At 66.9% G+C, this 48,557-nt stretch carries 46 protein-coding genes; 19 read left to right on the top strand and 27 right to left on the bottom strand.

Going from position 1 to position 48,557, the window contains the following annotated elements; translation table 11 throughout:
• Window positions 1–242: 242 nt before the first annotated feature.
• The 3 genes from C5B96_RS05495 to glgA form a co-directional block, all read right to left on the bottom strand.
• Window positions 243–494 carry a type B 50S ribosomal protein L31 gene (locus tag C5B96_RS05495; protein WP_104243740.1) on the bottom strand — a complete coding sequence of 84 codons (252 nt, stop codon included), beginning with the start codon at window positions 492–494 and terminating at the stop codon, window positions 243–245.
• A gap of 100 nt (window positions 495–594) precedes the next feature.
• Window positions 595–1,380 carry an ABC transporter ATP-binding protein gene (locus C5B96_RS05490; protein WP_104243738.1) on the bottom strand — a complete coding sequence of 262 codons (786 nt, stop codon included), beginning with the start codon at window positions 1,378–1,380 and terminating at the stop codon, window positions 595–597.
• Between the two features lie 39 nt (window positions 1,381–1,419).
• Complete coding sequence (glgA, locus tag C5B96_RS05485) at window positions 1,420–2,601, bottom strand: glycogen synthase (protein WP_104243736.1); 1,182 nt, start codon at window positions 2,599–2,601, stop codon at window positions 1,420–1,422.
• A 75-nt stretch (window positions 2,602–2,676) separates the two neighbouring features.
• On the opposite strand from glgA, the gene C5B96_RS05480 reads away from it, so the two are divergent.
• Window positions 2,677–3,921: a glucose-1-phosphate adenylyltransferase gene (locus C5B96_RS05480; protein WP_104243734.1), complete on the top strand. Its 1,245-nt coding sequence runs from the start codon at window positions 2,677–2,679 to the stop codon at window positions 3,919–3,921.
• The gene (gene serB / locus C5B96_RS05475; protein ID WP_104243731.1) at window positions 3,918–4,652 is read left to right on the top strand and encodes a phosphoserine phosphatase SerB; all 735 of its coding nucleotides are present in this window, start codon (window positions 3,918–3,920) and stop codon (window positions 4,650–4,652) included. The genes C5B96_RS05480 and serB overlap by 4 nt, the downstream gene beginning before the upstream one ends.
• 267 nt (window positions 4,653–4,919) lie before the next feature.
• Here the strand turns inward: serB and fabG are convergent, their stop codons facing one another.
• Complete coding sequence (gene fabG, locus C5B96_RS05470; RefSeq protein WP_104243729.1) at window positions 4,920–5,630, bottom strand: 3-oxoacyl-ACP reductase FabG; 711 nt, start codon at window positions 5,628–5,630, stop codon at window positions 4,920–4,922.
• 113 nt (window positions 5,631–5,743) lie between these two features.
• On the opposite strand from fabG, the gene C5B96_RS05465 reads away from it, so the two are divergent.
• From C5B96_RS05465 to C5B96_RS05450, 4 genes are all read left to right on the top strand, one after another.
• Window positions 5,744–6,061 (top strand): DUF3099 domain-containing protein, encoded by a 318-nt coding sequence (locus C5B96_RS05465; protein WP_104243727.1) that lies wholly within the window; start codon window positions 5,744–5,746, stop codon window positions 6,059–6,061.
• Window positions 6,058–6,372, top strand: coding sequence for a hypothetical protein (locus C5B96_RS18085; RefSeq protein WP_369826443.1), 315 nt, complete (start codon window positions 6,058–6,060; stop codon window positions 6,370–6,372). The genes C5B96_RS05465 and C5B96_RS18085 overlap by 4 nt, the downstream gene beginning before the upstream one ends.
• 93 nt (window positions 6,373–6,465) lie before the next feature.
• Window positions 6,466–7,050 (top strand): RNA polymerase sigma factor, encoded by a 585-nt coding sequence (locus C5B96_RS05455; protein ID WP_104243726.1) that lies wholly within the window; start codon window positions 6,466–6,468, stop codon window positions 7,048–7,050.
• Window positions 7,051–7,056: 6 nt separating this feature from the next.
• Window positions 7,057–8,457 (top strand): hypothetical protein, encoded by a 1,401-nt coding sequence (locus C5B96_RS05450; protein ID WP_104243724.1) that lies wholly within the window; start codon window positions 7,057–7,059, stop codon window positions 8,455–8,457.
• On the opposite strand, the gene C5B96_RS05445 is transcribed toward C5B96_RS05450, so the two are convergent.
• The 6 genes from C5B96_RS05445 to sufB form a co-directional block, all read right to left on the bottom strand.
• Complete coding sequence (locus tag C5B96_RS05445; RefSeq protein WP_104243722.1) at window positions 8,454–10,052, bottom strand: ABC-F family ATP-binding cassette domain-containing protein; 1,599 nt, start codon at window positions 10,050–10,052, stop codon at window positions 8,454–8,456. The two genes, C5B96_RS05450 and C5B96_RS05445, sit on opposite strands and share 4 nt — an antisense overlap.
• Window positions 10,053–10,212: 160 nt before the next feature.
• The gene (locus C5B96_RS05440) at window positions 10,213–10,542 is read right to left on the bottom strand and encodes a metal-sulfur cluster assembly factor (protein ID WP_104243719.1); all 330 of its coding nucleotides are present in this window, start codon (window positions 10,540–10,542) and stop codon (window positions 10,213–10,215) included.
• Between the two features lie 15 nt (window positions 10,543–10,557).
• Window positions 10,558–11,409 (bottom strand): Fe-S cluster assembly ATPase SufC, encoded by an 852-nt coding sequence (sufC, locus tag C5B96_RS05435; protein ID WP_104243717.1) that lies wholly within the window; start codon window positions 11,407–11,409, stop codon window positions 10,558–10,560.
• A 2-nt stretch (window positions 11,410–11,411) separates the two neighbouring features.
• Window positions 11,412–11,741, bottom strand: coding sequence for a non-heme iron oxygenase ferredoxin subunit (locus C5B96_RS05430; RefSeq protein ID WP_104243715.1), 330 nt, complete (start codon window positions 11,739–11,741; stop codon window positions 11,412–11,414).
• A complete protein-coding gene (gene sufD, locus C5B96_RS05425; RefSeq protein ID WP_104243713.1) occupies window positions 11,741–12,922 on the bottom strand; it encodes a Fe-S cluster assembly protein SufD in 1,182 nt (393 codons plus the stop codon). The genes C5B96_RS05430 and sufD overlap by 1 nt, the downstream gene beginning before the upstream one ends.
• Before the next feature lie 41 nt (window positions 12,923–12,963).
• Window positions 12,964–14,382 (bottom strand): Fe-S cluster assembly protein SufB, encoded by a 1,419-nt coding sequence (gene sufB / locus C5B96_RS05420; protein WP_104243711.1) that lies wholly within the window; start codon window positions 14,380–14,382, stop codon window positions 12,964–12,966.
• 201 nt (window positions 14,383–14,583) lie between these two features.
• Between sufB and C5B96_RS05415 the strand changes: the two genes are divergently transcribed.
• Window positions 14,584–15,528 (top strand): heme A synthase, encoded by a 945-nt coding sequence (locus tag C5B96_RS05415; protein WP_104243709.1) that lies wholly within the window; start codon window positions 14,584–14,586, stop codon window positions 15,526–15,528.
• A gap of 22 nt (window positions 15,529–15,550) precedes the next feature.
• Complete coding sequence (locus C5B96_RS05410) at window positions 15,551–15,988, top strand: hypothetical protein (RefSeq protein ID WP_199176558.1); 438 nt, start codon at window positions 15,551–15,553, stop codon at window positions 15,986–15,988.
• Here C5B96_RS05410 and C5B96_RS05405 read toward each other — a convergent pair.
• Window positions 15,985–16,905 carry a heme o synthase gene (locus C5B96_RS05405; RefSeq protein ID WP_104243707.1) on the bottom strand — a complete coding sequence of 307 codons (921 nt, stop codon included), beginning with the start codon at window positions 16,903–16,905 and terminating at the stop codon, window positions 15,985–15,987. The genes C5B96_RS05410 and C5B96_RS05405 overlap by 4 nt on opposite strands.
• 181 nt (window positions 16,906–17,086) lie before the next feature.
• On the opposite strand from C5B96_RS05405, the gene tkt reads away from it, so the two are divergent.
• The 6 genes from tkt to pgl all read left to right on the top strand — a co-directional run bounded on the left by tkt (window position 17,087) and on the right by pgl (window position 25,332).
• A complete protein-coding gene (gene tkt, locus C5B96_RS05400) occupies window positions 17,087–19,183 on the top strand; it encodes a transketolase (protein WP_104243705.1) in 2,097 nt (698 codons plus the stop codon).
• Between the two features lie 41 nt (window positions 19,184–19,224).
• Entirely contained in the window at window positions 19,225–20,346 is a 1,122-nt protein-coding gene (gene tal, locus C5B96_RS05395) for a transaldolase (RefSeq protein ID WP_104243703.1), read from the top strand.
• Window positions 20,343–21,950 carry a glucose-6-phosphate isomerase gene (locus tag C5B96_RS05390; RefSeq protein WP_104243701.1) on the top strand — a complete coding sequence of 536 codons (1,608 nt, stop codon included), beginning with the start codon at window positions 20,343–20,345 and terminating at the stop codon, window positions 21,948–21,950. Before tal ends, C5B96_RS05390 begins: the two co-directional genes overlap by 4 nt.
• Before the next feature lie 76 nt (window positions 21,951–22,026).
• Entirely contained in the window at window positions 22,027–23,568 is a 1,542-nt protein-coding gene (gene zwf, locus C5B96_RS05385) for a glucose-6-phosphate dehydrogenase (protein WP_104243699.1), read from the top strand.
• Entirely contained in the window at window positions 23,565–24,539 is a 975-nt protein-coding gene (locus C5B96_RS05380) for a glucose-6-phosphate dehydrogenase assembly protein OpcA (protein WP_104243697.1), read from the top strand. Before zwf ends, C5B96_RS05380 begins: the two co-directional genes overlap by 4 nt.
• Before the next feature lie 22 nt (window positions 24,540–24,561).
• A complete protein-coding gene (gene pgl / locus C5B96_RS05375) occupies window positions 24,562–25,332 on the top strand; it encodes a 6-phosphogluconolactonase (protein ID WP_104243695.1) in 771 nt (256 codons plus the stop codon).
• Between the two features lie 73 nt (window positions 25,333–25,405).
• Here pgl and C5B96_RS05370 read toward each other — a convergent pair whose 3' ends face one another.
• From C5B96_RS05370 to uvrB, 12 genes are all read right to left on the bottom strand, one after another.
• Window positions 25,406–25,777 (bottom strand): RNA polymerase-binding protein RbpA, encoded by a 372-nt coding sequence (locus C5B96_RS05370; protein ID WP_104243693.1) that lies wholly within the window; start codon window positions 25,775–25,777, stop codon window positions 25,406–25,408.
• An 8-nt stretch (window positions 25,778–25,785) separates the two neighbouring features.
• Entirely contained in the window at window positions 25,786–26,037 is a 252-nt protein-coding gene (gene secG / locus C5B96_RS05365) for a preprotein translocase subunit SecG (protein ID WP_104243691.1), read from the bottom strand.
• Between the two features lie 87 nt (window positions 26,038–26,124).
• A complete protein-coding gene (gene tpiA, locus C5B96_RS05360; protein WP_104243689.1) occupies window positions 26,125–26,919 on the bottom strand; it encodes a triose-phosphate isomerase in 795 nt (264 codons plus the stop codon).
• Window positions 26,907–28,127 (bottom strand): phosphoglycerate kinase, encoded by a 1,221-nt coding sequence (gene pgk / locus C5B96_RS05355; protein ID WP_104243687.1) that lies wholly within the window; start codon window positions 28,125–28,127, stop codon window positions 26,907–26,909. Before pgk ends, tpiA begins: the two co-directional genes overlap by 13 nt.
• A gap of 21 nt (window positions 28,128–28,148) precedes the next feature.
• A complete protein-coding gene (gene gap / locus C5B96_RS05350) occupies window positions 28,149–29,156 on the bottom strand; it encodes a type I glyceraldehyde-3-phosphate dehydrogenase (RefSeq protein ID WP_104243685.1) in 1,008 nt (335 codons plus the stop codon).
• Window positions 29,157–29,265: 109 nt separating this feature from the next.
• The gene (locus C5B96_RS05345) at window positions 29,266–29,889 is read right to left on the bottom strand and encodes a superoxide dismutase (RefSeq protein WP_104243683.1); all 624 of its coding nucleotides are present in this window, start codon (window positions 29,887–29,889) and stop codon (window positions 29,266–29,268) included.
• Between the two features lie 43 nt (window positions 29,890–29,932).
• Window positions 29,933–30,910 (bottom strand): DNA-binding protein WhiA, encoded by a 978-nt coding sequence (whiA, locus tag C5B96_RS05340; protein WP_104243681.1) that lies wholly within the window; start codon window positions 30,908–30,910, stop codon window positions 29,933–29,935.
• Between the two features lie 57 nt (window positions 30,911–30,967).
• A complete protein-coding gene (rapZ, locus tag C5B96_RS05335; protein ID WP_104243679.1) occupies window positions 30,968–31,846 on the bottom strand; it encodes an RNase adapter RapZ in 879 nt (292 codons plus the stop codon).
• A 28-nt stretch (window positions 31,847–31,874) separates the two neighbouring features.
• Entirely contained in the window at window positions 31,875–33,728 is a 1,854-nt protein-coding gene (gene uvrC / locus C5B96_RS05330) for an excinuclease ABC subunit UvrC (RefSeq protein WP_104243677.1), read from the bottom strand.
• Window positions 33,725–36,616, bottom strand: a complete 2,892-nt coding sequence (uvrA, locus tag C5B96_RS05325; RefSeq protein WP_104243675.1) for an excinuclease ABC subunit UvrA — start codon at window positions 36,614–36,616, stop codon at window positions 33,725–33,727. Before uvrA ends, uvrC begins: the two co-directional genes overlap by 4 nt.
• Before the next feature lie 51 nt (window positions 36,617–36,667).
• Window positions 36,668–36,967: a helix-turn-helix domain-containing protein gene (locus C5B96_RS05320; RefSeq protein WP_104243673.1), complete on the bottom strand. Its 300-nt coding sequence runs from the start codon at window positions 36,965–36,967 to the stop codon at window positions 36,668–36,670.
• A gap of 93 nt (window positions 36,968–37,060) precedes the next feature.
• Window positions 37,061–39,124, bottom strand: coding sequence for an excinuclease ABC subunit UvrB (uvrB, locus tag C5B96_RS05315; protein ID WP_104243671.1), 2,064 nt, complete (start codon window positions 39,122–39,124; stop codon window positions 37,061–37,063).
• A gap of 93 nt (window positions 39,125–39,217) precedes the next feature.
• Here uvrB and C5B96_RS05310 point away from each other — a divergent pair, with 93 nt between their 5' ends.
• Window positions 39,218–40,243, top strand: coding sequence for an ATP-dependent 6-phosphofructokinase (locus C5B96_RS05310; protein WP_104243670.1), 1,026 nt, complete (start codon window positions 39,218–39,220; stop codon window positions 40,241–40,243).
• On the opposite strand, the gene coaE is transcribed toward C5B96_RS05310, so the two are convergent.
• Window positions 40,240–40,887, bottom strand: coding sequence for a dephospho-CoA kinase (coaE, locus tag C5B96_RS05305; RefSeq protein WP_104243743.1), 648 nt, complete (start codon window positions 40,885–40,887; stop codon window positions 40,240–40,242). The two genes, C5B96_RS05310 and coaE, sit on opposite strands and share 4 nt — an antisense overlap.
• A gap of 119 nt (window positions 40,888–41,006) precedes the next feature.
• On the bottom strand, window positions 41,007–42,461 hold the full coding sequence (rpsA, locus tag C5B96_RS05300) for a 30S ribosomal protein S1 (RefSeq protein ID WP_104243668.1): 1,455 nt from the start codon (window positions 42,459–42,461) through the stop codon (window positions 41,007–41,009).
• Between the two features lie 194 nt (window positions 42,462–42,655).
• Here rpsA and C5B96_RS05295 point away from each other — a divergent pair, with 194 nt between their 5' ends.
• Window positions 42,656–43,942: a putative Ig domain-containing protein gene (locus C5B96_RS05295; RefSeq protein WP_104243666.1), complete on the top strand. Its 1,287-nt coding sequence runs from the start codon at window positions 42,656–42,658 to the stop codon at window positions 43,940–43,942.
• Window positions 43,943–44,006: 64 nt separating this feature from the next.
• Here the strand turns inward: C5B96_RS05295 and C5B96_RS05290 are convergent, their stop codons facing one another.
• Together C5B96_RS05290 and C5B96_RS05285 are read right to left on the bottom strand one after the other, a co-directional pair.
• Window positions 44,007–45,692 carry a DUF885 domain-containing protein gene (locus tag C5B96_RS05290; RefSeq protein ID WP_104243664.1) on the bottom strand — a complete coding sequence of 562 codons (1,686 nt, stop codon included), beginning with the start codon at window positions 45,690–45,692 and terminating at the stop codon, window positions 44,007–44,009.
• Window positions 45,693–45,744: 52 nt separating this feature from the next.
• Window positions 45,745–46,074, bottom strand: a complete 330-nt coding sequence (locus C5B96_RS05285) for a hypothetical protein (protein WP_104243662.1) — start codon at window positions 46,072–46,074, stop codon at window positions 45,745–45,747.
• Between the two features lie 76 nt (window positions 46,075–46,150).
• Here C5B96_RS05285 and C5B96_RS05280 point away from each other — a divergent pair, with 76 nt between their 5' ends.
• From C5B96_RS05280 to C5B96_RS05270, 3 genes are all read left to right on the top strand, one after another.
• Window positions 46,151–46,489, top strand: a complete 339-nt coding sequence (locus tag C5B96_RS05280; protein ID WP_104243660.1) for a DUF3140 domain-containing protein — start codon at window positions 46,151–46,153, stop codon at window positions 46,487–46,489.
• A gap of 78 nt (window positions 46,490–46,567) precedes the next feature.
• Window positions 46,568–47,308, top strand: a complete 741-nt coding sequence (locus C5B96_RS05275) for a hypothetical protein (RefSeq protein WP_233189018.1) — start codon at window positions 46,568–46,570, stop codon at window positions 47,306–47,308.
• 2 nt (window positions 47,309–47,310) lie between these two features.
• On the top strand, window positions 47,311–48,557 hold a 1,247-nt coding region (locus C5B96_RS05270; RefSeq protein WP_104243658.1), incomplete at its 3' end, for a DNA polymerase Y family protein.

Genomic DNA, 48,557 nt, shown 5'->3' with positions numbered 1-48,557 from the left:
CCACGAAGGCCACCACCGCCCCCCTCAACTGACTAGCGCGTTCATCCACGCGCGACGCAGTCATTCCCCTGTTACGCGCCCCGCCCGGCCCGCGGCACCCGGTCGCATCCCGCGCGATCGACTGGGCGCTTTCTGTCGCCCGCGCGCCCTCCCAGCGACAGAAATCGCCGAGTCCATGGGGCACGCCAAAGGGGCGGGCGACCGAAGGTCACCCGCCCCTGGGAGCAGCAGGAAGGCTGGGGCTACTTGCCGAAGCCCTTGTAGCGGCTGTTGAACTTCTCGACGCGACCGGCCGAGTCCATGATGCGCTGCTTGCCCGTGTAGAACGGGTGCGACTCCGACGAGATCTCGACGTCGATGACGGGGTACGTGTTGCCGTCTTCGAACTCGATCGTCTTCTGGCTCGTCACCGTCGAGCGGGTGAGGAAGGTTGCGCCCGAGGCCAGGTCGCGGAACACGACGGGCTGGTAGTCGGGGTGAGTGTCGGTCTTCATGAGGGATTCCTTGGTGCTGTGTCAGCTGAGGGGATGGAAGAAAAGAGACGGCCCGAGGGCCAGCTAGAGAGTCTACCAGAAACGGGCAGGCAGAACGTGATCAGCTCGCGGCCCGCGCGGCGTATCGCCCGTCGGTCTCGGTGAGCACGATCGGCAGCCCAAAGGTCGCCTCGAGGTTGGCGGCGGTCAGCGATTCGGCGAGCGGCCCTGCGGCGACGACCGACGCCCGCGACACCAGCAGCACGTGCGTGAACCCGCGCGGGATCTCTTCGACGTGGTGGGTCACCATCACGATCGCCGGAGCAGACGGCGCCGAGGCATACCCGCCCAGCAACTGCAGCAGCTCCTCGCGCGCCCCGAGGTCGAGCGACGCCGCCGGCTCGTCGAGCAGCAGCAGCTCGGGGTCGGTCATCACCGACCGGGCGATCTGCACCCGCTTCTGCTCACCATCGCTGAGCGAGCCGAAGCGACGGTCTTCGAGGTGGTCGAGCCGCCACTCGGCCAGCACCCGCTGGGCGCGGCGCAGGTCGATCTCGTCGTACTGCTCGTTCCACCGGCCGGTGACAGAGTAGGCCGCCGTGAGAACGACGTTCAGCACGGTCTCGTCCTGCGGGAAGCGCTTCGCCATGGCACTGGATGCGAACCCGACCCGGGGCCGCAGCTCGAATACATCGACGCGGCCCATGCGCGCATCCAGAATCTGCACGGTACCCGACGACGGGTGCACCATCGCCGACGCGAGGTTCAGCAGCGTGGTCTTGCCGGCGCCGTTCGGCCCGAGGATAACCCAGCGCTCATCGGCCTCGACCTTCCAGTTGATGTCGCTAAGGATGCGGTTTCCGTTGCGAACGACCGACACGTCTTCGAGGTCAAGAACTGTGGGCATGCTCTCAACTCTATCGGCCAAAACCGCGCGCGAAGACGATCAGATCAGGCTGCGGTAGATACGTTCCGTGTCTTCGGCGATCTGCTTCCAACTGAACGTGCTCTCGGCCCGCAACCGACCGTTCGCGCCCATGCGGCGCGCGGCCGAGGGGTCTGCCAGCACCTCCGTGAGGGTGCCGGCGAGGTCGTGCACGAATCGCTCGGGGTCGGTCGGCGTTCCGGTGCCGTCGGTGACCTGGTCGATGGGTACGAGGCGGCCGGTGACGCCGTCGTCGACGACCTCCGGGATGCCGCCGGTCGCCGTTCCGACGACCGGCAGACCGCACGCCATCGCTTCGAGGTTGACGATGCCGAGCGGCTCGTACACCGAGGGGCAGACGAACACCGTTCCGCTGGTCAGCACCGCCGAGAGGTCGTGCTGGCTGAGCAGCTCGGGAATCCAGATGACGCCTGTGCGCTCCTGCTGCAGCGTCTCGACCAGCGAGGTCACTTCCGCCATGATCTCGGGCGTGTCGGGGGCGCCGGCGCAGAGGATCAGCTGAACATCCGGAGCCAGCTGCCGAGCCGCCCGCAGCAGGTACGGCAGCCCCTTCTGCCGGGTGATGCGCCCGACGAAGACCACGGACGGCCTCGACGTGTCGATGCCCCAGCGCTCGAGCACAGACGCATCCTGAACCGGCTGCCACTTCTCGAGGTCGATGCCGTTGTAGACCACGCTCACGCGGTCTTCGGAGATCGACGGGTACGAGCGCAGGATGTCATTGCGCATGCCGTTCGACACGGCGATCACCGAATCGGCCGTCTCGAACGCGTTCTTCTCGATCCAGCTCGACAGGCGGTAGCCGCCGCCGAGCTGCTCGGCCTTCCACGGGCGCAGGGGCTCGAGCGAGTGGGCGGTGACGACGTGCGGGATGCCGTGCAGCATGGATGCCAGCTGCCCGGCCGCATTCGCATACCAGGTGTGTGAGTGAACGACATCGGCGCCTGCCACATCGTTGGCGATCTGCAGGTCGACGCCGAGCGTGGTGAGCGTCGGATTCGCCCCCAGCAGTTCGGCGGGCGGGAGGTAGGAGAACACCCCGGGCTCGCTGCGAGGCTGCCCGAAGGCCCTCACCACGACCTCGATGTTCTCGCGGAGCGCCTTCACGAGCTCGGCAACGTGAACACCTGCCCCGCCATAGACCTCTGGTGGATACTCTCGGGAAATCACATCGACGCGCACAAGCAGAACGTACTACGGAACCGCGTGGGAAATCGAGGCCCGGTGGGTGTCGGCGCCCTGCCCTATAGTCAAGCTATGGCTGCATCAAAGAAGATCTTCGGCATCGTTCTCGCCGGTGGTGAAGGCAAGAGGCTCATGCCGCTCACCGCCGACCGTGCGAAGCCCGGCGTGCCGTTCGGCGGCGGTTACCGTCTCATCGACTTCGCTCTCTCGAACCTCATCAACTCGGGGCTGACGAAGATCGTGGTGTTGACGCAGTACAAGTCGCACAGCCTCGACAGGCACATCTCCCAGACCTGGCGGCTCTCCGGCCTGCTCGACTCCTACGTCGCCTCCGTGCCCGCCCAGCAGCGGCTCGGCAAGCGCTGGTTCAGCGGGTCGGCCGACGCCATCCTGCAGAGCCTCAACCTGATCCGCGACGAGATGCCCGACATCGTCGTGGTGGTCGGCGCCGACCACGTCTACCGCATGGACTTCGACCAGATGGTGCAGGCGCACATCGCCTCGGGCCTGCCCGCCACGGTCGCCGCCATCCGCCAGCCCATCGAGCTGAGCGACCAGTTCGGCGTCATCCAGACCGACCCCGCGAACCCGGCGCAGATCTCCGAGTTCCTCGAGAAGCCCAAGACGGCCGTCGGCCTGGCAGACGCGCCGCACGAGGTTCTCGCGTCGATGGGCAACTACGTCTTCAACACCGACGCCCTGATCGACGCCGTCATCCGCGACGGCGAGAAGACCGACTCGAACCACGACATGGGTGGCGACATCATCCCCGACTTCGTGTCGCGCGGCCAGGCCGGCGTGTACGACCTGTCGCACAACGAGGTGCCCGGCGCGACCGACCGCGACCGCTACTACTGGCGCGATGTGGGCACGATCGAGTCGTTCTACGACGCGCACCAAGACCTCATCTCGGCGCTGCCGATCTTCAACCTGTACAACAGCGAGTGGCCGATCTACACCCAGCAGCTCAACTCGCCGCCGGCGAAGTTCGTGCGCGATGCGAAGGGCAACAGCGGAACGACGGTCGAGTCGATCGTCTCCCTCGGCTGCCTCATCTCCGGTGCCCGCATCGAGCGCAGCGTTCTCGGCCCGTGGGTGACCATCGGCTCGAGCGCCCTCGTTCAGGACAGCGTGCTCTTCGACCGGGTGCACATCGAACCCGACGCCGTGATCCGTCGCGCTATTCTGGACAAGAACGTGGTTGTCGCCGCAGGGGCCATGATCGGAATCGACCACGCTCGCGACCGCGAACGTGGGTTCACAGTGACCGACACGGGCATCACCGTCGTCGGCAAGGGAGTGCGCGTAGAGCCATGACGAACCAGTTGTTGACTCCGGATGCCCGCACCCACCGTCAGCGACTGACCACCGTCTCGGCTGCCTCCTCCGAGCCGGCCGCTCCCCTCGCGACGCCCTCCTTCCTCGTGGTGCTCGACGTCGACTCGACGCTGATCGAGAACGAGGTCATCGAGATGCTGGCGGAGTGCGCCGGCAGCCTCACCGAGGTCGCACACATCACCGAGCGGGCGATGTCGGGTGAGCTCGACTTCCAGCAGAGCCTCCGGTCGCGCGTGTCGACCCTGGCGGGGCTCCCGGTGTCGTGCTTTGCGGATGTCGCGGCCGACATCCGCGTAACGCAGGGCGTGCCGGAGCTCGTCGCGGGCCTCCACGCTGCCGGCGGATACGTCGGCGTCGTCTCGGGCGGGTTCCATGAGCTCGTCGACGATGTCGCTGCGGCGCTCGACCTGGACTTCTGGCGCGCCAACCGGCTGGAGGTCGCCGACGGGCTGCTGACGGGCGCCCTCGTCGGCCCGATCGTCGACGCGGAGGCGAAGGCGTCGGCGCTCGTCGAGTGGGCGTCGGCCACGGGCATCCCGCTCGCCCGCACCGTGGCGGTCGGCGACGGCGCCAACGACCTGCACATGATGTCGACGGCCGCGCTCTCCGTCGCGTTCAACGCCCGGGAGGTCGTGCGGAGCGCCGCCCACGTCGCGATCGACACCCGCGACCTCGCGCAGCTGCTCCCCCTGCTCGGCCTCCGCGGCTAGCGCGGCCCGCCCCGCGCCGCGCCCAGCCGGCGCGCCACCCCGCGCCCAGTCGGCGCGCCACCCCACGCTTTCCACCCCGCCATCCCGTTCCGGTGCCCGCGCTTTCGGCGAGACGGTCACTTCCGGGCGAGATGGTCACGTCTCCCTGACGGTCTCGCCCGCAACTGACCGTCTCGCGGGCTCGCTGCCGGGCAGGGTGTTGACCTGGGCGGGCGGGCGGCGGTAGGCGGGCTCGCAGGGCGACGCGACGCGACGCGGCGGGTCGGGCTAGTGGCCCATTCCGAGGCCGCCGTCGACGGGGATGACCGCACCCGAGATGTAGGCAGCGTCGTCGGAGGCCAGCCACGCCACGACCTTCGCGACCTCCGAGGCCGTCGCGAAGCGGGCCGCCGGGATCGACTTCTTGTATTCGGCCTGCAGCGCATCCGGAAGCTCAGCGGTCATCTCGGTCTCGATGAAGCCGGGGGCGACGACGTTCGCGGTGATGCCGCGCGCGCCGAGCTCCCGCGTGATCGACCGTGCGAGGCCAACGAGGCCCGCCTTCGAGGCCGAATAGTTGACCTGGCCCGCCGAACCGTAGAGGCCCACCACGCTCGAGATGAGGATGACGCGCCCGAACCGGGCCTTCAGCATCCCCTTCGACGCCCGCTTGACGACCCGGAACGCCCCCGTGAGGTTCGTGTCGATGACGTCGGTGAAGTCCTCTTCACTCATGCGCAGCAGGAGCGTGTCTCGCGTGACGCCCGCGTTCGCGACGACCACCTCGACCGGCCCGAGCGCGGCTTCGACCTCGGTGAAGGCCGCGTCGATCGAGGCGGAGTCGGTTACGTCTGCCTTCACGGTGAGCGAGCCGGCGGGGCCCTCGCCCGAGCGCGCGGTCACGGCGACGCGGTGGCCCTGGGCGACGAACTCCTCGGCGAGCGAGTAGCCGATGCCGCGGTTTCCACCGGTGATCAATACGGTTCTGGGGGTGGTCATCGTGCGTCCTTTGCGGTTCTGTCAAGCGATTCGTCGAATGGGCCGCCCACCAGCTTACGAGGCCCCGGGGAAGCGTAGGCTGAGGAGGATCCCTTTCCGACAGGCGGCACACAGTGAAGCACGAACCACAGCAGCTCTCGATCACGACCCTGCGCGAGAACCCGGCCACCGAGCGCCACGCGCGCATGGTGCGTTACTCGCTCGCCATGGGCATCAGGCTGCTCTGCCTGGCCGGGTTGCTGTTCGTGCAGGGCTGGTGGTTGCTGGTTCTCGGCGTGGCCGCGGTCGTGCTTCCCTGGTTCGCGGTCGTGATCGCGAACACCGGTCGCAACACCCCCGGAACGATGCAGGCGCCCGGCGGCCAGATGGTGCCCCTCGGCCAGGTGCCGCTCTACACCGGCGGCCGCGAGACCGGCGGCCGGCCCGAGTGAGCCTGCTCGACGCGCTCTCCGGGGCCTCCCCGCTCGGCGGCTCCCTCTCCGGCGGGTCCCCTCTCAGCGGCGAGCCGACCGCGCAGGAGTGTTCTCGTGCGGGGTGCCGCGCCACCGCCGCCTGGGCGATCGGCTGGCGAAACCCGAAGATCCACACCGCCGACCGCGTGAAGGTGTGGGTGGCCTGCGACGAGCACGTCGCCTTCCTCCGCGAGTTCCTGTCGGCGCGTGACTTCCCCCTCGCCGTGGCCCCGTTCGGCACGGTTCCGGATGCCGCGTCCCTCTCCCCGTTCGGATCGACGACCATCTGACTTTCCTGACGAATTCTCGGTTACCTGTTGCAGAATGAGAGTCTGCAGACAGTAACAGTCTGAGGCCCAACCGGGCTGACGAATCGAGACTTCATGAAACCCCCTGCCACGGCAGAGGCCTTCTCCGCCACCTACAGGCAGACCTACGCCGAGGTGCTACGGTTCGTGCGGCGCAGGGCGCATCCGCTGGTCGCCGACGACATCGTGAGCGAGACGTTCGCCATCGCCTGGGTCAGGCGCGACAGGCTGCCTGCTGAGCCGCTCCCCTGGCTCTACAACACGGCCCGCAACGTGATGTTGAACGCTTCTCGCTCAGGTGGCAGGCAGAGCGCGATAGCTGTTCGGCTCGCAGGCTTCGCCGAGGCCTCCGATCGGCAGGATGATCGCGGCATCGCCGATCTCGAACGCCGAATCGACCTCGCCGCCGCATTCTCGACACTGAGCCCTGCCGACCAGGAGGTTCTCGCTCTCGATGCGTGGGAAGACCTCGACGCGAAGGCAGCGTCGACGGCTCTCGGATGCTCGCGGGCCACCTATTCGATGCGTCTCACCCGAGCCCGCCGCCGTCTCGCCGCTCTGCTCACCGAGGTGCCGGATGCCTCCGCGCGTTTGGCATCGACCCTCTCATCGCCGCCGAAATCGCAGGCGCCCCTCTCTCATTCTCGACCCGTTCGGTAGGACACCATGACCCCCTCACAGCTCGACCTCCGTGAACTCGATCCCACGCACTCCTTCGACCTCACACCCGCTGAAATCGACATCCGTGAACGCACGTTGCACTCCGTCACGGCCGGCGCACCCACACCCCGGCAGCCTCGTCGGTGGTCCCGATCCGCCCGATCGTTGTTCGTCGTGGTGCCTGCGGCGGCCGCGTGTGCACTGGTTGCCGGTATCGTCATCGGAACCCTGCCCGGGGCATCGCACGCCCCGGCCGCCTCGTACGCCCTCCCGGCGCACGGTTCGCTGGCGAGCTGGACTGCCACGCCTCAGCCGTCGCCGGTCGGCGCTGACAGCCTCGACGCGTGCGGGCTCGCCATCGGAATACCCCCGGGTACAGCGCTCTCTGTGCTCACCAGCGAGAAACGCGGGGACTTCACGTCGCTCATCGTGCACGGCGGCGACACTGACGCGTTCTGCGTGCTCGCCGACGGCCAGGTCGTGAACTGGACCAACTTCGCCGGCCTTCGCGACCACCCTCTCGACGATCCGAATGAAGCCAGTCTCAGCGTGCTGCAGGGTTACGAGTGGATGATCACCGTCTCTGGTCGCGCCGGCGCCGACGTCACCGGGGTTAAAGTGCACAACCCTGATACGGGCGAAGACGTGACGGCCACCGTGGCGGGAGGCGTCTGGTCGGCCTGGTGGCCGATCGAGGCCGACTCGCGAGCGAGCGGAGGCCTCTTCGGTGCATACGGTGATGACGTCTTCATCACCTACACGACCACCGATGGTCAGACGCACACGGAGACCGACGACGAGGCGTCGGGTGATCCTGCGGAGGCCGTCTCATCGACGCCGCCGAGGCTCGGGTCGATGACCGGCTGGTCTGAGGCTGCGAAGGCAGTCGTTCCTTCACCGGGAGATGTCGACCTCTGCAGGGCCTCGCGCCCAGCCGGATCCGTCGACTATTCCCGTGACGTCCTGATAGCCGAAATGCGGGGAGACGTCCTGACACTCGTGCTCAACGGTGACGGCCAGCGGCTGTACTGCGGCATCCGGGATGGCACGATCGCCTGGTCGATCGATCTGGGTCTGCCGACGACGGAATCCCCAGCTGCCGGCGACGCGTATCTCACCGACGGAATGGGGTTGGATGGCGACGTCGCAGGAACTCGTGTCTCGGCAGTGCGCGGTGTCGCTGGTGCTGACGTGACCGGTGTGACCGTGCACCTCGCCGACGGTGTCGACGTGCAGGCGACGGTGCAGAACGGCACGTGGCTGGCGTGGTGGCCCGAGGACGAGCCTGCAGCAATCGCGGCGGGCTCCACACCCGGTCCGACCGGCGCCACCGAAACACCCGCACCGGCCGCGCTACCGACGATCACCGTCACGACACGCGACGGTGCAACGCACGAGGCGGGCTAGGCGAGCTCGATGAGGTCCTGATACTCCTTGTTCCAGTGGTCCTCGACGCCGTCGGGGAGGATGAGCACGCGCTCGGGGTTCAGCGCCATGACGGCGCCCTCGTCGTGGGAGACCAGAACGACGGCGCCGGCGTAGTTGGCCAGGGCATCCAGGATCTCCTCGCGGGAGGCCGGGTCGAGGTTGTTCGTGGGCTCGTCGAGCAGCAGCACGTTGGCGCCCGAGACGACGATCATCGCGAGGGCGAGACGCGTCTTCTCGCCGCCCGAGAGCACGCCGGCCAGCTTGTGCCCGTCGTCTCCCGTGAACAGGAACGAGCCGAGCACCCGCCGCGCTTCGGTCTCGGTGAGGCTCGGCGACGACGACACCATGTTCGAGAGCACCGTGCGCTTCACGTCGATGGTCTCGTGCTCCTGGGCGTAGTAGCCGATCCGCAGCCCGTGGCCCGGCTCGATCTGCCCCGTGTCGGGCTTGTCGATGCCGGCGAGGATGCGCAGCAGCGTCGTCTTGCCCGCACCGTTGAAGCCGAGGATGACGACCTTCGAGCCGCGGTCGATCGCGAGGTCGACGGCGGTGAAGATCTCGAGCGAGCCGTAGCTCTTCGAGAGGTCGCTCGCCATCAGCGGCGTGCGGCCGCAGGCGACCGGGTCGGGGAAGCGCAGCTTGGCCACGCGCTCCACCTCGCGCACCTCGTCGAGGCCCGACAGCATCTTCTCTGCGCGTCGCACCATCTGGTGTGCAGCCGCGGCCTTCGAGGCCTTCGCGCCGAAGCGGGCGGCCTGCATCTGCAGCACACCGGCCTTCTTCTCGACGTTGACGCGTTCTTTCTTGCGCCGCTCCTCATCTGACGCCCGCTGGCGCAGATAGTTCTTCCAGTTCATGTTGTAGGCGTCGATGACCTGGCGATTGGCGTCGAGGTAGAAGACGCGGTTGACGGTCTCCTCGACGAGCGCGACATCATGGCTGATCACGATCAGGCCGCCCTGGAAGTTCTTCAGGAACTCGCGCAGCCAGACCACCGAATCGGCGTCGAGGTGGTTGGTGGGCTCGTCGAGCAGCATCGTGTCTGCCCCGGAGAACAGGATGCGCGCCAGCTCGATACGGCGCCGCTGGCCACCCGAGAGCGTCGAGAGCGGCTGGTCGAGGATGTGGTCGGGCAGGCTCAGGTTCGACGCGATCGAGGCGGCCTCTGCCTCGGCGGAGTAGCCACCTAGGGCGTTGAAGCGATCATCCAGAGTGCCGTACTTCTTCATCGCCTTCTCGACGACCGCCGGGTCGCTCGAAGCCATGTCGAGCTGCGCCTGCTGCATCTGCAGCACGATCTGGCCGAGATCACGGGCGTCGAGGATGCGCGTGCGCGCGAGGTCTTCGGGGTTGCCCGAGCGAGGATCCTGCGGGAGGTAGCCGATCTGCCCCGACACGTCGATTCGGCCGCCGTCTGGCTTCAGTTCACCCGCGAGGGTCTTGGTGAGCGTGGTCTTGCCGGCACCGTTCCGACCGACCAGGCCGACCTTGTCGCCGGCCGAGACGCGAAAGCTCACGTCGGACATCAGTACGCGGGCGCCGACGCGCAGCTCAAGATCATGCACACTGAGCACGGAAGTAGTCCAATTCTGATGGCACGCCGATGCGGCGTAGGTGGGGAAAAAAGTCGGGGAGGAAAGTCAAGTATAAATCGTGAACGGAAAACACCCCGACCGGAGCGGATCCGGTCGGGGCGTCATTGCTTTCCGAGCTAAATGCTGAGGGCTTTCCGAGCTAGATGCTGAAGCCGAGCGCGCGCATCATGTCGCGCCCGTCGTCGGTGATCTTGTCGGGGCCCCACGGCGGCATCCACACCCAGTTGATGCGGAACGCGTCGACCACGCCGTCGAGAGCCTCGGCGGTCTGCTCTTCGAGCACGTCGGTCAGCGGGCATCCCGCGCTGGTGAGGGTCATCGAGATGATGAGCGCGTCGTTGTCGGCGTCCCAGCCGAGGTCGTAGATGAGACCGAGGTCGACGACGTTGATGCCGAGCTCCGGGTCCATGACGTCTTTGAGCGCCTCTTCGACCTGGTCGAACTTGGCGGGTTCGAGGGTGGTGACCATGACCTGCTCCTGACTCTAGGCGTTGACGGTGGGCGAGACGGATGCCGCGGCATCCGCAGCACCCGACGAAGCGTCGGCGGCCTCAGCCGACGCAATCGCGGCAGCGGCTGCTGCGCTGGCGGCGACGTAGGTGTCGTACCCTTCGTTCTCGAGCTGAACGGCGAGCTCGGGGCCACCGGACTCGACGACCTGGCCGGCGACGAACACGTGCACGAAGTCGGGCGTGATGTAGCGGAGGATGCGGTTGTAGTGCGTGATGAGTAGAACGCCGAGATCGGTGTTGCTCTTCGCGCGGTTCACGCCCTCCGACACGATCTTAAGCGCGTCGACGTCGAGACCGGAGTCGGTCTCGTCGAGCACCGCGAACTTCGGCTTCAGCAGTTCGAGCTGCAGGATCTCGTTGCGCTTCTTCTCGCCGCCCGAGAAGCCCTCGTTGACGTTGCGCTCCGCGAACGCGCGATCCATGCGCAGGGCCTCCATCGAGGTGCGCACGTCTTTGACCCAGGTGCGGATGGGCGGGGCCGATCCGTCGATCGCGGTCTTGGCGGTGCGGAGGAAGTTCGTGACCGTCACACCCGGGATCTCGACCGGGTACTGCATGGCGAGGAACATGCCTGCGCGGGCACGGGCATCCACCGTCGCCTCGGTGAGGTCTTCACCGTCGAGCAGGATCGAGCCGCTCGTGACGTGGTACTTCGGGTGACCGGCGATCGCATAGGCCAGCGTGGACTTGCCCGAGCCGTTCGGCCCCATGATCGCGTGGGTCTCGCCCTGGTTGATGGTGAGGTTGACGCCGCGCAGGATCTGCTTGGCGCCCTGCTCGGTGTCGACGCTGACGTGCAGGTCGCGGATTTCGAGAACAGACATGGCTAGTTGATTTCTTTGGTCGAGGTCGGGTCGATGTAGATGTCGCCGTCGACGATGCTGAGTTCGTAGACGGGAACCGGCTCATAGGCCGGGAGGGTCAGCGGTTTGCCGGTGAGCAGGGAGAACTTCGAGCCGTGCGCCCAGCATTCGAGGGTCGTGTCTTCGACGAAGCCCTCCGCCAGCGAGATGTCGCCGTGGGTGCAGGTGTCGCCGATGGCGAAGCACGCCCCCGACGAGTCCTTCACCAGCGCGATCGGCACGCCGTCGATCTCGACGCGTACGGCTTCGTTCTCGTTCAGGTCGTCGACCGAACAGATGCGGGTCGCGGCCATCAGACCACCGTCAGTTCTGCTTCGACGGCGCGCGTGAGGCGCTCTTCGACGTCTGCCGAACCGATCTGCTGGATGATCTCGGCGAGGAACCCGCGCACCACGAGGCGGCGCGCCTCTTCTTCGCTGATGCCGCGCGACTGCAGGTAGAACAGCTGCTCGTCGTCGAAGCGACCCGTCGAGGAGGCGTGGCCGGCCCCGACGATGTTGCCGGTCTCGATCTCGAGGTTCGGGATGGAGTCGGCCCGGGTGCCCTCCGAGAGCACGAGGTTGCGGTTCTCCTCGTAGCTGTCGGTGCCGTCGGCGCTCTGCCTGATCAGCACGTCGCCGATCCAGACGGAGTGCGCACCCTCACCCTGCAGTGCACCCTTGTACTTCACACGGCTACGCGAGTTCTCGGCCTCGTGGTCGATGTAGACCTGCTGCTCGAGGTGCTGGCCGGCGTCGGCGAAGTAGAGCCCGTACGCCTCGGTGGCGCTGCCCGGTGAGGAGAGGTGGATGCTCGGATTCACCCGCACGACCCCGCCGCCGAGCGAGACCACGATGTGCCGGAGCGTCGCGTCGCGACCCACCTGCGCGAAGTGGCTCGCCAGGTGTGCAGCGGAGTCGTTCCACTGCTGCACCGTCACGACGGTCACCGAAGCGCCCTCGCCGACGACGATCTCGACGTTCTCGGCGATGCGGGCGTCGCCCGAGTTCTCGAGCACGACGATGCCGCGGCTGTTCGGCGCGGCCGTGATCACCGTGTGGGCGGCGCGGGCGACCGTGCCGAGCCCGGATCGGGAGACGACGTACTCGCTCGAGGGCTGCTTCCCCGTGATGTCGATCGCGAGGGCCTGGTCGAAGTGCGACCACGCGTTGGCGCTCGCCTTGTCTTCGGGGAGGCCAGCGCTGCCGATGCGCACGTCGGTGCGGTCGATCCAGCTCAGGGCGAAACCGTCGACAGGCTGCGCGACCGTGAGGGCGTCGTCGAACGGCGAACCGTCGAGTTCGCCGGAGATCAGGTCTCCGATCAGCCTGATCGGCGTCAGCTTCCAGTCGACCTCACGGCCGGTGGGTTCGACGAAGTCCGCGACATCCACCGAGCCGAAGCGCTCGGATCGGGTCTGCACGGGCACATTGTGCCAGCCGCCGTCGGTGTGGGGTTTCTGCTCGGCTTGCGAGGGTGGTGCAACGTTCGACATTTAGCCGACAGGTCCTTTCGGCGCGGTGTGGGGGGCGATGGTCATCCGACCGACCCTTCCATGCCCATCTCGATGAGCTTGTTGAGTTCGAGTGCGTACTCCATGGGCAGCTCGCGCGCGATGGGCTCGATGAACCCGCGCACGATCATGGCCATGGCCTCGTCTTCGGGCAGCCCGCGGCTCATCAGGTAGAAGAGCTGCTCTTCACTGACCCGCGACACGGTCGCCTCGTGGCCGAGCTGCACATCATCCACCCGGATGTCGATCGCGGGGTACGTGTCGGAGCGCGACTGGGTGTCGACCAGCAGAGCGTCGCAGCGCACCGTGTTCGCGGAGTGGTGGGCGTTCTCTGCCACCCGCACCTCGCCGCGGTAGCCGGCGCGGCCACCGCCACGGGCGATCGACTTCGAGACGATCGACGACTGGGTGTACGGCGCCATGTGGATCATCTTGGCGCCCGCATCCTGGTGCTGGCCGGGGCCTGCGAATGCGACGGAGAGGGTCTCGCCCTTGGCGTGCTCGCCGACCAGGTAGATCGACGGGTACTTCATGGTGACCTTGGAACCGATGTTGCCGTCGATCCACTCCATGGTGGCGCCCTCGTGTGCGATGGCGCGCTTGGTGACGAGGTTGTAGACGTTGTTCGACCAGTTCTGGATCGTCGTGTAGCGAACGCGGGCGTTCTTCTTCACGATGATCTCGACCACGGCGGAGTGCAGCGAGTCGCTCTTGTAGATCGGGGCGGTGCAGCCCTCGATGTAGTGCACGTAGCTACCCTCGTCGGCGATGATCAGCGTGCGCTCGAACTGACCCATGTTCTCGGTGTTGATGCGGAAGTAGGCCTGCAGGGGGATCTCGACGTGAACGTTCTTCGGAACGTAGACGAACGACCCGCCCGACCAGACGGCCGAGTTGAGCGCGGCGAACTTGTTGTCGCCCGACGGGATGACGGTGCCGAAGTACTCGTCGAAGAACTCGGGGTGCTCACGGAGCGCGGTGTCGGTGTCCATGAAGATGACGCCCTGGGCCTCGAGGTCTTCGCGGATCGTGTGGTAGACGACCTCGGACTCGTACTGGGCCGCCACGCCGGAGACGAGGCGCTGGCGCTCGGCTTCCGGGATGCCGAGCTTCTCGTACGTGTTCTTGATGTCGTCGGGCAGGTCATCCCACGTGGTGGCCTGCTTCTCCGTCGACCGCACGAAGTACTTGATGTTGTCGAAGTCGATGCCCGACAGGTCGGCGCCCCACGTCGGCATGGGCTTCTTCTCGAACAGTGCAAGAGCCTTCAGGCGGTTCTTGAGCATCCATTCGGGCTCGTTCTTGAGCGTGGAGATGCCCTTCACGACCTCGGGAGAGATGCCCCGCTTGGCGATCGCGCCGGCGGCGTCGGAGTCGGACCACCCGAACTCGTACACCCCCAGGTTCTGAAGTTCTGGACGGTCGATGAGTACGTCTGTCATGACTTTCTCCCTTCCTTTTCTCTTACAACGTGTCAAGGTCAGAAGGAATTCCACGAAGCGTAGAACATCGAGGCTCTGTACTTAGAATGAACCGAGTCGATCGGCTTCGGCGCCGCCTCATGTGAATAGCCCGTTGCGCCTGCGGCGCGGATTCTTGACCCTCTAACTCTATCGTCTCTGCCCCACGAAGGAACCTGCCCTGTGAAACGCCTGTACGCCTGGCTCCCCACCACCGTCGACCGCCGTGTGCGAGTGCTCGCCTGGGCATCGCTCGTGGTGCAGATCGTGCTGATCGGTACGGGCGGCGCGGTGCGGCTCACCGGTTCGGGTCTCGGATGCCCGACCTGGCCCCAGTGCACCGATGGGTCGTTCGTGTCGACGCCCGAGATGGGCGTGCACGGCATCATCGAGTTCACCAACCGCCTGCTGACCTTCGTGGTCGTGCTGGTGTCGATCGCTGTCTTCGTCGCGGTGCTCCGCATCCGGCGGCAGCGGCGCGACCTGTTCGTGCTCACGCTGCTGCAGGGGCTGTCGATCCCGCTGCAGGCCGTCATCGGCGGCATCACGGTGCTGACCGGGCTGAACCCCTACATCGTCGGGCTGCACTTCGTGGTGTCGATCGGGCTGATCGTGGTGACCGCCATGCTCGTGTACCGGGTGCACTACGGCGTGCGGTCCACCGCCTCGGGTGCCGCGCTGCCGCTGGCCGTGCCGGGCTGGTACCTCTCCGTGTCTCGCCTGGCCGCCGTCTTCGTCGGTCTCGCGGTGACGCTCGGCATTCTGACGACAGGATCGGGTCCGCACGCCGGCGACGCCGCGACGCCGCGCAACGGACTGAACACCGACGTGATGGAGCACCTGCACAGCTACCCCGCGTACGTGCTCTTCGCGCTGACGGTGCTGCTCGTGGTGGTCGCTCTCGTGCGCGGACTCCCCCGGCGCTGGCCGCTGACGCTGCTGGTGATCGAGGGACTGCAGATCGCGGTCGGCCTGACGCAGTCGCGCCTCGGCCTGCCGCCCGCGCTCGTCATCGTGCACATGGTGCTCGCGGGCTGCCTCGTCGCGGCCATGACAGCGACCCTCCTGGCGGAGCGCCGCTCCGAACCTGCCCCGTTACTCGCACGGGAGCCACTGGCCGTTTCCTGAACATTGCTCATATGATGGTCGTGTGTCTCTCAACACTCTGACCTACCGCACGGCGTTCTCTGCCGACATGAATGCGATGGAGGTGCTGCCCGTCATCGACGGTTCGCCACTCACCGCGCTGGTTACCGCGTTCGAGGTGGGCCGGGGGTGGGACCCGGCTGGTGGCTACGGCGGACTCTTCCCGACCGTCTTCGGTCTCGGTTCGGCCGCCGCATACTGGCTGGGTGAACATCCGGCCGGTGATCGGGTCTTCGCGCTTGGCTGCGAATGCGGTGAGATGGCCTGCTGGCCGCTGGCGATCGAGGTCGCGACAAGCTCCGATACCGTCGGCTGGCAGAAGTTCCGTCAGCCCTACCGTTCGGATCGCGACTACTCCGCCTTCGGCCCCTTCATCTTCGATCGCACGCAGTATGAAGCGGCCGTGGCATCCATCGCGCCCCTCTTCGAAAGGCTCCCCTAGAAGGGGAGGAGGGGGTCGATCGCGATCGCCAGGAAGAGGATGGTGAGGTAGGTGATCGAGGCGTGGAAGACGCGCATCGGCTTCACAGAGCCGTGGCGGATCGCCGCGCCGTAGAGACGGTGCGTCTCGTAGATGAACCAGCCGCCCGAGGCGACCGCCGCGACCGAGTACACGATGCCCATCGACGCCACCGGGATGAGCAGCAGGGAGCACGCCACCGTCGCCCACGCGTAGAGGATCGTCTGCAGGCCCACCACCGACTGCCCGCGAACGACCGCCAGCATCGGCACACCGACGGACTTGTAGTCCTCCCGGTAGCGCATCGACAGCGGCCAGTAGTGCGGCGGTGTCCAGAGGAAGATGACGCCGAACAGGATCCACGCCGGCCAGTCGAGCGAATTGGTGACCGCTGCCCAGCCGATCAGCACGGGCATGCAGCCCGCGGTTCCGCCCCAGATGATGTTCTGCGACGTGTGCCGCTTCAGGATGATCGTGTAGACGACCGCGTAGAGGAAGATCGCGATGACCGAGAGCAGCGCGGTGAACCAGTTCACCAGCAGCCCGAACCAGAGCGTCGACCCGATGGCCAGCACCCAGGCGAAGACGAGCGCCTCGCGGTCGGAGAGTTCGCCGGTGACCAGCGGCCGGGACTTGGTGCGGTTCATCACCCGGTCGATGTCACGGTCGATGTAGCAGTTGAACGCTCCGGCGCCGCCCGCGCTCAGAGCCCCGCCGATCAGGGTCGCGAAGACCAGCCAGAGGTTCGGGATGCCCCCCTGCGCCAGGATCATCACCGGAACCGTCGTCACGAGCAGCAGCTCCATGACCCGCGGCTTCGTCAGTGCGACGTATGCCCTGGCCTTCTGGCCCACGGAAATCCGCGGGCGCTCGACTCGGCCTTCTACAGCAACGTCCATTGCTCCTCTAACTGCGCTCGACATACCCACCCCAGCATAGTTTACGGCGCGTAGAAGTCGGCACGGGCAGGCGGGCGGCACTGCTGAATCTCTATACTGGAAGCGAGGTGGGAATCACCTGCGGCTCATTGGTGTCCGGGCTTCCTACCGCGTCGGCAACCGAAGAAGGGCTCTAAACCTCGTGGCATCACTGCAGTGGGATTCAATCGACGACAAGGCCGTCAGCACAGCGAAGGTTCTCGCTGCTGACGCTGTGGAGAAGGTCGGCAACGGCCATCCGGGAACGGCGATCAGCCTCGCCCCTCTGGCCTACCTCCTCTTTCAGAAGGAGATGCGTCGCGACCCGAGCGACAACGAGTGGATCGGCCGGGACCGCTTCATCCTCTCGGTGGGCCACAGCTCGCTCACGCTCTACATCCAGCTCTACCTGGGCGGCTACGGCCTCGAGCTCGACGACCTGAAGAAGCTCCGCACCTGGGGCTCCCTCACGCCCGGCCACCCGGAGTACGGCCACACCGACGGTGTCGAGATCACCACCGGCCCGCTCGGCCAGGGCCTCGCCTCCGCCGTCGGCTTCGCGTACGCCGCCCGCTTCGAGCGCGGCCTCTTCGACCCGGATGCCGAACCCGGCACGAGCCCGTTCGACCACTTCATCTACACGATCGCCGGCGACGGTGACATGGAGGAGGGCGTCACCAACGAGGCGTCGTCGCTCGCCGGTCACCAGGAGCTCGGCAACCTGATCGCGTTCTACGACAGCAACCAGATCTCGATCGAAGACGACACCAACATCGCCTTCACCGAAGACGTCAAGGCGCGCTACGAGGCGCTGCACTGGCACGTGCAGGTCGTCGACTGGAAGAAGACCGGCCAGTACGTCGAAGACGTGCAGTCGCTCGCCGAGGCGATCGAGGCTGCCAAGGCGGAGACGAGCAAGCCCAGCCTGATCATCCTGAAGACCATCATCGGGTGGCCGAGCCCGAAGAAGCAGAACACCGGCAAGATCCACGGATCGGCGCTCGGCGCAGAGGAGCTCGCCGGCCTCAAGGAGGTGCTCGGCTTCAACCCCGACGAGACGTTCGTCGTCTCAGACGAGGTCATCAGCCACACCCGCGAGGCCCTCACCCGCGGAACCGCGGCCCACGAGGAGTGGCAGGTCGGCTTCGACGCCTGGGCCGCCGCGAACCCCGAGAAGAAGGTTCTGCTCGACCGCATCCTGAAGGGCGATGTGCCCGACGGTCTCGAAGAGGCCCTGCCGAGCTTCGAAGCAGGCAAAGAGGTCTCGACCCGTGCTGCCTCCGGCAAGGTCGTCAACGCGATCGCCGGCGTCATGCCCGAGTTCTGGGGCGGCTCGGCCGACCTCGCCGAGTCGAACAACACGACGATCGAGTCGGGCGCATCCTTCGTGCCCGCCGAGCGTTCCACCCACGAGTGGACCGGCAACCCCTACGGCCGTGTGCTGCACTTCGGCATCCGCGAGCACGCCATGGGCTCGATCCTGAACGGGATCGTGCTGCACGGCAACACCCGCCCGTTCGGCGGCACCTTCCTCATCTTCAGCGACTACATGCGGCCCCCCGTGCGTCTCGCTGCGCTGATGAAGTCCCCCGCGATCTACGTGTGGACGCACGACTCCGTCGCCCTCGGCGAAGACGGTCCGACGCACCAGCCGATCGAGCAGCTCGCTGCGCTCCGCGCGATTCCGGGACTGGATGTCGTGCGCCCCGGTGACGCGAACGAGGTCGCCTACGCGTGGAAGACGATCCTCGAACGCCGCAAGGGCCCGGCCGGGCTGGCGCTCACCCGCCAGAACATCCCGGTGTACGAGCGCGGCGAGGGCGAGGCATCCGGAGACACGTTCGCCTCGGCGAAGTTCACCTCGAAGGGCGCCTACGTGCTCGCCGAGGCTCCGAACGGCACCCCCGACGTGATCTTCATCGCGACCGGCTCCGAGGTTCAGATCGCCGTCGATGCGCGCGAACTGCTGAAGGCCGACGGCATCAACGCCCGCGTCGTGTCGGCTCCGTGCCTCGAGTGGTTCGAGGAGCAGACCGCCGAGTACCGCGAGTCGGTGCTCCCCGCGGCCGTCAAGGCCCGTGTGTCGATCGAGGCCGGCCTCGCGCTGACCTGGCGCGGCTACGTCGGCGACGCCGGCAAGAGCGTCTCGATCGAGCACTTCGGCGCCTCTGCCGACTACAAGACGCTGTTCCGTGAGTTCGGCATGACCACCGGCGCCGCCATCGAGGCCGCCAAGGTCTCGATCAACGGCCTCAAGTAGCCCTCACTCACCTGACCCCCCTCTTCAAGGAGACACACACTATGACCGATACCCGAGAATCCACTCCCACCGCACAGCTCTCTGCCGTCGGCGTCAGCATCTGGCTCGACGACCTGTCGCGCGAGCGGCTGAAGACCGACAACCTGCAGAAGCTCATCGCCGAGAAGAACGTCGTCGGGGTCACCACGAACCCGTCGATCTTCGCGTCGGCCCTCGCCAAGGGCGAGGCGTACGACGAGCAGGTGCGCGAGCTCGCGGCGAAGGGCACGAACGTCACCGACGCCGTGTTCGAGATCACCACGAGCGACGTCGCGCAGGGCTGCGACATCTTCCGCCCGATCTACGACGCGACGAACGGCTTCGACGGCCGTGTCTCGATCGAGGTCGAGCCGGGCTTCGCGAACGACGCTGCGGCGACGATCAAGCAGGCCAAGGAACTGTTCGACAAGGTCGACAAAGAGAACGTGCTGATCAAGATCCCCGCGACGATCGAGGGCCTCGAGGCCATCACGGCCACCATCGCGGCCGGCATCAGCGTGAACGTCACCCTGATCTTCAGCCTCGAGCGCTACCGCGACGTCATCAACGCCTACCTCGCCGGCCTCGAGCAGGCCCAGGCGAACGGCGAAGACCTGTCGAAGATCCACTCCGTCGCCTCCTTCTTCGTGTCGCGCGTCGACACGGAGATCGACAAGCGCCTCGTGGCCATCGGCACCGACGACGCCCTCGCCCTCAAGAGCAAGGCGGGCGTCGCGAACGCCCAGCTCGCCTACGAGGTCTTCGAGCAGGCCTTCGACACCGAGCGCGCGAAGGTGCTGCTCGAGGCCGGTGCCAACAAGCAGCGCCCGCTCTGGGCATCCACCGGTGTCAAAGACCCCGAGGTTCCCGACACGACCTACGTGGTCGAGCTCGCCGCACCCGAGGTCGTCAACACCATGCCCGAGAAGACCCTCGACGCGACGTTCGACCACGGCGTGATCACCGGCAACACGATCGCCGGCAGCTACGCCCAGGCGAACAAGGTGCTCGACGCGATCGCCGCGCAGGGCATCTCCTACGCCGAGGTCACCGAGCTGCTCGAGAAGGAGGGCGTCGAGAAGTTCATCGTTTCGTGGAACGAACTGCTCGAGACCGTACAGACGGCTCTGGATGCCGCGAAGTGAGCGTAAGGGTCCATGTGAGTGGGGCGGCCGCTGTTGCGGTCGACACCCACGTTCCGCAGCTGGTCGACGACCTCGTCGCCTCGAGCATCACGGGTCTCGACCCGGTGCTCTGGGGCGCTGAGGCCGAGGCCGAGGCCTCGAAGCGCCTCGGGTGGACGGAGGCCGTCTCGGTCTCCCGTCCGCTCGTCGCCGAGATCGCGGCCCTGCGGGACGACCTCGTCGCGAAGGGGGTGAACCACGTCGTGCTCGCGGGCATGGGTGGCTCGTCCCTCGCGCCCGAGGTCATCACGCGCACCGCCGGCGTCGAGCTGACGGTGCTGGACTCGACGGCCCCGACTCAGGTCGAGGCCGCCCTGAACGACCGGCTCGCGACATCCGTTCTCGTCGTCTCGTCGAAGTCGGGCTCGACGGTCGAGACCGACAGCCAGCTGCGCATCTACGAGCAGGCCTTCCGCGACAGCGGAATCGACCCGGCCGAACGCATCGTCGTGGTGACCGACCCCGGTTCGCCGCTCGAGGCCTCGGCGAGGGAGGCCGGTTACCGCGTCTTCCTCGCCGACCCGAACGTGGGCGGGCGCTACTCGGCGCTCACCGCCTTCGGTCTGGTTCCGTCGGGACTCGCCGGTGCCGACCTCGGCGAGCTGCTCGACGAGGCAGAGGCCATCGAGCTCTACCTGGCGACCGACGACGCCGACAACCCGGGTCTCATCCTGGGTGCTGCGATCGCCGGTACGACACCGCTGAAGAACAAGCTCGGCATCGTCTCTGATGGCACGCACATCGTCGGGTTCGCCGACTGGGCCGAACAGCTGATCGCCGAGTCGACGGGAAAGATCGGCCGCGGCCTGCTTCCCGTCGTGCTCGACACGGCGTCGCCCGAACTCGCGGAGGGTCTCGACGACCTCCAGGTCGTTCGGCTCGTGAAGGAGGCCGACCAGTTCCACCTGCTGCCGGCCCACCGCCACGAGGGCGAGATCCTGGTCAGCGGTTCGCTCGGCGGGCTGCTGCTGACCTGGGAGTACGCCGTCGCTGTCGCTGGTCACCTGCTCGGCATCAACCCGTTCGACCAGCCCGACGTGGAGTCGGCGAAGGTCGCAACACGCGGCCTGCTGGATGCCCGTCCCGAGCCCGAGGCGCCGGTCTTCACCGACGGCGGCATCGAGGTGCGGGGCACGGCGTCCGTTCTGGCCGGCGTCGACACGATCGCCTCCGCCGTCGCAGCCCTCGTGGCCGAGACGCCCGGTGACGGCTACGTGTCGATCCAGGCCTACGTCGACCGGCTCGCACTCCCCCAGCTCGCCGAGCTTCGGGATGCCGTCGCCGCGAAGGTCGACCGACCGGTGACGTTCGGCTGGGGCCCCCGGTTCCTGCACTCGACGGGCCAGTTCCACAAGGGCGGGCCTGCCGTCGGCACCTTCCTGCAGATCACCGAGAACGCACCCAGCGATCTGGCCGTGCCGGGTCGACCGTTCACGCTCGGCCAGCTCATCCAGGCCCAGGCCGCGGGTGACGCCAGCGTTCTCGAGCAGCACGGTCGGCCGGTTCTGCGGCTGAACCTCACCGATCGCGCCGAGGTCTCGCGTCTGTTCGACGCGATCACCTAGGCACCCCGCTTCACCGGCCGGCGTTCGCTCTCCGGGCGCCGGCCCCCACACACCAAGCGCACACGCAAGGAGCACGATGCCACCGGTAGAAATCACCCCGGATTTCAACCCGCTGAGACTTCCGTCTGACCGCCGCCTCAACCGGATCGCGGGGCCCAGCGCCCTCATCATCTTCGGTGTCACGGGCGACCTGTCACGCAAGAAGCTCATGCCAGCGGTCTACGATCTGGCCAGCCGGGGGCTCCTGCCACCGGGCTTCTCGCTCGTCGGGTTCGCCCGGCGCGACTGGGAGGACCAGGACTTCGAGCGGGTCGTGCACGACTCCGTCAAGGAGTACGCCCGCACCCCGTTCGACGAGGATGTCTGGCGCCAGCTCTCGGAGGGCATCCGGTTCGTCTCGGGTGAGTTCGACGACGACTCGGCGTTCGAGCACCTCAAGGAGGTCATCGACGAGCTCGACTCCTCGCGCGGCACGATGGGCAACCATGCGTTCTACCTCTCGATTCCGCCGAAGGCCTTCCCGCTCGTCACCGAGCAGCTCCGCCGTTCGGGGCTCGCCCGCCCGGAGCCCGGCCAGTGGCGACGCGTCGTCATCGAGAAGCCGTTCGGCAGCGACCTGAAGACCGCCCGCGAACTGAACGACGTCGTGGAGTCGGTGTTCGCCCCCGATGACGTGTTCCGCATCGACCACTACCTGGGCAAGGAGACGGTGCAGAACATCCTCGCGCTGCGCTTCGCGAACCAGCTGTACGAACCCATCTGGAACGGCAACTACGTCGACCACGTGCAGATCACCATGGCCGAGGACATCGGCGTCGGTGGCCGGGCCGGGTACTACGACGGCATCGGCGCGGCACGCGACGTGATCCAGAACCACCTGCTGCAGCTCATGGCGCTGACGGCCATGGAGGAGCCCATCTCGTTCAACGCCGCCGACCTGCGTGCCGAGAAGGAGAAGGTGCTCGCGGCCGTCAAGCTGCCGAAGGACCTCTCGCACTCGACGGCCCGTGGCCAGTACTCGAGCGGTTGGCAGGGCGGTGAGTACGTGCCGGGCTTCCTCGAAGAAGACGGCATGAACCCGCAGTCGACCACCGAGACGTATGCCGCTCTGCGCATCGACATCGGAACCCGCCGCTGGGACGGCGTGCCGTTCTACCTGCGCGCAGGCAAGCGCCTCGGTCGACGCGTCACCGAGATCGCCGTCGTCTTCAAGCGCGCTCCGCAGCACCTGTTCGCAGAGAGCCAGACCTCTGAGCTCGGCTCGAACGCCCTGGTGATCCGCGTGCAGCCCGACGAGGGCGTGACGATCCGGTTCGGTTCGAAGGTTCCCGGCGCCGGTGTGCAGGTGCGTGACGTGACGATGGACTTCGGATACGGCCACGCGTTCACGGAGGCCTCCCCCGAGGCCTACGAACGTCTCATCCTCGACGTTCTGCTGGGCGACCCGCCCCTCTTCCCGCGCCACCAGGAGGTGGAGCTGTCGTGGAAGATCCTCGACCCGATCGAGGAGTACTGGGCAACCCAGGGCCAGCCCGACCAGTACCGGCCCGGTACCTGGGGCCCCGACTCTGCCGATGAACTGCTCGCCCGCGACGGAAGAACCTGGAGACGCCCGTGATCGTCGACTTTCCCGACACCAATACCAGCAAGATCTCGAAGGCGCTCGTCAAGATCCGCGAGGAGGGCGGCGCCGTCGCCCTCGGCCGCGTTCTGACGCTCGTCATCCGTACGAGCCTCGGGGCCGAGGAGGAGGCCATCGAGGCCGCCAACGACGCTTCGCGCGAGCACCCGATGCGCGTCATCGTGGTCTCGACCGACACCGAGTCCGACGGCGCCCGCACGGGCCGGGGTGCTCGCCTCGACGCCCAGATCCGCGTGGGCGGCGACGCCGGCGCGAGCGAGGTCGTGCTGCTGAAGGCGTACGGCGCCGCAGCCTCCGACGAAGAGGGGCTGGTCACCGGCCTGCTCCTGCCTGACGCACCCGTCGTGGTGTGGTGGCCCGGTGAGTCGCCCGACAAGGCGTCGACCTCGAGCCTCGGCCGCATCGCCCAGCGACGGATCACGGATGCCTCGAACCACCCCAACCCGGTGGAATCCCTCATCCGGCTCTCGGAGACCTACGCCCCGGGCGACACGGACTTCGCGTGGACGCGGTTGACCCTGTGGCGGGCGCAGCTCGCCGCGGTGCTCGACCAGCCCCCGTTCGAGCCGGTGCTCTCGGTGGAGGTGCAGGGCGCGTCGGACTCACCGTCGACGCTGCTGCTCGCCGCCTGGCTCGGCCACCAGCTCGAAGCGCCGGTCACCTACGGGCTGACCAAGCGGGCGAACGGATCAAGCGGCATCCACAGCGTCAAGCTCATTCGGGCCTCGGGCGAGATCGAACTGGTGCGCGAGATCCCGAACGTCGCCACGCTGATCCAGCCCAACCAGCCCACCCACGACCTGGCTCTGCCCCGCCGCAACCTCCGCGACTGTCTCGCAGAGGAGCTGCGCAGGCTCGACCCCGACGACCTGTATGGTGAAGTGATCTCCGTAGGGCTTGCGGAACTGTTCGAAACGACCGATGTCGGCTTTCAGAGCCGGTCTTGAGTAGCAAATAGGGCTGAATTTCATGACAACCGATCGCCGCGTTCTGGTCCACCCCGACAAGGACTCCCTTGCGGGAGCCGTTGCCGCCCGCTTCATCACGAAGATCATCGACATTCTCGACGAGAACGACGAGGCTCATGTCGTGCTGAGCGGTGGGAGTGTGAACACGGCCGTTCTGGCCGCCATCCGCAACTCCCCGGCCCAGAACAACGTCGACTGGAAGCGCATCAGCTTCTGGTGGGGCGACGAGCGGTTCGTCGAGGCAGGCAGCTCCGACCGAAACGACGGGCAGGCTCGTGAGGCGCTGCTCGACTACATTCCCGTCGACGAGGCGAAGGTGCACGCTTTCGCCTCGTCAGACGAGATCGCTGACATCGACGAGGCCGCTGCGGCCTATGCAGCCGAGCTCGAGGCGGCAGCCCCCGACGGTGCTCTCTACCCCCGGTTCGACATCATGTTCCTGGGCGTCGGCCCCGATGGTCACATCGCCTCTCTCTTTCCCGGGCTCGAAGGCATCACCGAGACCGAGAAGACCGTCATCGCCGTACGGAACTCCCCCAAGCCGCCGCCGCTCCGTCTCAGCCTGACGTTGCCGGTGATCCGGTCGGCCGACCGCGTCTGGCTCGTCATGGCCGGCACCGACAAGGCTTCGCCGCTCGGCCTGGCTCTCGCTGGCGCATCGATCGAAGAGGTGCCGGCCGCCGGTGCCGAGGGTCGTCGGCGCACGGTCTTCTTCGTCGATCAGGATGCTGCGGCCCAGGTTCCCGAGAACCTGATCGCCCCCTCCTACTGACATTCATCACCGCAACGAAGAAGGGCCGGAGATCATCTCTCCGGCCCTTCTTCGTTGGTGGTGCCTGACGCGCCTACTTCGTGGTGGGCGCAGCCGTGCCGCGGCGGGCGCGGAGCTGGGCCAGGGCGTCTTCGAGGAGTTGCGCTGCCTCTTCTTCGGTGCGACGCTCCTTCACGTAGGCGAGGTGCGTCTTGTAGGGCTCGAGCTTTGCGACCGACGGTGGGTTCAACTGGTCGCGCCCGGCCGGCAGACCCGACTGCGGGGAGTCGATGGTCTCGGGGATCTCTTCGAGGGGAAGGTTCGCTGCGAAGTACCGAACGGTCTCGTTGCCGAGCGCATCCCAGTACGAGATCTTGATGCGATCGGCGTGGTACCCACGATCCTGTTCGCCCATGGGGCCGGCGCCGACGCGCGAACCCCTGATGGCGCTGCCGCCTGATGCCATGATTTCCCCTAGCTTCCCGAGTCGAACTTGGTGATGAGACCGAGCACGATGATGCAGGCGACCCAGACGAGGCCGAGGATCACCGTGATGCGGTTGAGGTTGCGTTCAGCGACGCCGGACGCACCGAGGTTGGAGGTGACGCCACCGCCGAACATGTCTGAGAGCCCGCCGCCGCGACCGCGGTGGAGCAGGATCAGAAGAGTCAGAAGCAGACTGGTTATGCCGAGCAGAACCTGCAAGACGACCTGGAGGATTTGCAACGGTTACCTTTCACACAAGACGGAAGACGGTCAGCCCCCGCACGACCACGTCTGAGTATACCGTGGCCGTGCTGAAAACGAGATTTGCTACACTCCGACGTGCTTCTTGTAGCGCACGATCGCACTGAATTCGTCGAGGTCGAGGCTCGCGCCACCCACGAGGGCGCCGTCGACGTTGGGCTCGCGCATGAACCCCGCGATGTTGCCCGACTTGACGGAACCGCCGTACAGGATGCGGGTGGCCGCAGCCGTTTCGGCGCTCAACGTGTCGGCGAGCTCTGCGCGGAGAGCGGCGCAGACCTGCTCGGCCTGGTCTGGCGTTGCGGCCTGGCCCGATCCGATGGCCCAGACCGGCTCGTAGGCGACGACGATGTTCGCGTCGGAGGCGACACCGGCGAGGGCGGCCTTCAACTGCGCGACCGGCACGGCGCTCGGGCCGAACTTCTCGAGGTCTTCGGCCGTCTCGCCGACGCAGAGCACGGGAACGAGACCGTTCTTGAGCGCGGCAGCGACCTTGGCCCCGATCTGCTCGTCGGTCTCGTTGTGCAGGGTGCGCCGCTCCGAGTGCCCGATGATGACGTAGGCGCAGTCGAGCTTGGCCAGGAACTGGCCCGAGATCTCGCCGGTGTATGCACCGGAGTCGTGAGCCGAGACATCCTGACCGCCATAGGCGAGTTCGAGCTTGTCGGCGGCGACCAGCGTCTGCACCGAACGGAGGTCGGTGAACGGCGGGAAGATGGCGACCTCGACATCGTCGAAGCTGTGCGCAGCGTCTTTCAGGCTCCACGCGAGCTTCTGCACGAAGGCGATCGACTGCAGGTGGTCGAGATTCATCTTCCAGTTGCCGGCGATGAGGGGGGTGCGGTTCGTCATGCTGTCCATCCGAGAACGTCGAGGCCGGGCAGGCGCTTGCCCTCGAGGAATTCGAGGCTCGCACCGCCGCCCGTGGAGATGTGACCGAATTGGTCGTCGGTGAAGCCGAGGGCGCGAACCGCCGCGGCGGAGTCGCCGCCGCCGACCACGCCGAGGCCGTCGACCTCGGTGAGGGCTGCGGCAATGGATCGGGTTCCCTCGGCGAAGGGAGCCAGCTCGAACACGCCCATCGGGCCGTTCCAGAAGACGGTGTGTGCGGACTCGATGATGCCGGCGAACGTGGCCGCCGTCTCGGGCCCGATGTCGAGCCCGAGGCCACTCTGGCCGAACGGCGTCTCTTCGATGGTCTCGGCGCTGGTGACGGTGTGCTCGGCGTCTGCACCGAACTTCGACGCCACGACGACGTCGGTCGGCAGAACGATCTTCACACCGAGCTCTGCAGCCTTCTCGAGGTAGCCCTTCACCGTGTCGATCTGGTCCTTCTCGAGCAGGCTCGCACCGACCTGGTAACCCTGGGCGGCGAGGAAGGTGAAGAGCATGCCACCACCGATCAGCAGCGAGTCGACCTTCGGCAGCAGATGGCCGATGACCCCGAGCTTGTCGGAGACCTTCGACCCGCCGAGCACGACGGCGTAGGGCCGGGTCGGCTTCTCGGTGAGCTTCTCGAGCACGCCGAGTTCGGTCTCGATCAGAAGCCCAGCCGCGCTCGGCAGCATTTCGGCGAGCTCGTAGACGCTCGCCTGCTTGCGGTGCACGACACCGAATCCGTCGGAGACGAAGACATCGGCGAAGTCGGCGAGCTGCTGGGCGAAGGCCCGGCGCTCGGCGTCGTCCTTCGAGGTCTCCCCCGGGTTGAACCGGAGGTTCTCCAGAAGGAGGAAGGTGCCGTCGCCCGCGAGGGTGGCCGCGGCATCCTGAGCCGACGCGCCAACCGTGTCTTCGGCGAAGGCGACCGGCTCATCGAGCAGCTCGGAGAGCCGCGCCGCGACGGGGCCGAGGCTGTACTTCGCCTCAGGCGCCCCCTCAGGGCGACCGAGGTGGCTCACAATGACCACCTTGGCGCCCTGGGAGGCCAGGGCCTGAAGCGTGGGAAGCGACGCCCGAATACGCCCGTCGTCGGTGATGACGCCGTCTTTCACGGGGACATTCAGGTCGCAGCGGATGATGACGGTCTTGCCGTCGAGCGACCCGAGGGAGTCAAGCGTTCGTATCGTCACTTCTCGTGTTTCTGGTTGCGGTTACAGCTTGGCTGCGACGTACTCGGTGATGTCGACGAGGCGGTTGGAGTAGCCCCACTCGTTGTCGTACCACGAGGCGACCTTGACCTGGTTGCCGATGACCTTGGTCAGGCCGGCGTCGAAGATCGAGGAGTGCGGGTCGCCGACGATGTCGCTCGAGACGATCTCGTCTTCGGTGTACTTCAGGATGCCCTTCAGCTCACCCTCAGCGGCGTTCTTGTACGCCTCGTTGACCTGCGCGACGGTGACGGGCGTGGCCGTCTCGATCGTGAGGTCGGTGATCGAACCGGTGGTGACCGGAACGCGGAGGGCGTAACCGTCGAGCTTGCCGACGAGCTCGGGGATGACGAGGCCGAGCGCCTTGGCGGCACCGGTCGACGTCGGGATGATGTTGGCCGCAGCTGCACGTGCACGGCGGAGGTCGCTGTGCGGCCCGTCCTGCAGGTTCTGGTCGGCGGTGTAGGCGTGAACGGTGGTCATGAGGCCACGCTCGATGCCGAAGTTGTCCATGAAGACCTTGGCCAGCGGCGCGAGGCAGTTCGTGGTGCAGGAGGCGTTCGAGATGATGTCGTGGATGGCCGGGTCGTAGGTTCCCTCGTTGACACCCAGCACCAGCGTGGCGACATCGTCGCCGGTCGCGGGAGCGGAGACGATGACCTTCTTGGCGCCACCCTCGATGTGCTTGCGGGCATCCGCCGACTTCGTGAAGCGACCAGTGGACTCGATGACGATGTCGACACCCAGCTCGCCCCACGGGAGGTTGGCGGGGTCGCGCTCGGCCAGAACGAGGATCGGCTTGCCGTTGACGACGATGTTGTCACCGTCGAGCTCGACGGTGGCGTCGAGGCGGCCGCCGATGGTGTCGTACTTGAGCAGGTGGGCGAGGGCCTTGTTGTCGGTGAGGTCGTTGACCGCGACGATCTCGATGTCGCTGCCCTTGGCGAGGGCTGCTCGGAAGTAGTTACGGCCGATGCGGCCGAAGCCGTTGATGCCGATCTTTACAGACACGTAGTGCTCCTGTGAGTGTGGCCCCGCGGGGCTGGATGTGGTGTTGTCTGGCGTTCGGCCAGTGGAGAAGAGGTGGCGGGCCCTCGCTGGAGCGCCCGCCACGGTGTCGCTATGACAGTACCAGCAGGCCGTTCGTCTTCTCGGTCGCTGCGGCGTAGCGTGCGGCCACGTTCTCCCAGTTCACGATGTTCCAGAACGCCTTGATGTAGTCGGCGCGAACGTTCTTGTAGTCGATGTAGTAGGCGTGCTCCCAGACGTCGAGCATGAGCAGCGGAACGAGGCCGAACGGCACGTTGCCCTGCTGGTCGAAGAGCTGGAAGATGCTGAGCTTCTGGCCGAGCACGTCGTAGGCCAGAACCGACCAGCCCGAGCCCTGCACGCCGAGCGCCACAGCCGTGAAGTGGGCCTTGAACTTCTCGAGGTCGCCGAAGTCGGCGCCGATCGCCTCGGCCAGGGCGCCGGTGGGCTCGCTGGTGTCGGGGGTGAGGTTGGTCCAGAAGATGGAGTGGTTGACGTGGCCACCGAGGTTGAACGCCAGGTCTTTCTCGAACTTGTTGACGGCGGCGAGGTCGCCCTTGTCACGGGCGTCGGCGAGAGCGCTGTTCGCCGTGTTGGCACCGGCGACATAGGTCGCGTGGTGCTTGTCGTGGTGCAGCTGCATGATGGTCGCACTGATGTGCGGCTCGAGCGCTGCGTAGTCGTAGGGAAGGTCTGGAAGGGTGTATTCAGCCATCATTTTCTCCTTGTACGTGGTCTCATTCAGTCTAATGAATCCGTCAGTCGTCGAGATCGGGCGGCAGGTTGGCGTCTGTGCCGGGGATGCCGAGGTCGAGTGCCTTCTTGTCGGCCATCGCGAGCAGGCGCCGGATGCGCCCGGCGATCGCGTCTTTCGTCATGGGCGGGTCGGCGTGGTGGCCCAGCTCGTCGAGGCTCGCGTCCCGAAAGTTCAGGCGGAGTTCACCGGCATAGCGCAGGTGCTCGGGGACCTCGTCGCCGATGATCTCGAGGGCCCGTTCGACACGGGAGCAGGCAGCGACCGCGGCCTGGGCCGATCGGCGCAGGTTCGCGTCGTCGAAGTTCACCAGGCGGTTCGCCGTGGCGCGCACCTCGCGGCGCTGGCGCATCTCCTCCCAGCGGGCGACGGACTTCTTCGCGCCCATCAGGCCGAGCATCGAGGCGATGGCCTCGCCGTCGCGGATGACGACGCGGTGCACGCCCCGCACCTCGCGGGCCTTGGCCGCCACGTGCAGGCGGGCGGCGGCGCCGACCAGGGCCATGGCGGCCTCGTTCCCGGGGCACACCACCTCGAGGGCTGCGGAGCGGCCGGGGTCAGTCAGAGAGCCCTGGGCGAGGAAGGCCCCGCGCCAGACGGCACCGAGCTCGTCGATGGAGCCCGTGGTGAGCCGGTTGGGGAGGCCGCGGATGGGGCGCCGCCGAGCATCCAGAAGCCCCGTCTGACGCGCGAGCGTCTCGCCGCCCTCGAGCACCCGCACGAGGTAGTAGCTGCCGCGGCGCACACCGGAGGCCGAGACCAGCTGAACGTCGCCCCGCACTCCGTAGAGTTCGGCGAGGTCTTTGCGCACCCGCTTCACAAGCTCAGGAGTGTCGAGTTCGGATTCGATCGCGATGCGCCCCGAGATGAGGTGCAGGCCGCCGGCGAAACGCAGTATGGTCGCGAGTTCAGCCGCGCGTGCTGAGGTTCTGCTGACAACGACTTCTGTCAGTTCGTTCTTGACATCGGCGGTGAGGGCCAATCTCTTCCATCTCCTTCGTCAGCAGCACAGTTCCCTCGTGGGGGTGTGGGGCTGAGACTATTCGCGACCGAGGTCGCGGTGTTTGACACTCACCACAACGCCGGGATTCGTGCTGACCAGGTCTGCCAGCCTGCGAGCCACGGCGACCGAGCGGTGTTTGCCGCCCGTGCAGCCTATGGCAATTGTGGCGTGGCGTTTGTTCTCGCGCTGGTAGCCGGCGAGCACAGGTGCCAGCGCCTTGGCGTAGTTCTCGATGAAATCTTCGGCGCCCTGCTGGCCGAGCACGTACTCGCTGACCTCGGCGTCGAGGCCCGTCTTGTCTTTCAGCTCAGGAATCCAGAAGGGGTTCGGGATGAAGCGGCAGTCGGCCATCGCGTCGGCGTCGGCCGGGGCGCCGTACTTGAAGCCGAAGCTCATGATCGTGACCTGCACCCCGGCTGTGTCGACGGCGGAGAAGCGCTCCTGCACGGCGTTCGCGAGCTGGTGGATGTTCAGGTCGGAGGTGTCAATGATGATGTCGCTCGACTCGCGGATGGCCGTCATGCGCGCGCGCTCGGCCCCGATACCGTCGAGCAGCGTTCCATCGCCCTGCAGGGGGTGCGGCCGGCGCACCTGCTCGAAGCGCCGCACCAGTGCGGAGTCGGTCGCTTCGAGGAACACCACGCGCAGCTGGATTCCGCTGCGGAGAGCCTGGATGATCTCCTGCAGGTCGGCGAAGAAGTCACGCCCGCGCACGTCGACGACGGCGGCCAGGCGCGGCAGCGTGGAGCCGGCGTGCTCGGCGAGGTCGACGAGCGGGCGCAGCATCTGCGGCGGCAGGTTGTCGACAACATACCAGCCGAGGTCTTCGAGGGCATTCGCCACCGTCGAGCGACCGGCACCCGACATGCCGGTCACGATGAGCACTTCCTGCTGCCCAGCGGTCTCGGGTGTCATGCTTCAAGACTATCGGGCCGGGGCATGCTCAGGCGCGGAGCTGCTGGTGGATCGTGGCCGCGAGCGTGGGGCCGACACCCTTCACCTCGGCGATCTGCTCGGGCGTCGCCTCCTTCAGCTTCGAGACCGAGCCGAACTCCTTCAGCAGGGTCTTGACGCGCGCGGGGCCGAGGCCGGGGATCTCCGAGAGCACCGAATGGATGTCGCGTTTGCGCCGGGCGCGCTGGTGCGTGATCGCGAAACGGTGGGCCTCGTCGCGGATGCGCTGCAGCAGGAAGAGCGCCTCGCTGCCACGCGGCAGAATGACGGGGTAGTCGTCGTCGGGCAGCCAGATCTCTTCGAGCCGTTTGGCGAGCCCCGCGAGGAAGATGCCCTGCACGCCCGACTCCCGCAGGGCCCGCGCGGCCGCCTGCACCTGGGGCTGGCCGCCGTCGACGATCAGCAGGTTCGGCGGGTACGAGAACTTCTTCGCTGCGGTGTCGGATTCGCTCCGCTCCGACCCCTCCTCGAGATAGGCCAGCCGCCTCGTGATGACTTGGTAGATCGAGTCGGTGTCGTCGGTCGTCTCCGGGATGGTGAACCGGCGGTACTGGTCTTTACGGGCGAGGCCGTCTTCGAAGACCACCATCGAGGCGACGACGTTCGTGCCGCCGAGGTGGGAGACGTCGAAGCACTCCATGCGAAGCGGTGCGTCGGGCATCCCGAGCCCGTTCTGGATGTCGGTGAGCGCCTCCGTGCGGGCGACGAAGTCGCTGCTGCGGCGCATCTTGTACAGCATGAGCGCGTTCTTCGCGTTGAGGGTCGCCGTCTGCATCAGCGCGGCCTTCTCCCCGCGCTGCGCGGTCTTCAGGGTGACCTTGGAGGTGCCGCGGCGTTCGGAGAGCCACTGTTCGAGCTCGCGGGCGTCGTCGGGCAGGTCGGGCACGATGATTTCCCGCGGAGGAACGAGGCCCTCATAGGCGGTCTGCAGAATGGAGTCGACGAGTTCTGCGGTGGTCAGGTCGAGTTCTTTGTCGACCATCCATGCGCGCACGCCCCGGATGCGGCCGCCGCGCACGATGAACTGCTGCACCGCCGCCGCGAGCTCGTCGTGCTCGATGCCGAAGAGGTCGGTGTCGACGCTGTCGGCCAGCACGACGGTGCTCTTCTCGAGAACGGCGTCGAGCGCCTGCAGCTGGTCGCGGAAGCGGGCCGCCTTCTCGTACTCCTGCGCCTCTGAGGCTTCGCGCATCCGCTTCGTCGTCTCGGTGACGAACCGCTTGTCGTGCCCGTTCATGAACGCGATGAAGTCGTTGACGAGCTCGCGGTGCTCCTCGATCGTGACCTTGCCCGAACAGGGGCCACCGCACCGGCCGATCTGGCCGGGGAAGCAGGGCCGACCGGTCTGCATCGCCTTCTTGTAACTCGAATCCGAGCAGGTGCGGATCGGGAACGCCTTGATCATCAGGTCGATCGTGTCGTGCACGGCCCAGATCTTCGGGTACGGGCCGAAGTACTTGGCACCCTTGATCTTCTGGTTGCGGGTGACCATCACCCGCGGTGCCTCGTCGGCCAGGGTGATCGCCATGAACGGGTAGCTCTTGTCGTCGCGGAACTTGACGTTGAACGGCGGGTCGAACTCCTTGATCCACGTGTACTCGAGCTGCAGGGCCTCGACGTCGGTGCCGACGACCGTCCATTCCACGCTCGACGCGGTGGTCACCATGCGACGGGTGCGCTCGTGCAGGCTGCGGAGCGGCGCGAAGTAGTTGCTCAGCCGGGCACGCAGGTTCTGCGCCTTGCCGACGTACAGCACGCGCTTGTTGGCGTCGCGAAAACGGTACACGCCCGGTTGGGTGGGGATCTCCCCCGCCTTCGGGCGATAGCTGACGGTGTCGGTCATGACGCCTTTCGCCGTGTGCCTTCCTCCGCATCCAGGATCTCTTTCAGGAAGAACCCGGTGAAGCTCTTCTTGACCTTCGCGAGCTGCTCGGGTGTGCCTGTCGCGAGCACCTTGCCCCCGCCCGAACCGCCCTCGGGCCCGAGGTCGATGAGCCAGTCGGCGCTCTTGATCACGTCGAGGTTGTGCTCGATGACGATCACCGTGTTGCCCTTGTCGACCAGGCCGTTCAGCACCAGCAGGAGCTTTCGCACGTCTTCGAAGTGCAGACCGGTGGTCGGTTCGTCGAGCACGTAGACCGACCGCCCGTTCGAGCGTTTCTGCAGCTCGGTCGCCAGCTTGACGCGCTGCGCCTCGCCGCCCGACAGGGTCGTCGCACTCTGGCCGAGCCGCACATAGCCGAGCCCGACCTCGACGAGCGTCTTCAGGAAGCGGTGGATGGCGCCGATCGGCTCGAAGAATTCGGCCGCCTCGGCGATCGGCATGTCGAGCACCTCGGCGATGTTCTTGCCCTTGTAGTGCACGGTCAGCGTGTCGCGGTTGTAGCGCGCTCCCCCGCAGACCTCGCAGGCGACGTAGACGTCGGGCAGGAAGTTCATCTCGATCTTGATCGTGCCGTCGCCCGAGCAGGCCTCGCAGCGGCCCCCCTTGACGTTGAAGCTGAATCGCCCGGGCTGATAGCCGCGGGTCTTCGCCTCGATCGTCTCGGAGAAGAGGGTGCGGATGCGGTCGAAGACGCCCGTGTACGTCGCCGGGTTCGAGCGCGGTGTGCGGCCGATCGGATTCTGGTCGACGTGCACGACCTTGTCGAGGTTCTCGAGCCCGGTCACGCGCTTGTGCTTGCCGGGCAGCTTGCGCGCCCCGTTCAGCCTGTTGGCGAGCACCCGGTACAGGATGTCGTTGACGAGGCTCGACTTGCCGGAACCACTCACGCCGGTGACCGCGATGAAGGTGCCGAGCGGGAAGGCGACGGTCACGTTCTTCAGGTTGTTCGCCTCGGCGCCGACCACGACGATCTCGCGGTTCGGGTCGAGCGGCCGCCGACGATCGGGAACGTCGATCGACTTGCGCCCGGACAGGTAGTCACCGGTCAGACTCTCGGTGTTCTTCAGCAGCCCCTCGTACGAACCGGAGTGCACGACCTTGCCGCCGTTGACACCGGCGCCGGGGCCGATGTCGACGACCCAGTCGGCCGTGCGGATGGTGTCTTCGTCGTGCTCGACGACGATCAGCGTGTTGCCGAGGTTCTTCAGCTTGACCAGGGTCTCGATGAGGCGCCGGTTGTCGCGCTGGTGCAGGCCGATGCTCGGCTCGTCGAGCACGTAGAGCACGCCCGTGAGGCCCGATCCGATCTGGGTCGCCAGGCGGATGCGCTGGGCCTCGCCACCGCTCAGGGATGCTGCCGCGCGGGCCAGGTTCAGGTAGTTGAGGCCGACCTGGATGAGGAAGTCGAGCCGCAGCCGAATCTCCCGCAGCACCTGCGCGGCGATGTGGGCTTCGCGGTCGGTCAGGGTGAGCGCCGCCATGAAGTCCTGCGCGTCGGAGAGGCTGATGTCGGTGACGTCGGCGATGCTGTGGCCGTTCACCAGAACGGCGAGAACCTCGGGCTTCAACCTCTTGCCGTTGCAGACCGGGCAGGCGACCTCGCGCAGGTATTCGGCCCAGCGGGCGCGCTGGTTGTCGGTCTCGGCCTGCAGGTACTGGCGCTCGATGTAGGGCACGACGCCCTCGAACCCTGAGGTGTAGCTCATCTCGCGGCCGAACCGGTTCTTCCACTTCACCCGCACCTCGAAGTTGTCGCCCCGCAGCACGGCCTCCTGCACCGTCTTGCTGAGTTCGTTCCACGGCGTGCTGAGGTCGAACTTGAGGTCACGGGCGAGGCCCTGCAGCAGCTTGTCGTAGTAGTTGTAGAGGCCCTTGCCCTGGGTGGACCACGGGATGAGCACACCCTCGTTGATGCTCAGCTCGGGGTCGCCGAGCAGCAGGTCGGCGTCGACGGACATGCGGGTGCCGAGGCCGGAGCACTCGGGGCACGCGCCGAACGGAGCGTTGAACGAGAAGGTGCGCGGCTCGATCTCGGTGAGCTGGATCGGGTGCTGGTTCGGGCAGCTCAGCTTCTCGCTGAAGGTCTGCCACGCATCCGGCCCGTCGGCGTCGACGTAGTTGACCTGCACGATGCCGTCGGTGAGGCGCAGTGCGGTCTCAAGCGAGTCGGTCAGCCGGCTCAGGATGTCGGGGCCGGCCACCAGGCGGTCGACGACCACCGAGATGTCGTGCTTGAACTGCTTCTTCAGCTTGGGCGGATCGTTCAGCTGGATCGTGTCGCCGTCGACGACGGCGCGGGAGTACCCGCCCGCGGCCAGCTCTTTGAAGAGGTCGACGAACTCGCCCTTCTTCTGCGAGATGACCGGGCTGACCACCTGGTAGCGGATGCCCGTCTCGAGCTCCATGAGCTGGTCGGCGATCTGCTGCACCGTCTGGGCGGAGATGACCTCGCCGCAGACGGGGCAGTGCGCGATGCCGATGCGCGCCCAGAGCAGGCGCATGTAGTCGTAGATCTCGGTGATGGTGCCGACGGTCGAGCGCGGGTTGCGGTTCGTCGACTTCTGGTCGATGCTCACCGCCGGGCTCAGGCCCTCGATGAAATCGACGTCGGGCCGGTCGACCTGGCCGAGGAACTGGCGGGCGTAGGCGCTCAGGCTCTCGACGTAACGGCGCTGGCCCTCGGCGAAGATCGTGTCGAAGGCGAGGCTCGACTTTCCCGAGCCGCTCAGGCCCGTGAAGACCACCAGCGAATCGCGCGGGATGTCGAGGTCGACGTCTCGCAGATTGTGCACGCGGGCCCCGCGTACGCTCAGTTTTCCGGCTGAATTGACCTTGGTAATCGACACCTTAGAAGTCTATGGTCTGCCACTGACACTGCCTCCCGTGGCCGCCGTGTGCTAGGCACGCCGACTACGCTCTCGGATGAATTCGGCCGCGGTGAGGGTGTGCGACCGCCCCGGAACCATCTCGGGACGGATGCCGGTGACCCACGACCCCGGGTCGGCGCTCAGCGCCCCGGCCAGCGCGACGATCGTCGAGAGGCTCGGGTTCGTCTGGCCGCGCTCGATCTTGCCGACGTTCGTCACGTGCATCTCGGCGAGCTCGGCGACGTGCTCCTGGCTGACCCCGAGCTGCAGGCGACTGGATCGCACGCGATCCCCGAAGATGCGGGCGGCTTCCGAGTGCAGTTCTGGCATACCTCATGAGTACCCACCTGAGTGCTCTGCGACCAGAGCGCACGCACCCCGGGCTTCTGAGCCTTGCTCATCTCCCGGTTGGATCAGCCTAACTCAGATGTGGCCGGCCTTCTCCATCTGGCGGAGCTCGCGCTTGAGGTCGCCGAGCTCGTCACGCAGGCGCGCGGCCAGCTCGAACTTCAGCTCGGCCGCCGCCGTCATCATCTGGTCGTTGAGGTCGCCGATCAGGCCTTCGAGCTCGTTGGCACCGGCAGCTGCGATTCCCTCGCGCCGCAGGTTCGGCGTCGGGCTCTTCTTCTTGCCACCGCGACCGGCCAGCAGTTCGGCCGTGTCGGCGCCCTCGCGGGCGAGCATCTCGGTGATGTCGTTGATCTTCTTGCGGAGCGGCTGCGGGTCGACCCCGCGTTCGAGGTTGTACGCGACCTGCTTCTCGCGGCGGCGCGTGGTCTCCTCGATCGCACGCGCCATCGAGTCCGTCATCACATCGGCGTACATGTGCACCTGGCCGGAGACATTTCGCGCGGCACGCCCGATGGTCTGGATGAGAGACGTCGACGAGCGCAGGAAGCCCTCCTTGTCGGCATCCAGAATCGCGACCAGCGACACCTCGGGAAGGTCGAGGCCCTCCCTCAGCAGGTTGATGCCGACCAGCACGTCGTAGACGCCGGCGCGGAGCTCGGTGAGCAGTTCGACCCGGCGCAGCGTGTCGACGTCGGAGTGCAGGTAGCGCACGCGCACCCCGTGCTCCCCCATGAAGTCGGTGAGCTCCTCGGCCATCTTCTTGGTGAGGGTCGTGACGAGGATGCGCTCGTCTTTCGCGACCCGGGTGCGGATCTGTTCGAGCAGGTCATCGATCTGCCCCTTCGAGGGCTTCACGATGATCTCGGGGTCGATCAGGCCGGTGGGGCGGATGATCTGCTCGACCACGCCGTCGGCGATCCCCATCTCGTACTTGCCGGGCGTCGCAGAGAGGTACACCTTCTGGCCGACCCGGTCGTTGAACTCGTTCCACCGCAGCGGGCGGTTGTCGAGCGCACTCGGCAGCCGGAACCCGTGCTCGACCAGCGTGCGCTTGCGCGACGAGTCACCTTCGTACATCGCGCCGATCTGCGGCACGGTGACGTGCGACTCGTCGATGACGACCAGGAAGTCGTCGGGGAAGTAGTCGAGCAGGCAGTGCGGCGCCTCCCCCGGGTTTCGGCCGTCGATGTGCCGCGAATAGTTCTCAATACCCGACGTGAAACCGATCTGCTGCATCATCTCGAGGTCGAAGGTGGTGCGCATGCGCAGTCGCTGCGCCTCGAGGAGCTTGCCCTCGCGCTCCAGCTGCTTCAGCCGGTCGCCGAGCTCCTCCTGGATGGTGCCGATCGCGCGGTGCATCACGTCGTTGTCGGCGACGTAGTGCGACCCCGGGAAGATGGAGATCGCATCCATCTTGCGGATCACGTCTCCGGTCAGCGGGTGCAGCGTGTACAGAGCCTCGATCTCGTCGCCGAACATCTCGATGCGGATCGCCAGCTCTTCGTAGACCGGGATGATCTCGATCGTGTCGCCGCGCACACGGAAGTTGCCACGCGAGAAGTCGATGTCGTTGCGCTGGTACTGCATGGAGATGAACTTGCGGATGAGCCAGTCGCGGTCGATCTTCATGCCGACCTGCAACGCCATCATCGCGTTCATGTACTGCTGGGGCGTGCCGAGGCCGTAGATGCACGACACCGTCGAGACCACGATCACGTCGCGCCTGCTGAGCAGTGAGTTCGTCGTGGAGTGCCGCAGTCGCTCGACCTCGGCGTTGATCGAGCTGTCTTTCTCGATGAAGGTGTCGGTCTGCGGCACGTACGCCTCGGGCTGGTAGTAGTCGTAGTACGACACGAAGTACTCGACGGCGTTGTTCGGCATCAGCTCGCGGAACTCGTTCGCCAGCTGCGCCGCGAGCGTCTTGTTGTGGGCGAGAACGAGCGTCGGCCGCTGCACGGCCTCGATCAGCCAGGCCGTGGTCGCCGACTTTCCCGTACCGGTCGCACCCAGCAGAACCACGTCGGTCTCGCCCGCGTTGATGCGGGCCGTCAGCTCAGCGATCGCGCCCGGCTGGTCACCGCTCGGGGTGTACTCGGAGACGACTTCGAAGGGGCGGACAGAGCGAGTGGGTTCCATGCTCCAAGTTTACGAAGCACCACTGACACTGGCTCCCTTCCGGGCCGGTTGCGGGGTCGATTACGCTCTGCGGGAAAGCCATAGGGTATAGCCATGCGTATTGGAATCCTGACCAGCGGTGGAGACTGCCCCGGCCTGAACGCGGTCATCCGCGGCATCGTGCTGAAGGGCACGGAGATCAACGACCAGGAGTTCGTCGGCTTCCGCGGCGGCTGGCGCGGTGTGGTCACCTCCGATCTGCTCGAACTCGGTCGCGCCAACGTGCGGGGCATCGCCAAAGAGGGCGGCACCATCCTCGGAACCTCGCGCACGAACCCCTTCGAGGGCGAGGGCGGTCCCGAGCGCATCCAGGCCAACATGCAGCGCGAGGGCATCGACGCCATCATCGCGATCGGCGGCGAGGGCACCCTGGCCGCCGCCAAACGGCTCACGGATGCCGGGCTGAAGATCGTCGGAGTGCCGAAGACCATCGACAACGACCTCGACGCCACCGACTACACGTTCGGCTTCGACACCGCCGTGCAGATCGCGACCGACGCGATGGACCGCCTGCGCACCACCGGGGACTCGCACAGCCGCTGCATGGTCGCCGAGGTGATGGGCCGCCACGTCGGCTGGATCGCCCTGCACTCCGGCATGGCCGCCGGCGCCCACGCCATCCTGATCCCCGAGCAGAAGACCACGATGGAGGAGGTGCGCGGCTGGGTCGAGAGCGCCAACGCTCGCGGTCGGTCGCCGCTCGTCGTCGTCGCCGAGGGTTTCACTCCCGGCGAGACAGACGACCCGCACTCCGAGCGCGGCCTCGACGCCTTCGGGCGCCCGCGCCTCGGCGGTATCGGCGAGCGGCTCGCCCCCATGATCGAGGAGATGACGGGCATCGAGACCCGCGCCACGACCCTCGGCCACATCCAGCGCGGCGGCGTGCCGAGCGCCTACGACCGCGTGCTGGCCACCCGGCTGGGCATGGCGGCGAGCGACTCGGTGCAAGACGGCGCGTGGGGCCAGATGGTGGCGCTCCGCGGCACCGAGATCGTCAACGTGGGCTTCGAAGAGGCACTCGGCAAGCTGAAGACGGTTCCGCAGGCCCGGTACGACGAGGCCGCGCAGCTCTTCGGCTAGTTGCCGGCTCCGGATGCCGTCGCGCTTCGCGCGCCGGACTGCGGCAGTGCCTCGAGCGTCGTCCAGAGTGCATCGACCTGGGCCAGCGTCTCGTCGAGCGTGCCAGTGGAGTCGATCACGTGGTCGGCGACGGCCAGCCGCTCGGCCTCTGAAGCCTGTGAGCCGACCCGGCGACGGGCATCCTGCTCCGCCATGCCCCGCAGGTCGACGAGCCGGCGCACGCGCGTCTCATCGTCGGCACTGACCACCACGACGAGTTCGAAGTCGTAGGGGCGGTCACTCGCCTCGACCAGCAGGGGAACGTCGTAGACGACGATGGCGTCGGGATCGGCGGCCTCTGCCTCGGCGAAGCGCTCCATGCCGAGGCGGTGCACCGCAGGGTGCGTGATCGCGTTCAGCTTCTGCAGCTGCTCGGGCTGGCCGAAGACGCGCTGGCCGAGCGCCGGGCGGTCGAGCGAGCCGTCGGGGCGGAGGAGGTCGCTGCCGAACGTCTCCGCGATCTGCCGCAGGGCATCCGTTCCCGGCTCGACGACCTCGCGGGCGAGTTTGTCGGCGTCGACGATGACGGCGCCGTGTTCGGCGAGGCGGGCTGCGACGGTGGACTTTCCGGAGGCGATGCCACCGGTGAGGGCTACGAGATGCACGTGTTCATGGTAGCCGGGCGAGGCATCCACCCGCCCGGCGCGTGCCCCGGCGCAGATGGCCGCAACGGCGAGAGGCCGCCCTCCCGAAGGAGAACGGCCTCTCGTGTGGAACGGTGTGACTAGTTGTTCGAGCTGAGCTTCTCGCGAAGCGCCGCGAGGGTCTCGTCGTCGGCAAGGGTGCCGGCGCCGGTCGACTCGCTCGAGAACGAGGAGCCGGCAGAAGCGCCGACCTCGTTGAGCGGGGTCTCCTCGTTGGAGGTCGCAACCTGCTTCTTGTGGGCTTCCCAGCGAGCCTGGGCTGCAGCGTAGTCCTGCTCCCACTTCTCGCGCTGGGTCTCGAAGCCCTCGCGCCACTCGTTGGTCTCGGGGTCGAAACCTTCGGGGTACTTGTAGTTGCCCTGCTCGTCGTACTCGGTGAGCATGCCGTAGAGGGCCGGGTCGAACTCGGTGCCCTCGGGGTCGACACCCTCGTTGGCCTGCTTGAGGCTCAGCGAGATGCGGCGACGCTCGAGGTCGATGTCGATGACCTTGACGAACACGTCGTCGCCGACCGAGACAACCTGCTCGGCGAGTTCGACGTGCTTGCCCGACAGCTCGGAGATGTGCACGAGGCCCTCGATGCCCTCTGCGACGCGAACGAACGCACCGAAGGGAACCAGCTTCGTGACCTTGCCCGGAGCAACCTGGCCGATGGCGTGGGTGCGGGCGAAGACCTGCCACGGGTCTTCCTGCGTCGCCTTGAGCGACAGGGAGACGCGCTCGCGCTCGAGGTCGACCTCGAGGATCTCGACGGTGACCTCCTGGCCCACCTCGACGACCTCTGAGGCGTGCTCGATGTGCTTCCACGACAGCTCGGAGACGTGAACCAGACCGTCGACGCCGCCGAGGTCGACGAACGCACCGAAGTTGACGATCGACGAGACGACGCCCTTGCGGACCTGGCCCTTCTGGAGGTTGTTCAGGAACGTGGTGCGGCTCTCGCTCTGCGTCTGCTCGAGCAGGGCGCGGCGCGACAGCACGACGTTGTTGCGGTTCTTGTCGAGCTCGAGGATCTTCGCTTCGATCTCCTGGCCGAGGTACGGCGTAAGGTCACGAACGCGACGGAGCTCGATGAGCGACGCCGGCAGGAAGCCGCGCAGGCCGATGTCGACGATGAGGCCACCCTTGACGACCTCGATGACCGAACCGGTGACAACACCGTCGGCGTCTTTGATCTTCTCGACGTCGCCCCACGCACGCTCGTACTGCGCGCGCTTCTTCGAGAGGATCAGACGGCCTTCTTTGTCTTCCTTCTGGAGGACGAGGGCCTCGACCAGGTCGCCGACCTGTACGACCTCTGTGGGGTCGACGTCGTGCTTGATCGAAAGTTCGCGGGAGGGGATGACGCCCTCGGTCTTGTAACCGACATCGAGGAGAACCTCGTCGCGGTCGATCTTGACGACGGTGCCTTCGATGAGGTCTCCGTCGTTGAAGAACTTCAGTGTCTTCTCGACCGCGGCAAGAAAGTCTTCAGCAGATCCGATGTCGTTGACGGCGACCTGCTTCGGTGCCTTTTCGGTCGTTACGATTGTCATGTAGTAGTTGCTCCAGTATGGACATGTATCGGGCCACACAGCATGCGCGCCGCCCGGAGTTCGGATGGAGTTCGCTGTGAGGCAGATGGATGATTGACGCAAATTGCGCCATGTAATCTTAGCCCCGCGAAAGAGGTGGCGGCAACCTGCGCAGACCCGCGTAATGGAGCAACCCTCAGTGCATCCCTACCGGCATGAAGAAGAAAACGTCTGTGGCCGCGGCCACCGCCCTCATCGCTGTTCTCGCCGTGTCGACGACCCCCTCGAGCGCCTCGGCAGAGAGCTGGAGGTACTTCCACGCCACCCCCGCTTTCGCGACAGCGCATCGCTCCGAGAGCGTCGCCGTCGACACCGTGAAGAACCTCGTCTACACGACCAACCCCGACGAGGGCACCGTCACCATCATCGACGGCGCGACCAGCAAGCCTGTCGGTGAGCCGATCGACGTGGGGCCCGCACCGTGGGGCATCGCCGTCAACTCGGTGACGCACAAGGCCTACGTCACCGATTCGGAGAACGGCAGCGTGTCTGTGATCTCCGGGGACAAGCCTGCCGTGACAGCGGTCGTTCCCGTTGAGTCGACGCTCTACGGCGTCGCTGTCGACGAGCTGCGCAATCTCGTTCAGGTCGTGGGGTACGAGGAGGAAAGCGGCCCGTTCAACGACTTCGTGTTCGCGGCGACTCTGGAGGGGGTGGGCGACACTGTCGTGAACTCCAGATTGATCAGCCAGGCGCCTGCTCTGAACGGGGGCGGGGGTGTCGCCGTCGACTCCGCCTCAGACACGGTGTACGTGGTGTTCCCCGAGAGCGGAGAGGTGATGACGCTGTCCTCCGCGCTTCTCACCGTCGAACAGCTGGTCGCCATTCCCAAGGGGTCGAAGAACGTCGCCGTCGACTCCGCCCTCGGCCTGGCCTACATCCCGAATCCGAACGACCACTCCGTGACCATCATCGACAAGACGGGAAAGCTGGTCGAGACGGTCTTCGATGTGTCAGCCTCGCCGTTCGCCGTCGCCGTCGACGAGGTGACGCAGTCGGTCTTCGTGACGGACGCCGCGGGCAGGTCGGTCTCGGTACTGGATGCCGCGACCCACGCGCTCGTCGGCGCCCCCGTGGAGGTCGGCCTTCACCCCTCGGGTATTGCCTTCGACCGACTGAGGTCGAGAATCTGGGTCGCGAACCAGGGCGACAGCACGGTCACCGCTGTCGATGAACTCGCGACACCGGACATCTCGCTGGCGACTCCCCCGTCGGGCCACGTCGGGGACCCCTACTCGTTCACCTTCCGGGCGAAGGGTTCGCCTGCCCCGACCTTCACCCTGACGTCAGGCGCCCTCCCGAAGGGACTGCGGCTGAACTCCAGCACGGGTGCGCTCTCGGGCACCCCCACCGAAGCCGGGAGCTTCACCGTCACGATCTCCGCGCGCAACACGACGAGTGTCAAGTCGGAGGGGCGGTTCACGATTGCCGTGACGCCCTAGGGAGACGTGCGCCTCGAGAGCAGAGGGGGTGGGCTGTGTGTTCAGCCCACCCCTTAGTACGGTGTCAGCGCTCCATCGCGGAGACGAGGGTGTCGAGGCGCACACCGCCGAGATCGAGCGCGCGGCGGTGGAACTCGCGGATGTCGAAGTCGGCGCCCTGGCGGGCCCGGTAGTCGTCTCGCAGCTGCTCCCAGATGCGCTGGCCCACCTTGTACGAGGGCGCCTGGCCCGGCCAGCCGAGGTAGCGGTTGACCTCGAAGCGGATGAAGCCGTCGTTCATGTTGACGTTCTCGCGCATGAACGCGAGGGCGTACTCCGCGTTCCACACGCCGGTGCCGTCGAGGCGGGGTTTGCCGAGGTGCACACCGATGTCGAGCACGACGCGGGCGGCCCGCATGCGCTGGCCGTCGAGCATCCCGAGCCGGTCGGCCGGGTCGTCGAGGTAGCCGAGCTCCTGCATCAAGCGCTCGGCGTAGAGCGCCCAGCCCTCGGCGTGGCCGGAGGTTCCGGCGAGCTGCCGGCGCCAGGTGTTCAGCTTCGAGCGGTTGTAGACCGCCTGCCCGATCTGCAGGTGGTGGCCGGGAACGCCCTCGTGATAGACGGTGGTGAGCTCCCGCCAGGTGTCGAACTCGGTGACCCCCTCTGGCACGGACCACCACATGCGGCCGGGACGCGAGAAGTCGTCGGTGGGGCCGGTGTAGTAGATGCCGCCCTCGTTCGTCGGCGCGATCATGCACTCGATGGTTCTGATCTCGTCGGGGATGTCGAACTGGCTCGCCGACAGCTCCGCGACGGCCCGGTCGCTGGTCTGCTGCATCCACTCCTGCAGAGCGGCCGTGCCGTGCAGCTTGTGGGCCGGGTCGGCATCGAGGTGTGCGATGGCCTCGAGCACGGAGGCCCCCGGGAGGATCTCGTTCGCAATGGATTCCTGCTCGCGCACCATGCGTTCGAGTTCGGCGACACCCCAGTCGTAGGTCTCGTCGAGGTCGACGGTCGCACCGAGGAACTTGCGTGACTCGAGGGCGTAGATGTCGCGCCCCACGGCATCCTCCTCGGAAGCGACGGGGAGGAGCTCGGCGGAGAGGAAGGCCGCCAGGCGTTCGTACGCCGCAGACGCCACGCCGGCCCCGTGCTGGAGCTGTCGTTCGAGAGCGTCGGGCACAGCATCCGGAGCCGCCGACCGGGCCAGGTCGAAGAAGAACCCGTTCTCACCGACGTTCTTGTTCGCCTGCAGCAGCACTTCGCGCACCTGTCGCCGGGCGGGAACGACGCCCGACCGGATGCCCTCCCGAAGCGTCTCGATGTAGCCGTCGATCGCGGCCCCGACACCGGTGAGGCGCTGGCCGACGACCTCCCAATCGTCGGCGGTGTCGGTGGGCATGAGGTCGTAGACCTCGCGGATCTGCTGCGACGGCGACTCGATCACGTTCAGGTCGCGCAGCTGCAACCGCGCCTCAGAGCTCTCGAGAGTCTGCCGCAGCTCGCTGCCGAGATCGGCGAGCGTCACCTCGTCGACGTCGTCAGCCGGGCGGGCCGATTCGAGGTCGGCCAGCGTTCGGCGCACCTCGGCGACGTAGCGCTCATGGCCCTCGGGCGAGTAGTCGCCGTAGCGGTCATTGGCCTCGTTGCGCCCGATGTACGTGCCGATGGCCGGTTCGAGTTCGACGAGGGTGTCGACCCAGCGCTCGGCGATGGCGTCGATCGGGGTCGGGGTGCGGGGCGTGGTGCCGGAGGGTGTTCTGTCGGTCATCCATTCAGACTATGCCCGCCCCCCGACACCCGTCTGCCACGGGCCGTTCGGGTCAGTGCGGGTGCGATGCGGGCTTCGGATGCCCGGGGATCGAGTCGCCGCTCATGTTCAGTTCTGACGGGTCGACCTCGATGTCGCCCACGTCGTCGGGGCCGCCCGTGCCGGGCAGGACTTCGATGTCGGACACGTTCGTGTCGCTCTCGACACCGTCGCTGTCGGTGACCGACTGGTTCTGCAACACCTCGGTCTCGTCTTCGCTCTGCGGCGAGTTCACGCGGTCGAGGGCCGTCAGGTCGCGCTCGGAGAGGCCGTGCCGCGAGTGATGCTTCGCGGCATCCTTCTCTGCCTTGTGGGTCTTGCGGGTCTCTTCTTCGAATGTCATGTCTCGACGCTACGCAGCCCGCCGGGCGATGCACAAGCCGGTTGCCTCCCCGTGTCTCTGGCGTTGTACTGCTGGTATGGCTGAACACACACCAAGCGACAAGGCGACCCTCTCGGAGTTCCATTCCGCGGTCAATATGACCGCGAGTCAGTTGAAGAAGTGGCTCGACACCGACGAATCGAAAGAGGTCGGTCAGAAAAAGGATTCGAACGAATCTGTGGGCCACCAGAGCGGCCGGCGCATCATCACGCTGCTCGGCAAGAAGCAGGCCGACTTCACGTCGGATGACTACGACCACATGAAGAAAGTGACCGGCTACGTGCACCGCCATCTGGAGCAGCGACCCGACGGCGACGTCAGTGACACCCGCTGGAGGTACTCTCTGATGAACTGGGGACATGACCCGCTGAAGTGATCAGGGGTTCTTCTCCGGGGCGATTCTGAGGGCGATTCCCGCGTTGACTTATTCGAACATATGTTCGAACATTGGTGCATGCCAGAGCCAGCAGCACTCCTCACCGAAGCCGCCCCCGCGGCTCCGTCGGTGCGCGAGCTGCAGGAGCGCATCCGGCAGATGCAGGCCACCAAACTCGAGACCCGCAGCCTCGCGACGACGCCCGCCCTGGCGCCGCTGCTGCCCGGCGGGGCGCTGAAGGCGGGCTCGGCATACTCGGTCGAGGGCTCGCACTCCCTGGCCATGGCGATGATGGCCGGCCCGTCGGCGGCAGGTGCCTGGTGCGGGGTCATCGGGCTGCCCGACTTCGGCGCCGAGGCCGCAGGGCGTTCGGGCATCGATCTCGACCGGCTGGTGTTCGTGCCGCATCCGGGCGACCAGTGGTTGGCGGTGGTCTCTGCCGTGATCGACGTGGTCACGGTGGTGGTGACCGTAGCTCCCCCGCGCCTCGGCGATGCGCTGGCCGCACGGCTGGCGGCGCGCATCCGGCAGCGTGAGGCGACACTGATCGTGTTGGGCGGCTGGCCGCAGAGCGAAGCGACACTGCGCATCACCGAGAGCACCTGGGGTGGCATCGGCGAGGGGTTCGGGCACCTCGCGAGCAGGCAGGTGACGGTGAGCGCTGTCGGCAAGGGGTTCAGGGGGCAGAAGCGTTCTGCACGGTTGTGGCTTCCGGATGCCCGGGAGCAGGTTCGGGCGGTGGCAGAGGCCGGGCGTGGTGCAGCATCCCCCTGGCCCGCCGAGCGCGCGTTCGCCGGCTTCGAAGAACTGGCGGGCTGACGATGGCAGCGGTGCGCACGATTGTGGTGTGGTGTCCCGACTGGCCGGTGCGGGCGCTCGCCCAGGCAGAGGGGTTCTCCCTCGACGAGCCCATCGCCCTCATCGACCACGGGCTCGTGTTCGCCTGCTCCCCCAGTGCCCGGGCCGAAGGGGTGAAGCGTGGCCAGCGCGTGCGCGAGGCCCAGGCCGCCTGCGTCGAGCTGATGACCTTCGACTACGACCCCGCACTCGACTACCGCAGTTTCGAGGCCGTCGTCGCAGCCATCGAAGAGCTGATGCCGGGGGTGCAGCTGCTCCGGCCCGGTATGTGTGCGCTGGCCGCCCGCGGTCCGAGCCGCTACTACGGTGGTGAGCGCGGTGCGGCGGGGGTGCTACTGACCACCCTGGTGGGGCTCGGAGTCGAAGACGCACGCATCACGATCGCCGACGGGCGGTTCGCCGCTGAACAACTCGCCCGCATGCCCGGGCGGGAGGGCATCCGCATCGTCGAACCGGGTGGGTCGCCGGAGTTCCTGGCCGAGCACCCGATCGATGCCATCGGCGACCCGCAGCTCGCCACACTGCTGCGACGGCTCGGCCTCACGACGCTCGGCAGTTTCGCGGCGCTCGACTTTCGCGATGTGCGGGCCCGGTTCGGTGAGACGGGTGTGCATGCGCACACTCTCGCGAGCGGTCGGGATGCCCGGCGGGTCGTTCCGCGTCTGCCGCCGCAGCTGCGCGACATCGAGGTCGCGTTCGAGCCGCCGCTCGATCGCGTCGACCAGATCACCTTCGCCTTTCGCACGGCGGCGGAACGTTTCGTCGACGAGCTCACCCAGGCGCTGCTGGTCTGCACGAGCATACGGGTCGAACTGCACACCGACAACGGGGTGGTGCACGACCGCGGCTGGGGGCACCCGCGGTGGTTCAGTGCCAACGATGTGCTCGACCGCATCCGCTGGCAGGTGCAGGGTCGAACAGGGGCGGGGGCCGGTGCCCTCACGTCGGCGATCACGAAGGTGCGGGTGCTGCCCGAGGGGCTCGACTCGATCGGCAACTATGAGACAGGGCTCTGGGGCAGCGCGCCCGACGACCGCATCCACCACGGGCTCTCGCGGGTGCAGAGCCTGCTCGGGCACGGGGCGGTGACGACAGCCGTGATCGGTGGGGGGCGTGGGGTCGCCGAGCGGCAGGTGATGATTCCGTGGGGTGACCCGCGTGTCGGTGCTCGGGCTGGTGCGGGTGTCGGCGCGGGGGTGGGCCACGGCGC

This window comes from Subtercola sp. Z020 (assembly GCF_002931235.1).
Lineage (GTDB): Bacteria > Actinomycetota > Actinomycetes > Actinomycetales > Microbacteriaceae > Subtercola.
The sequence above is the reverse complement of the archived record's forward strand: the minus strand, read 5'-3'. Positions and strand labels throughout refer to the sequence as shown.

What these genes read in the sequence shown, in the direction of transcription:
- C5B96_RS05455 (WP_104243726.1), top strand. Translation starts at nt 6,466, where the DNA reads ATGAAACCCCCTGCCACGGCAGAGGCCTTCTCCGCCACCTACAGGCAG.
- C5B96_RS05345 (WP_104243683.1), bottom strand. Translation starts at nt 29,889, where the DNA reads ATGGCTGAATACACCCTTCCAGACCTTCCCTACGACTACGCAGCGCTC.
- C5B96_RS05430 (WP_104243715.1), bottom strand. Translation starts at nt 11,741, where the DNA reads ATGGCCGCGACCCGCATCTGTTCGGTCGACGACCTGAACGAGAACGAA.
- zwf (WP_104243699.1), top strand. Translation starts at nt 22,027, where the DNA reads ATGCCACCGGTAGAAATCACCCCGGATTTCAACCCGCTGAGACTTCCG.
- sufD (WP_104243713.1), bottom strand. Translation starts at nt 12,922, where the DNA reads ATGTCGAACGTTGCACCACCCTCGCAAGCCGAGCAGAAACCCCACACC.
- C5B96_RS05405 (WP_104243707.1), bottom strand. Translation starts at nt 16,905, where the DNA reads ATGGACGTTGCTGTAGAAGGCCGAGTCGAGCGCCCGCGGATTTCCGTG.
- rpsA (WP_104243668.1), bottom strand. Translation starts at nt 42,461, where the DNA reads ATGACAATCGTAACGACCGAAAAGGCACCGAAGCAGGTCGCCGTCAAC.
- pgl (WP_104243695.1), top strand. Translation starts at nt 24,562, where the DNA reads ATGACAACCGATCGCCGCGTTCTGGTCCACCCCGACAAGGACTCCCTT.
- C5B96_RS05320 (WP_104243673.1), bottom strand. Translation starts at nt 36,967, where the DNA reads ATGCCAGAACTGCACTCGGAAGCCGCCCGCATCTTCGGGGATCGCGTG.
- C5B96_RS05290 (WP_104243664.1), bottom strand. Translation starts at nt 45,692, where the DNA reads ATGACCGACAGAACACCCTCCGGCACCACGCCCCGCACCCCGACCCCG.
- C5B96_RS05285 (WP_104243662.1), bottom strand. Translation starts at nt 46,074, where the DNA reads ATGACATTCGAAGAAGAGACCCGCAAGACCCACAAGGCAGAGAAGGAT.
- C5B96_RS05275 (WP_233189018.1), top strand. Translation starts at nt 46,568, where the DNA reads ATGCCAGAGCCAGCAGCACTCCTCACCGAAGCCGCCCCCGCGGCTCCG.
- C5B96_RS05495 (WP_104243740.1), bottom strand. Translation starts at nt 494, where the DNA reads ATGAAGACCGACACTCACCCCGACTACCAGCCCGTCGTGTTCCGCGAC.
- tpiA (WP_104243689.1), bottom strand. Translation starts at nt 26,919, where the DNA reads ATGGACAGCATGACGAACCGCACCCCCCTCATCGCCGGCAACTGGAAG.
- C5B96_RS05280 (WP_104243660.1), top strand. Translation starts at nt 46,151, where the DNA reads ATGGCTGAACACACACCAAGCGACAAGGCGACCCTCTCGGAGTTCCAT.
- C5B96_RS05295 (WP_104243666.1), top strand. Translation starts at nt 42,656, where the DNA reads ATGAAGAAGAAAACGTCTGTGGCCGCGGCCACCGCCCTCATCGCTGTT.
- tal (WP_104243703.1), top strand. Translation starts at nt 19,225, where the DNA reads ATGACCGATACCCGAGAATCCACTCCCACCGCACAGCTCTCTGCCGTC.
- C5B96_RS05490 (WP_104243738.1), bottom strand. Translation starts at nt 1,380, where the DNA reads ATGCCCACAGTTCTTGACCTCGAAGACGTGTCGGTCGTTCGCAACGGA.
- sufB (WP_104243711.1), bottom strand. Translation starts at nt 14,382, where the DNA reads ATGACAGACGTACTCATCGACCGTCCAGAACTTCAGAACCTGGGGGTG.
- C5B96_RS05310 (WP_104243670.1), top strand. Translation starts at nt 39,218, where the DNA reads ATGCGTATTGGAATCCTGACCAGCGGTGGAGACTGCCCCGGCCTGAAC.
- rapZ (WP_104243679.1), bottom strand. Translation starts at nt 31,846, where the DNA reads ATGACACCCGAGACCGCTGGGCAGCAGGAAGTGCTCATCGTGACCGGC.
- sufC (WP_104243717.1), bottom strand. Translation starts at nt 11,409, where the DNA reads ATGTCTGTTCTCGAAATCCGCGACCTGCACGTCAGCGTCGACACCGAG.
- C5B96_RS05370 (WP_104243693.1), bottom strand. Translation starts at nt 25,777, where the DNA reads ATGGCATCAGGCGGCAGCGCCATCAGGGGTTCGCGCGTCGGCGCCGGC.
- fabG (WP_104243729.1), bottom strand. Translation starts at nt 5,630, where the DNA reads ATGACCACCCCCAGAACCGTATTGATCACCGGTGGAAACCGCGGCATC.
- uvrC (WP_104243677.1), bottom strand. Translation starts at nt 33,728, where the DNA reads ATGACCGACACCGTCAGCTATCGCCCGAAGGCGGGGGAGATCCCCACC.
- uvrB (WP_104243671.1), bottom strand. Translation starts at nt 39,124, where the DNA reads ATGGAACCCACTCGCTCTGTCCGCCCCTTCGAAGTCGTCTCCGAGTAC.
- C5B96_RS05440 (WP_104243719.1), bottom strand. Translation starts at nt 10,542, where the DNA reads ATGGTCACCACCCTCGAACCCGCCAAGTTCGACCAGGTCGAAGAGGCG.
- serB (WP_104243731.1), top strand. Translation starts at nt 3,918, where the DNA reads ATGACGAACCAGTTGTTGACTCCGGATGCCCGCACCCACCGTCAGCGA.
- C5B96_RS05450 (WP_104243724.1), top strand. Translation starts at nt 7,057, where the DNA reads ATGACCCCCTCACAGCTCGACCTCCGTGAACTCGATCCCACGCACTCC.
- C5B96_RS05480 (WP_104243734.1), top strand. Translation starts at nt 2,677, where the DNA reads ATGGCTGCATCAAAGAAGATCTTCGGCATCGTTCTCGCCGGTGGTGAA.